Raw genomic sequence first — 57,671 nt, 5'->3', positions numbered from 1 at the left:
CCAGATCCACATATTGTGAACCGTTTTTCCCTTTACCCATTCCACAGGTATTTGCCACTTTCTTTCCGGAACTTTCACTTTTATTATATTAAAGTGGTCAAGAGTATATAAACCTAACATTAAGGTGAATATTGCCATCTTAATAAGATGCGGAATCCAAGAGAAAAAAACAAAGATAATTAAAGTGTAAAAAAAGCCAGAAATTGCACCTGAGATTATAGAAGCCAATAAATAGTGACAACAAACTTTTATCTTTTTCTTGAACGTCTCTTCACCTAAGAGACTGACCTCTAAGGTCACATTCATTCCTCAATTTGTACTAATCTTTGTAGTTCCTGCAACTATAGCTAGTAGGCCTAATAATACAACTGTAAGAAACATAAGAACACCTCCTTATATTTATTTCTACAATCATATTATGATAGATCATAAAAACAAATGTAGCCTATAAGAAGCTACGAAACCTAATAAAGTTTCGTAGCTTTAATTTACCTTAATATAGTGGCACAGCCACAGGCATTAGAATTACCAGATTTTCCATTTGGCATACAATCGCAACATGTCATTGCCCCCCAACTATAATTTACACACCAACAACCTGTAGTAGGATACCAATACTTATAGCTAGTATGACCTGTAGGACATTTAGTTGATTGAGATGAACTACATCCCGAACAAACTCTTCCACCATTAGGGAATGTACAACCAGTTTCTGGAGGATACCAAGTCTCACACCAACTAATATCTGCAGCAAAAACTGATTTAGTAGTGGCTAACCCCATTATAGAAAGAAATAATGTAGACATAGATGTTTTTATAAATGTAGATCGACTAACCTTTCTTTCTAAATTTTCGGCAATTGACTTTGTGAAATTATCAATTTTCTCTAACAACTTAAACATTAGTGAGCTACCTCCCCTATATTTTCAATGATTTCAACATTACTTTTAAGTGAAGAAATCAAGCCATTAATATGGCCCATATCATTACATAACCCCTTCCCTTTAACCTCACCCTCGTTATCTAATATAAAGGCGAAAGGTGTTACTCTAACTTTACATTTTTGAAGATTATTTCTGTCAGGATCTAATAATAACTCGCCTTTCAATTTTTTAATTTCTTTTACTTTTGAAAAACTTTCTTTATCTCCAACTCCAATTAAAACAAAATTTATTTCGTTGTTATATTTTTGATATGCTCTATTCCATTCAGGGATCAATTCCTTGCATGGAGCACACCCAGGTGATATGAAACCGAGCAAAGTAGGTTTACCCATAAAAGTTTCGTTTGTAATTAGCTCGTTTGAAAAATAGGATAAACCTTCAAGTTTGCCCATAAAATTACCTATTGGAATTCCATCTCTTTCGATTGCATCCGATTTGGCTAAGTATACAGTTCCGAATTGTCTAAAGATCAAGATAATCAAAAATACCATAAACACCTGAAACACCCATAGAAGAATGTTTGAATAAAGTAATATATCCTGCCCCAAAAAAAGCACTCCCTTAACTCAAATTTTTAATTACATCTTTATGATTGTTCCATATTTTTTCTGTAGAAATTAAGATTGTAGCTAAGAATAATCCAGCCAATAGAGAAAACAGTTCGATTTCAACTTGAATTTGATTATGAAAAAATGCCAACATTAAACTAATTGATGATAAAAATAGCAATTTTATCAATGTGAATTGAGAGACATCAGAATCTAAAAATTTACCATAACAACCACATGTTATAGTTTTGTTAGTTTTTAGCATATATACAACCCCTATGGTAATACTTAAGAATACTGTAAAGATTAGGATACTAGCGTATACTAACATTCCTTTGATAGGGAGAAGAAATGCTCCTGCTAATTCCGTGAAAGGCAAAATAGTTCCGTAGAGTTTTAGAATTGGCAAGGGAAGAAAATCATACTCTTTAACTAAATTAAGAAAATCTTTTAAATTTATTATTTTGGGAATAGAGGAGACTATTAGTACGATTAGAAGTAAATGTACCAAAATGTTATATAATAGTTGCACTACAATTCCTTCCTTTCTTCTGAAATTGCAGATCTTGTCTGTTGAGAGTTTTCATTTTCCTTTAATTGAATACCCTCCTTCAATCCGGATATCCCCCTTTTAAATTCTTGAAGAGATTCTCCTAAAGAACGACCAATGTTTGGTAAGTTCTTCGAACCAAAGGCTATAAGGCAAATGACTAATAAGATAATAATCCCTGGTATTCCTATCTGTCCCAGCAATTTAACACCTCCTCTATTTAGAAAATCTTTTTTTAGAGTAAATAAATTTACTCAACATGATACTGATTTCATATAAAAAGAAAAGTATGCATATGACGATTAAATCAGATACAAAATCTGGTGGAGTCACAACTACCGCAAATAAACTTAGAATGGGATAACAAAACTTTCTATATTTTTTTAACATTTGTGGTGTGACAATATTAATCATTGTTAAAAACAGTAAAATTGCAGGAAGTTCAAAAATTACGCCAAATATAACACAAATAGAAAATGTAAATAGAAAGAAATCCGAAAAACTATAAACTGTATTCATGCCAAGAGAGTCAGATGCGCTAAAAAAGAATGAAAATAAAAGAGGTAGAACTAATTTATAACTCAATAAAGCTCCAATAAAAAAAAGTGCTGACACAAATGGAATTGTCATTAGAACTATTCTTCGAGTTTGTCTATTTAATGTTGGTTTGATAAATAAATATAGTTGGAAAAATAACATAGGGAGTGTTATACAAATGGATTGAAAAAGCATTGTCTTTATATAGATTGAGACGGACTCGGTGACTTTGAAGATATTTAAGGTAACATTGTAACCTGTTGCGGATTTTTTTATGAGATCAATAAAATAAGGAGAAGTAAAATATGTAATAACGAAAAATGATATAAAGCAGCCTAGTACATAAAGCATTCTTTTTCGAAATTCTTGAGCATGTTCTAAAAAAGTCTGATTAGTATCCTCTACTTCCTTTTCAATTTCAAACTCAATCTCTATCACCTCCTATTAATTTACATATATTCTAATTTCACATTATAATAGAAACTATATTTAAATCAAACATATTTTTTGAATATTTAGAATTTAGTTCTTTTTTCCTATTTCATAAACTATCTATCGTTAAAGCTAATGGTGGAAATTATGGAAACTTCCGAGTGTGAGTGCATCTTCCCTTTCCTTATCTCCTTTTCCACTGACAACAGCTGATCGATTTGACCAATTAATGCTGTTTTTCTCTAAAGAAATTTCTCCAATACTACATCCAGTTAAAAACATAATTTCGAATTAGGCTTTTTCCATTGGCGTGAAGCAAGATTCGCGTAAGTATTCAATTTCTCCTTTTGTAAGAAACTTAGGTATTCATAAATCGTATACGATGAGCCAGACTTGAAGGTTATAAGATAAAGTATCTGTTTTTTTCATTATAAATTGAGTTATAGAAGGAAAATGATACGCACCATTTGGACTTTTCCAGTAGTGGTTATCTCACTTTTTGCTATATTTAAATTTGCCGGCTCGAATAGTAATGAAAATCTAATTATCTAATTTTTTTAAAAATTATTTTCTTAATACAGTTCAGTAAAAGTGAGTTTCCTTTAAGAAGGAACAGTTCCCTCTACATTAAATGAACTTTATACCAGGTCTACTAGTACCCTAACAACGGGCGTTCAATACAAATAAGGAAAGCCAGGAACAGATAAATCTGATCCTGGCTTTCACACACACTTAGGAAGAATGAATACGAGGATATTCATTCCCTGTAAAGATACTATCAATTTTTGAAAAAATTTGCAATGGAAAATGAAGTATATTGATTATATGCCTTCCCCTCCTCTTATTTAATCCATTCTGTTAGAAGTTCCCTTACTCTTGCATCTATAAATTCACTTCTATTTATTTTAAGCCTCTTAAGAAATCCTTTAGATTCAAACTCCATTTCCGCTTGCTGTCGAGCTTTCAAGGTTTCCTTTAATAATGTAAGTTGCTTTTCACTTTCTTGGATTTTTTCTCTATCTTTTTCGCTTACTTCTATTTTTTCTACTATACTATTAGTCTTCTTCTCTGTATTCTCAATGATTTCAGTCAACTTTCTGTTACTTTCAAAGAGTTGCTCTATTGTTTCCTCTTGATCTTCTAATTTTTGAAAAAGTGAGCTTTGGTCTTCGAGTAACTTTGTTTCAGAGTTTAACAAGGATTCAAGTGCCCCTTTTAATTGCAGCTGGTCCCCTTCTCCTTTTTCAATTAATAAATTGAATAGAAACTCATTCATCATTTCAAGCTTTTCCAGTCTTTCTTCCAGGCTCCCGTTTACCTCTGTTGATGGTATATTACTATTGTTACGAGATACTACTTGCTTTGGATTCCCTACTAACCCCAATTCTGCTCTTAAACCATTCAGTCTAAATTCATCTTTAAGTAGCAATACCATTTTCATTTTTAATAATGATAAGTAATTCAATCTAATATACTTATTTGATGGAGCATCTTCAGGAATTATATATTCTCTTAAGCTATCAATGTAATATGTCAAAGAACTTGGAGGAATTGGCTTGTCCCCGCCTAATACCTTCCCTGCTTCTGCAACACTATACCATCTATGAATGTCCTTCTCTAATATTGAAAGAAAGCTCTCAGAGAATAACTCCTTTTTTAATTGATCTCTTTCTACGATTAATTGATATAGACTATCAAACTTTAGATCTTCTTCTATTTTTAATATGAAATCTGATTCATTTTCGATTATTTTAATTTCATTTGCCATTACGATCCCCCTCCAATCTCCACGAATTTGTTCGAAACGAATCCAAACTAATATTTTCGTTCAAAATCACTCACAAATGTGACTAGTTACTAAAATAATAGCAAATTATTTTAAAAAAATATACCAAATCACGAAAATTAACGAAAAATACAATATATCCAAGAGCAACGAAATTTAACTTAGTTAAAAAACAAGTTAAATGAAGATTATCTAATTCTAACTAAATTATAATTCGTTACACTTCGTTAATGTTAGTTAAACGAACGAAGTGTAACGAAAAAATTCGTTGAAATTCATAAGAATCATTGAATATCTTGTGGATAGTAAGATTGGATGAATCTAGTTATTGCGAAAACTCACGAAAACTCACGAAAAACATCAAAAAAAAAAAAACTTCGTAGCCCGGTAAATGGCCATTATAGATAGAATAGAATGTATAATAGATTAATATTTTGGGAATTATACTAGTGTATTCATGAAAAGAGGTTGATAATGTGGATGAAAATAAAATAACAAACATCAAGTATACGCAAATGGATAAAGATCCAGAAATCAAAAAAGTAACAAACAGCATGGAAAAACTAATCTTAGGAGAAAAGGGTGTCGGTTTAATGGATGCTCTTGGATTAACACCCGGTAGGATACAAAAATACTTAGATGAAAGCAGGGATGAGGAATTTGAACAGCTCCTCGATGAACATAAAGAGTTCATCTTTTGGGAATCGAGAAAACGGAGTGCTAAAGATTTAGAATCTTATATGAAAGAACATACATTTAAATCAATTGATGGTATGACTAACAAGTTAGAAGAGTTTCTAAAAAAATCCGAAATAGAGGTAATTCAAGAACTAGTAAATGAGCATTTAAAGTAGAATGACCTATCTTAGGATAGGCTTTTTTTGTTTATTCACTTCAATCACAACATAAGAACACAACACTCCAATTACTTACACAAAATTGAATAACAAGCTATAATTTGGAAAACTAGTAAAAGGGGAGTTTCATATGCTATACGAAAAAATGACATTAAAAGAGCAAATTTTAAGATTGTACAGTAAAGGTATGACACAGGCTGCAATTGCTCGTAAATTAAAAACCAGAACAAACTATGTATGGAAGGTCGTTAATGAACATAGAGAGAAGTAATGTATAAACAAAAAGAGGAGAGCTCTCCTTTGCTCTCCTTTGCTCTCCTTAAACAATTAATCTATATTATCAAAGTCTAATGCATCAATATCAACAAAATGTTCTTCATCTTTTTTTACTTCTTCCTTAGTTGACTCACCGTCTAAGACAATCCCTAAATCAGATAGATCAATATCCATATCAAAATCAAAATTATCATCTTCTTCAATAGTTGCTGCAATGGATTCGATTGAAGAGTTTTTAAAAGCGAATTTTTGTTGTTTTTCACGATATTCCTTATATTCCTCGACTAACCCTTTAACCAATCTTGATGGAAGTCCTTCTGTTTTGAAAAACGTATAAACAATAGCCTTACGATTATTTTTTTCTTCAAGGTAACCATTAAATACCGTACCACTTAAAGGAATCTCTTCAATAACAGCTTTCTTCGATTGATCCATAAACGAGCTAGGGATCTTTTTATCTGGCGAAATAACTGCAAGCAATCCTAAATGATGTACTTTTGAAGCCGCTAACTCTCCATTTTCTTGTTTTTCTACTAATTGAACAGGTTCATGAAGTAGGCTATCTTTGATAGAATCAGTAAACATTTTCTTTATATCATGTTCATTGTTAACACTCTGAATATCGGCCTCGATTCTATTAATAACCAGGCATCCTTGATGTTCTAAAATTACACGTTTGAAATCTTCTTTATCAAAAGTGACCGAAGTTCCACCACCAGTAGTAGCTGTGTTTAATTCATGAATAACATTACGTATTTGGATATTAGAATAATCTCTATAATTATCAATCTTTAAACCATGCTTAATATTATCGGGTAGACTATCAAATTCATCTGCAAACTTCTGATTGTCAGCAAAAATAACGAACGCAATCCCTTTTGACTTATCCTTTGCTAATTTCCAAATTGTTTGAGTAAAATCGTTTACTTGTCTTAATACATCCGGTCCATCTTCACGAACAGGTAAGGTAACAACAACACCTATTTTGACTGACTTTTCTTCTGCATTTTTAACCGCTTGTGCCATATACTTCTTAAGATTATTCTTAAATTCGGCTGGATCTGTTTTCTTTTGAATCTTAATTAACTCTTCTTTAATGATTGGCTTATTATGAAAATCGTTAAATTCTTCAATAGCTTTTATAATGGTCGATGTTCCAGTTCCTCCACCAAGTCCAGCAAAGAATAAAACTAGATCATCGCTTGGGCGAACTCTCTCTGTAATGAACTGCTTTAGTTTTTCCTTTGCATTTCCATTCTCATCTAGGATTCTCATAGCCTTTTCAGGATTTTTGCCTAGACCACCTAAATCCAAAGAAACTTGATTACTAGCAGGAATATTTTTTAATCCCTTTAAGTCACCATCATTACTATTTAAAGCTAAACAATTATAAACAGGTGTTCCATCATTTTTCTTAATACCTGCAAATACATCAGCCATTCTTGTTCCAGCTTGTCCAAAACCAACCATTGTCATATTTATTGCAGGGGAGTTATTTGTAAACAACATATCATTCTACCTCCGTGTGTTTTTATTTTTGCCTTCTTTTAACCAATTCTTCGATGACTTGCCAACCTCTACCCGTAAGAAATAGCAACTTATAAGGTTTGATTGATTCGTGGAAGAGTAGTGACATATCAGATAACTTATCAATTTGGTGTTCAGCTGTCTTTCTATGTAGGTTAGTTTTAGTCACTTCGTATTTGGAGTTTTGTTTCTTCCTGATTTTTGTTTTTCTTTCAACTTCAACGTTTTCAACGATCTCTTTGATAGTGATTCCTTTAAAGCTGCTATTATCTGTTTTTCTTTGTTTTTCCATTTTGCCGATAAAAAGAAGAATCTTTCTAGTGGATTCATCGGCTTCAACTATATCAGCAAACATTTGAATTACTTCAGGTTGAAAATGTATCGTGTTATGTTTCTTGTGAAGAGTAATATCCAATAATTATCCTCCTTTAGTATTTTTTTCTATCATACAATATATTAGAGTCTAATTCTAGACTCTATTTTAAATAATGTAAAATATTTTTGTTTTATAAATATCCATTATTTCATTGATAATATTAGCTTTAAATATAGACTCTATATTAAGATTCTATATAAGATTAAATGGTGATTACATTCAAAATTCAAATATAAAATCTGTTCATTTTCTAGCAAATTTCTCAAAAATGGGTATTTTTTTAGAAAACCGCTCTTATTCTAAGGAATTTATACATCTAAAAATCGATATAGACTCTACATTCAGATTCTATTGGTATACCCTTTATTATCAATGGTTTAACTTCATACTTGAAATATTTAATATTTCATTTTTCACTCATAGACTCTCATATAAGATTCTATGAGTTCGTTTCTACAATCCATATGCTGTTCTCTATTTTTCATTCCGTGTGACAGTCTACTCGCTTCAATTACTTACAGCTTTTCACAAGAAGCCTGGTGTTTATTATGAGACTTTGAGAGATTCCTATACATTCCTTGGTTTACATCGTTCTCTATCAATTCAACGAAGTTTTTCGTAGCATTTCGTTGTACTAGGTTGAAGTATCTACTTATTCCTTCTACGAACCTTATCTAATCATGATTAACCCATTTTGGACTCAGCGATCCAGCAACTTGCTCTTAATAACTTCCTTAAAATTGATATTCCCTTATACACTAATTACAACCAATTATTTCGAGATATTTTTCTATGTATTTGGATATGAACTTCTAACCCTTTTTATAATGAATCACCTTATGAATAGATATGTGATTTTATTATGAATTTGCCTATGAAACTTAATTATGAATTTTAATTATGAGTATTCTATCTGAATCATGCTACGAAATAGATAATGAATAAGTTCATAACCTTAATTTCCAACTAATAGTCACTTTCATATGGTAATTCATCAATGGAAATCTTCAGTGTATCTATTGGTACATCTAGTAATTTTTTATTCACTCTCAAGTATTCTATCGAAATTAGAATTCCCCTAAATTTTTATACGCGGAGCTAGACAATCTATGTTTCGTCGGTTGTCGATTTTCTTGGGGCTGTTTCTTCGCTAGTTGGCTTTACCTGTTTTCTTGTTCCTTTTTACTATTGGAGAACTTTCGTATATTTTGGTTGAACTTACTTGAACGAAAAGCGGGCGTACGATTCATTGACAAAATGGCTGTTTCCGTTGTACTGTATTGATACAATTGAATTAAACTAATTCATAGTTTCAGAGGCGGAAGACGCAATGAGGCATTCCTGGTACACAGGTTTGTTTCGTTGCGTCTTTTTGCGTAAAAGGAGGTCATACATGGAAACGATGGAGCCACAAGAAACACAAGAGCAACACGAAAACAAAGGAGTGGCAGCAACTTTGATCGAAACAACTATTGAGACAAAAGCTACCCATCGCAACAAAGCGTACGACGCGGCCGACGTTCGGCAATTTACCGAGCGGAACAGTGACATTGACTACAAGATTCTGTTAGCTCTTTATGAACATCGAGCACTCACGTCCGCTCAGCTGAAGAGGGGATGGTTCCCACACTTACATGAGAACTCCATTCGGAATCGCTTGAAAACACTTGCGGAAAGAAGAGTTCTTACAGTCAATGTGAAAGCGGGAATCAAAACAAGTCCCGTCAAACTCTATAGTTTGTCAGCCTTCGGCTTACGGATTTTAACAGAAAACGTACTGGAAGTAATGGAGTATGTCCCTCAGTATGATGAAAAGAAGGAGCATTACACCATTGATGATCTAAAGGTGCGTAGTCAACACAATCATCATTACGAACTACAAGAATGGGTGATGAACATTCGAGCCAAACGGCCCGAACTGTTTCATTGTGAGTGGAAAAGGTTTCCGTTCGTAGAAGAAGAGGAGGACACCGTTCGTGTTAAGCCCGATTGGTTATTCCTTGAAGCGGATGAGGCAACAAAGGAACGTACGAAACAAAATGTAGCTAACAATCCTCTACTGTACCCTTACTTCTACCGGAAGGATGCCTTTCCTGATATTAGCTTACAGCCGATATTGTGTGTGGAATGTGACCGTGGAAATATGAGCCGTACAGAGCTAGTGGATAAGTGGGAAGGGTACAAGAAGCTACCTGAATCTTACAAACCGAAAGCAATTTCCGTGTTTTATACACCGAAGAAAGCGGGAGATATGAGACATAGAATGATTCGTGATACGTTATCTCACGCGTTTGAGTTAGAGGTAATTCAGAATCATATTCAACTTTTTCAAGGTGATCCTCAACTGACACATGATATCAGCATGCTTTATTTTGAACGAGATAAAGAATTGTTACGTGGAGAAGAAATGATCGACGAAGAGCAGTTTACTACTTTGTTTAAAGGGTACGTGGAATCGTCTAATGTAGGGGAAGCCTCTATACTTGATGTTGATAAAACGATAGAACGGTTCAAATTACCGGTTCAACCAGACGCAATTATCATGAAGCAGCAGGAAAGTCCTATCTTACAGATCGTATTCTACGGTATGTACGGGTGGGTCAATCCTATTATTAAGATTCAAGCGATTAAGCGATGGTTAAAGGAAGGACATTTGTCTATGTTCTCCGAAATTCAATACATTCTAATATACCCAAATGATTCATTCTACCAAGATGTACGAACAATGGATGATGATATTTTCTATGTGTCCTATGAAGAAATTAAAGGGAGCGGGAAATGGGGCAAGGCTAGACATGAACAACGGAAACATCGACAAGTAAAATGGGTGGAGGTGTTGTTATAATGTCCAGTAATCCTGTTATTCGTTTTGTACTTGAAAATAAAAAGGTTCCGATGTGGGCGAGTATTGTCTTACATGTTATTAGCCTTAACATTCTAAATTCATATTTTCTGATGAGTTTGTCTGTTTTTCTTCTTCATCCTGAATGGACGGATAAGGCTGTACAGAAGACGCTACCGATTATCGGATATTTAGCCCCATTCTCCTTTTACACAACCCCTAATGAGCTTTCGTATATAGCGGGAGTAATAGCAATGGCGTGGGTGTGGGGTACTTGGTTATTCGGTACTCGTGTGAAAGTAACCAATGAGACAGTAAGAAGACGTGCTATAAGTTTTCTAGTAACGTGGATTAGTTTTTGTTTAATCATTATCTTATATTCAATGAGACAGATCCTGGATATCGGTTATGAAAAAGTGGTCGCATATCACTATACTATTGACGTTCAATATCAAGCCATGATGCACATTGGAGCTTTACAAATGGTGGGCTACTTACTCATGATTTTACCTATCGGAGTAATGATTAGTTTTTCTTCATGGTTATACGGCCAATACAAAGAGGACAAGCGTATTCAAGAATGGTTTAGAACATATAAATATGAATCCAGTTGGATTGGTCGTTTTGGAGAATCGGATGTTAACGAACTCCCCGACATTCAATTAGCTCGTAACGCAGAGACGAATGCTCCTGTTATTCTGGAAGGGGAAGCAAGGCAGACAGGTACAATGCTTATCGGTCCACCTGGTTCTGGTAAGACGTCTATAAAAATTAAAACGGCTTATCGAACAGATTTGGGGCATTTGCAACGGACGATTAATGCGTATCCTAGATATGTTAAGAAGTTTGGGTATGGTACTCCCGAATTTCAAAAGGCGATGGCTAATCATCTAATCGGCTCTATTATTATCGAGCCTGCAAAAGATTTATGTGATGATGCTTATGAATTGGCAATTGAACATGATATTCCAAAAGAGTTAATTGTTTATCTTGACCCTAGTAACAAAAATACACCAGGTTTTAATATGATGATCGGTCCAACAGCTGAAGTAGTGGAAACTATAACGGCGGTATTAGAATCGATAGCCGAAACAAAAGATGAATTCTTTAAACAAGCAGCTCGTGCGGTTTTAAAGCACTATGTCTATTTATTAAAGTTTGTTAAAGGTGATAATTGTACAATTCTTGACCTTGATGATTTATACCAAGACCCTCGTAAGGCAATGGATTTATTAGAAGAGTTGGAAAGTAAAATACCTTCAAAAGACACCATAGATTCATTAGACCAAGATGGTCGCATTCATTGGATTATTGTTCAAAAGGTCGTTCGTTGGTTTAGAAATGAAGGATTATCAGTACAATCCGATAGAGAAGGAATGGTTGAAAAGTATCCCGCTGGACACGAACATGCACATAAACCTAAAGTTATTGATTTACAGTTTGAATTTACTCGTCAAACCCGTAACTTACTATCCGATATTACAAAAAACCCATATCTAGCACGTATTCTTTATGCAGAAAATGGTGTTGATTTAACAAAACTATTTACTAAAGGCGGAATTTTATTAGTAAATACAGATTTAGCAAACTTAAAGGCTTTATCAGCTATTTTCGGTAAGTTGGTTTTACTTTGTGTGCAAAATGCTGTATTCCGTCGTCCGGGAACAGAAAAAACACGTTCATTGATATCTTTATATGCGGATGAATTCTATGATTACATGAATGAAGCTTTCTTACAGCTGACTTCACAAGGTCGTAAATTTAAGTTTGCTCCATTGGTAGCTTGTCAGTCCCTTACACAGTTCGGGGTTAAATTTGGTGACCGATTTACAGAGTCAATGCTAGGTACAATTCGTAATACTATCGTTTATGGTGGAACGAGTGTGTACGACACTGAACTTCTGTCAAAATACTTGGGTACTGAAATCGTAGAGGAATTACAAATTCGAGAAAGTTATACACCTACTTACATGGATTCACCATCATTCTCTGTATCTGAATCAATAGCATTAAAAGAAAAAGAAATTGCTACTTCAGATGATATTATGTTCCAAGAGTTCCGTTATTCTTACATCCGAATGGTAGATGAGAAATCACCGAAAAAGGCAATTCGTGCAGTAGGGGATTTTGTTGATCCTTCGAATGCGAAGAAATGGAAAAAGGCATTGGATAAGAGAGCGACGGAGCTTTTCTTGAAATATTGGAGAGAAGAGGACGAATCGAATGTAGTAGTGATGGAGTCTGATGATGAAGAAACTCCAATCGATAAGTTACGTAAGGAGCTTGCGAGTATCGACCAGGCGCAGGATGAAATCCGCAATATAGAAAAAGAAGTAAGTGCGGAAGAAGTGGGGAAAGTAAACCGATTCAAGCCCTTTACTCAGGAAGAAGGGAAACCCGCTCCTGACCGTAGTAAATACTTTATGGCAAGTACAAATGAAGAAGCGGCCGTTACGGTTGAAGACGCTCAATCTGTCCAAACGGAACAACCCGTAAAAGTGGATGTGCGACCAGTAGAGCCAATCAAAGTCGAAGCTGCTCCAAGTGCACCGACACCTCCACCTGTTGTTGAGTCACCTTTCCATGCACCAAAGGTTGAAGAAAAAGTACAACAAGCAACAATGAGCTTTTCTGCAGCGTTTGGAACGGCTGGTAAGGAGAAGATTAATCAAGTGATTGCTCCTAAAAAGGAACAACCCAAGCAGGAACAGTCTTTTACAAATTCATTCTCTACAAACAATGAGGACAAGAATGCACTACCACTTGCAGAAAGTGACTCTATTCCTATTAGAGAAGAAGAAGCGGGTCAGTTGAAAGAAGTGGAACTAGATAATAATGCTTTAAGCTTTTTCAATGATTTAAAGAAAAATGTTCACCAAGATAAATGAGTATAAAATAAGCCCTTTTCTCAACTGAGAGGAGGGCTTGTTTTTATTAATCGAGACCTGTAGGTTAAAACTTCATTAAACGTTTTAAGCATTTGTAGGATATTCTCTTTTTCTTTTAGCCATTTGCATTGGGAAGGATGTAAATTGCCTATTAATGGTTTAATAGTATGGTTTGATATAGTATTTCCTTCAAAGAACACCTTCAATTTTTCTTCTTTAATCCACTCCATTACCTCTTCATCGTTGTAATTGAAATACTTAGTAAAATTCCCATCCTTAAAGCATTCATACAGTGTTTTAGGCATTTGATCGAAGTATTTTATCCCACGCACCTGCATTCTTCTAGCTGGTAGTCTCATTACATTTGCCTTTGTTGAAGCTAATTCAGCAAATTTATATAACTCTTTGACCAGATCATCACTAGGCGGTAAATAGGTATCGATTTCTTCAATGATTTTTTTAAACCAATATTGGTTTTTGAGTGGTTTTCTCATAGGTCCACTTTTCTCAAAGATATCTGGATTTAAGCATTGTAAGCACATTTTAAGTGGCATCCATAAAGAAAAAATAGTATCAGCGTTCAAATCTCCTTCTAACCAAATAACATCTAAATCATATTTCTTTCTCCACTTGTCCTGGTTATATCTCTGTCTATTTTCTTTGCCTAGTATCCAGTAGTTCAAGTAATTAATTATGGGATTATCCGTATATTTGTCACCAATAAGAATTTTAATTTTAGATTCGTGCATTACATTTCCCCTGTTTCATTCTAAATAGCGGACTATTCCACATAATGTCTCGAATGTGGAACAAAAAAATCCTGTATCTAAACAGGATTTTTGAACAAACTTTGTTTTTAGTGAACGAACTTTTCTTAAAACCACATTAATAAGTTCTCTCTAGTTCAGGTAAAATCTTCTCTAACCATGCTAATATCTTTTCTTCTGTCGTAGGTCTTAAATTCGTTTCACTTATATCTTCAGCTGCTACAAAGCGGGAGATAGTAGCTTGTCCGACACCCGCTTCTTTCGAAATTTGACGGTCACTTAAATTGAGTTTGTCTTTTATGTTCCGTATAATATCCGGTCGTAGCTTTATCTCTTTCTTAACTACCATTTTCACTTCATTCGCAACCGATAAATAATTTTGTAAAGCTTCGAGTTCTTTTTCGCCTACCTTAAAGTAAGGGGCGTACTTATTAGGTGGAACAATAATGACTCGTTGTTTTAAGAAATAGTCTTCTAACCAACCGCGCTGTTCTAGCCTTTCCCAATCAAGTCCACCTTTAGCAGCATATCTCCATGAACCAATTACACCATCATTCGTTAGATCATCAAGTACCCGTGTAAATTCATCTAGTAAAAGGCTAGGTTTCTTCCTTACGTTTTCTGTAATTTTAAATCCCATTACATTTAGAAGGCCTTTTTCACCATTAATAGGGTAGGCGTATAGGGAAATTTGTTTTAGTTTTTCATTTAGTTCCCACACAAGATTCAAATACCTTGTAAGCCGTTTATGGTACTTTTGGTGTCGATAATGATATTTAAGGGCTTGTTGTGACATTAATCGCATATTCTCAGGATTTTCAATGCCTAGGTTTTCCATAAGAATGTTACCTGGTCTAACGTAAACTTGTTCAAATCCGATTGGTTCACCGTTTTCTCTCAGTAATGTGTAGTCCCCAATATAGAAAAGACTTCTGATCTCTTCTGTTTCATACACATTAAGAACAATTCCCGTTTTCTCGTCAACTTCAACATCGTCTAGTTTCTTTCCAAGACTTAATGTAAGACCAAAGAGCTTGGTTAATTCTTTTGCTGCTTTAATTCTCTTTTCTTTGTGGTAAACAGGGGACCCATCAGTTCTAAATTTTCTTGGTGTCTCCTCTCGAAATTGAAGAATATCATCAACGGTCAATGAAATCATATCTGAGCTATCTTTTTGTTTTTGCTCTGTCCATAAAATTCGTATAATATCGAATAGATCTCCAGTATACTCATCTAAATCCATGATAGTTTTACTCATGAGAAGATTCCATTCAAAATTCTTCTTCTCCACATTTTCGAGAAAAGGCGTTAATTTTCTCTTTTCAATCACATTAACCGTTCCTTCTTCTGGATTACTAATGGTCGATTGAGGGTAAGGGTACTCATCAGTTTCGATAAAACTATCTCTAGCAATCGCTTCTTGTAATCGATAATTAAATACATAGTTGTTATCTAAAATGAAATCTTCAGACAAGATCTCCTCGATTAACACTTTATTATTAGAACGAACTGCCATGCTTATATATCACCTCAATTTAACTACTCTCTCTTGTCTCTATTTTATCATGTTTTACATATGTATGTATGAATCATTCTATGAATTGGAGTGATTTCCCTCTACTAATCTAAAACAAATGATCGATATAAGTTTCGAAGGAACATTTGTGAATCACTTTGCGATTTGGGACAACTTAATGGATGCTCATTTTTTGTTATAACTCTTACAAACCCTGAAATACCAACGGTTTGAACGCTATTTTCAAGAAATAGTTATGAATCACTTTGAAACATAACTTATGAATCACTTTGCAATTTGGGACAACTTGATGGATGCATTTGATTTTTAAAAACCAGATATACACAGTAGTATCAAGGGTTTTCATCGTTTTATTAATTTTAGAAATGAATCAATTCTTATTTTCCAAGTCACATTTGTGAATCACTTTTTGATTTGGGACAAACTAATGGATGCTCATTTTTTATCAAAAACGACAAAAGTCCAATAACACCAATGGTTTCAACGCTATTTCCAAGAAATAGTTATGAATCACTTTGGATTATTAGTAATGAATCACTCTAAGATTTGGGACAACTTGATGGATGTTCATTTTTACTATAAGTTTGGTTTAAATCACGGAATATCCATGTATAGCAAGGATTTAAAGGGGAAAGTACAGTCTTTTTTCAATGACCTCTTATGAATCACTTCGCAATTTGGGACAACTTGATGGATGCTTTATGAATCATTTGGGACAACTTGATGGATGTAAGAACTTTCACTAATATTCGACAAGTCTATATATATCAAGTGCTTATAGGTATTTTTTTAATCTTTCGTTATGAATCATTTGGGACAACTTGATGGATGCTAAATTTTTTTCACTTTTTTTATATCCCTTGTCACTCATGGGATGTGGTGAATATTATGCGATTCAAAATTCTTTATGAATCATTTGGTTTGATATAATCCATTTGAAAATAAAAAATGTCGAAATTTAGTAATTGAGGAAAGAGTTATCTTTCCTAGTGACTATAAATCTTGTAATGAGGAGGTGAATGAGGAATGAAAAGAAGGAAAAAAAGACAGGAAATTAAAATCTACGGATTTCCATTTCCGCAACAGCTACTTGATGATCTAGAAGCTTACCAAACTAAACATAATGTGTTATTCCCAGCGAGTGCCTATGCAGCGCTTCTTTGTGTTTTAAAACAAATACATAAAGAGAAGACCAAGATAGGAGAAGTTCATGAGTTTAAAATTGCTGAATACAGTCAAGAGTTGGATATCCCATATTCAACCTTATATACAGGTTTGAAGTTTTTAGAAATGCACGGGTTCGTCTATGAATCAATCAATACATCTGGTAAGTCTGTTATTAAACTTCATAACTATTCTATCTATCATGGTGCGAATGCTGAAAAGTTTAACTATTTCACAATTCCTCATTCCCTTTTCACAACAAACATCATGCAACAGCTAGTTCGTACAGCGAACGCTAGAGTCTTTGAATTATTTTTCTTATTAATGAATCAATTCCGAAATGGGATTGCCAATGTAACTGACATGGGGAAAGTAGAAGAAGTTGTCTATTCTCGTACAATGAGTACGTTAAAAAAGGATCTTGGGAAGCGTTCAAAAGGGGTTCGTGATGCAATTTCATTACTAGAACCTTTATTTAATATTACATATGTGGGTTTAACGTATAGAAAAGAGCAAAAGTGGATTACAAAAATTGAGTTCAGTTTAAAACCGCATACGGTCATTGAGAATACTGACGCATTCGACGTTCACCCATTAATGAATGAGTTACAGGGAGAAACGGAAGTATTCTTTGATGAAAATGGAATCTCCTATAAACCTCGTGATCTATTCGATATTATGGTTTCCTTCAAGTATGAAGTTATCGAGGTTTTGAAGTACGTTTCTAAAGACGACGGAGAATATAGAGATTTTTCAGAGAGAGATGCGCATATCCAAAGTTTTTACTATCGTTGTTTAGGATGGTTTAATGACCATATCAATAAAATGAAGTACCAAAAACAAAAGTTCCACTTCAGTAAGAGTATTGGGGGATACTTTAGAACGATTTTCCGTAATCATATCCAAAACTTTATTGAAAAAAACATTTCTTCTGATGTGATCATTGAGGCCAATTGGAAAGAATACGTGGAAACCGGTAAGGTTCCAGTCATAATGAAAAGACTTCCAAATTTTAATACAGCTAAATAAGTTAGCCTTGCGAAAAAAATATATAATTCGCAGGGCTTTCAGTCGTGGATAAAAACGCAAATACACCCGCTTGGGGTGTATTTTTTTTGTCTATTTTTCGAGGCTAGCATGAAAATCATTCATATTTCTGTTCATCCAGGGTACTGAAAACATGATTTTTTAAATGTTTGCTTCTGTTTTTGCTAGATTTTCAAATGTTTGTAACTATATAGAGAATCATTTTAAATGTTTGTCACTTTACGAAAAATTAATCATATGTTTGCTTCTAGCAATATTTTTAATCAAATGTATGCCTCTTAGAGTTGTGAATTGTTGAAATCTTTACTTGTGGATAGTGTGAATTATGGATTATATAGCATGTAGTAAGGTGGGTTGAACACTAGAACTGTAAGGGATTGAGGTCGTTTTTCAAAAGTTGCTTATATAGTTGATTATTCTTTATTTAGTTGGGTTTTTTATTATTTTGAGGTTTTTATTACTTTGATATTTTTTATTGTAATGATTTTTTATGTTACTAATATATTTAACAAGTACTTGGAGTATCTAATGAGTTATTCTTTGTAAATTCCTAATTTCTATTATACTATTTATCCTTTTACCAATATATTCGTGAGAATCTAGAATTCAGTATTGAAATTATAGGAAAAATCGACTATTATTTTGTATAGAGATTTTTAAACCTTATAACTATTGTAAACATAAATGAACAAGAAGTATGGCGGAAGACGCATACCTCTCCTAATTAGGGGAAGTATGCGTTTTTTTTGTCTTTATAAAAAAGGGTGATTGATGAATAGATCCATTGCAAAAATGTAGGGAATTTCCTATATACGAATAACTCCTATGAATTGTTCATATGAGAGATTCTCTATAAATCCTCAGAAAAAGGAAAAAAGTAGGTGAGGTCTGCATGGTAAAAGATAGTATGATTTCAAATTTAACAGGCATCTTTTTTGCTCTTATAGTGTTTTTAATCCTCGTAGGAGCAATTCTGAATTAACCATGAGTTTTCGCAAGCGTTTGTATTGATCAAGACAACACTACTTTTAGGAGGTGATGGGGTAACTTAGTAGGCTCATAGTTTTAAATTATTTTTAGGAGGAAAGATTAATGAAAAACGGATTAAAAAAGAAGATTTTCACACTTACTTTAGGGATTGGGCTATTTTCAGCAATCTTAGTAAGTGGTTCTGCCTTAGCTGAAACTTCCATGACAACTAAAGCAACACAGGCGATTCAAGGGGGAGAGAAGGACGTATCGATTAATTCTACTACAACCTTTGACCCTATCGTATTGAATGGGGAAGTACAAACAACTAATGCTAATCCTGGACAGTTAAACGTCACAGATGCTTCAGGAACAGGTGAAGGATGGAGAATTCAAGTTTCTGCATCTCAATTTACCGAAAAAACACCAAGTGGTGGATTTGCGGCCGGAACAACTGCTAAGAAATTACCGCAAGGCTCATTAAGTTTATCTAATAGTGGAAGTACTATTTCAGCTGTTGGAACAACATCAGCTTCACCTACATGGGTTGCAAATGAATGGATTCTCGACAACGGAAGTGCTGTAAATATTTTATCTGCAGCTAAAAACGCAGGTATGGGAAAATATACGGTTGCATTTGGAGCTAATGGTTTGTCGTTAACATTAGCGCCTAACACTACGTTTATTGATTCTGTCAACTATCCTAATGGTTCTACACCATATGAATCTACTATCACATATACCATCGTGACAGGTCCATAAAACAAGAAAGGAGAGAGAGGGTGTAGGCTTAATGGTTACACCTTCTCTGCTTAATAATGAAAAAAATTGTAATTCTTATAGCTATGATATCAGCATTTATTATTCCTCAAAGTACATATGCCAACACGAATCCAGTAGAAGCTTTACCCTACAAAGTCATACTAGAACTACCCGATAACCAACAAAAAGGAATTAAAGGTTATTACAATCTTTCGCTGTCTGAAGGTGAAGAACAAACCTTAAATATGACTTTACAAAATATAAGCGATAACACCATTCATCTAACGATGAGGCCCGGGAATGCTTTAACGTCGACGCAAGGTGGAATTATCTATATTGAAAATCGCGGGAACGAGTACACCACTCTGACCGAAGAAAATTTTTACATGGATCAAAACATTACTGTTCCAGAAAAGGTTGAATTAGCTCCGCATGAAGAAAAAGTCGTATCGGTTAAAGTGAAGGCCCTTGAAAAGGGAACTTCTCTAGGTTCTGTCCTTATTTCTCAAGACGAAGCCGATTTTGAAACGATTAAAGAAAATGAGAATGTGGAGTTATCAGCCAAAAATAGATTTATGTTTGCAGTTCCTATTCAAATTAATACCGAAGAAAAACCTAATTCTTCAGAGAACATCAAATTATTAGATATAAAAAATATCATCGCTCCTAATAAAAGCTTTATTGGCTTAGAATTAGAAAATCCTAATGCCGAAATTAAGGAGATTTCTTTTAAATACAAGGTTTTCAATAAAAAAGGAGAAGTCTTGTTTGACGGAGAAGCAACTCCGTTTAATGCAGCACCAAAATCTAAAGTATTATTTCATATACCGTGGCAAGCAGGAAACTACGAAGCTGGAAAGTATCAAATCAAATTAACAAGTGATCAAATTGGAGAAGAAGTAACAAAAGAGTTTTCCATTAAAAGAGACGATGTGAAATCGTTCATAACAGAATCTGGTTTGGAAGTTCCGAATCCCATTTTAAATATGCCACTCTTATTTTGGATAGTAATTGCAGTCATAATTGTAGGCTCTGTTTATGTTTCTTATCGAATTGGACGAAAGAAAAGCAAGAAAAGTGAGAAGGATGTGGCTTAATGAAGTCTACTATAAGGGTCCTCACAACGTTGGCCCTTCTTTTTTTCTTAATCGGAATTAATAAAGAATCGGCTTATGCTGCCTCAGACCTGAATTTTAATAACAATGCCTACTTTGAAATAGGTAACGGAAGTCAAATTGATTCGACTCCAAAGATTTCTGTACAAGCTTTAGTAAAATTCACCTCACTAGATGTACCTCAAGCGATCGCATGTAAAGCAGAGGGCGGAGGATTTTGTCTTGAATACGACGTTAATGATAAAACGGTTCAGCTTTCCCTTTTTATTGATGGTGTATATCGAATTGCAAATGCTAACAGCTCACCAACGCTCAACACGTGGTATCACATTGTCGGTACATATGACGGTACCAATATTAGGCTCTATATTAATGGTGTGTTACAAGATGATGTACAAAGTGCACCAGGGCAAGCCACAAAGACACCTACTACCCCTTTTGCAATCGGACAAAATCCGAAAGCGGGCGGAGGGAGTACATATACTAAATTTCATGGTTATATAAGAGAAGTCAGCGTTTGGAATAAGGCATTAACACAAACAGAAGTAAACAGCATAAAAAGTAACGGGGTTAAAGGAAACGAATCAGGCTTAGTAGGGGCATGGAAACTCAACAGTCTAACTACTGGAAAAGTCTATGATTTAACCACAAAAAACATGGATGGGATAGGGTACCGCTTTTCTCAAGCCTTCCCATTAATAGCATCGAGCATATCGGACTTAGGCATGAATTTAAGTTGGACTAAATCATCCGAAATATCCTCTTATAAACTTGTTCGCGGATCAAGTTCTCTATACTCTGGAACAGGTAATAGTTACTCGGAAAAAGCTTTAGTCTCAGATACCAATTATGATTACACCTTGACAGCCATAAGTACAAATGGAGAGTCTATTGACAGCAAGACATTTAAAACGGCGGTAGGAGAATTGGCTATTTTACAAGTCCCATCTGCAATTAACTTTAATCCCATCACATTAAATGGAGCTGATCAGAAGTCTTATGGTACTTTTAATCAAAAAATTATCGTTAAAGATACCAGGAAAAGTAGAAATGGTTGGAAGTTAGTTGTGAAAGCAGCTCCTTTGAAAAGTTCAAATGGTGTAAGAACCTTTCCATCTAACAAAATTGCTTTAAAACCTGTTTCTGCAATTACTCAAACAAGCGGAGCGGTTGCTACGAAGCCGAGTATTACGAATTCAACACAACTAATTGATACCTCTTCCGTAAAAAAAATTGTTAGTGCCGGTACGAATACGGGACAGGGGGTATACGAAATCACTTTACCATCACAAGCATTGGAATTAAGCGTCAATCCGTCAAATGCCTACGTAAACCCAAATGGTAGTTCACTAAATTATTATACGGATCTCACATGGACGGTTGAACCAGGAGCTTGATAATAGTTCTTATAAAGGAGGGGAGATTATTTGAGGAAATTCCTATTATTTATTCTTTTAATTGTAAGCTTAGCGGTATCACCTTCAGCAAGTAAGGCGGCGGTTAGTGGTCTAAATTTCAACGGTCAAAATAATTACATAAATCCAAAGTTGGCTTTTGACAACTCAAAACCATTTACTGTACAGGCCGAACTAAAACTCAATCAAATAAATACCGCTAATAACATGCATATTGTATCAAATTTGGATGCGCGAAAAGGGTTTGCGATATCTTATAGAACATCTGACAACCGATTAACATTTGTTTCTTATAACGGTGATAGTGCAACTCAATCCGCAAACTCTTCTAACAATATACAAGCAAATAAATGGTATCGAGTGACTGGAGTATATAACGGTACGGATTTAAAGCTGTACATAGATGGCGTTTTACAACAAACAGAAGTTTTAAGTGGTGTTTCTCAAAAAGGAATTCCTCCTGTTTTCTTTGGAGCTAGACCGATTGGAACTGGAACAAGCTACACAGAACCGTTTAAAGGAGAATTAGGCGAAGTAAAACTATGGAATAAGGCATTAACACAGGCAGAAGTCACCAATAACAATAATACAACTAATCTAGTTGGATATTGGGTGTTAGATGGACTGACAACAAGTACTGTTTATGACCAAAGTATAAATAATAATCATGGACAAGCATTTAATTTTTTATCAAATCTTGGGCTATCAGCAAGCAATCTTACTGATATGGCGATAGGCATGTCATGGGGAAATTTCACGAATGCGAATTATGAGCTTATTCAGAATGGGAGAACCATTTATAGCGGTCCCAATGCACAATACATTCACCAAAACTTGATCTCTGACACTTTATATAGTTACACGCTAAAGGGGAAGAGTGCAAACGGTGAAAGTATTCCTATTACCAAAACTTTCGCTACAAAACCAGGAGAATTGGCCATATTACAAGTTCCATCCGCTCTCAACTTTAATGCTATTACGCTTAATGGATTGGAACAAAAATCATATGGTTCTTTTAATCAAAAAATTATCGTAAAAGATACACGGAAAAATAGAAATGGTTGGAAACTTGTGGTCAAAGCAACTCCACTAAAAAGCACAAATAGCATGAGAACTTTTCCAACGAATAAAATTTCTTTAAAGCCTGTATCCTCCATAACACAGACAAGTGGATTGGTAGCTACTAAACCAACGATTACGAACTCTACACAGTTTATTGATGAAGAAAAGAAAAAACTCGTCAGCGCAGGTACAAATACGGGCTACGGGGTGTATGAAATAACTCTACCGTCTCAAGCGTTGGAATTAACTTTAAGCCCGGCAAATACCTATGTGAACTCAAATGGAAGTGCTTTATCTTACTTTACAGACCTTACATGGACTATTGAAGAGGGAGCATAAAAGGAGGAAAAAAACAAAGTGAAGAAACTCTCTGTTTTAGTTTTGCTATTTTCCATTCTCGTCCCTAATTTTCATATTGCCCAGGCTGCGGAGATAACACCACCAGCCTCTTCTTTGCAATTTAGCGGAAATGAAGGAGTAACGGTTAATAATATAAATAGCAATCAAACAACAGGCGCTAAATCAACAATTGAAGCATGGGTGAAATGGAATGGAGGGAATGCAACTTATCTTGTGTTCGGCTTTGACACGAGCTATGGAGTAATTTTTCATAAAACCGGATATTTTGGCATTAATACAGGGCAAGGAGAAATTATAGGTGTCCCTTCTAGTAATCTAGCTGGAAGATGGTTGCATATCGCAGTGGTATTACCTAACGCAAAACCAACCGCACAAAATGCAAAAATCTATATAAACGGAGTACTCCAAACTCTCAATTTATATAAAAGTGATGGTAGAGATTCTATTCAACGATCTGTATCAAAAAATCTCTTTATTGGAGAAAATCATAATCCCAATTATGCCTATCCCTTCAACGGTCAAATAAGTCAAGTAAGGTTTTGGAATGGGGAGAGAACCCAAAAAAAAATTACTGATTTAGCAAATTCTGTGTTAAATGGGAATGAAGCCAATTTATTAGGATATTGGATATTTGATAACCTCACGACCAAATATAGCTATGATCAAACCTCTTATCAAAATAATGCAGTAGTGAACGGGAATTATGCAACCCCTCTTTCTTTAACTGCAACAGCTATTACAGATATGGGAATGAATTTAAATTGGAATGCTGTAAGTAGGGCAACAAATTATGAATTAGTAAATGGGGAACAAAAAGTCTATGAGGGTCCAAACTTATCCTTCCATGATCAAAACCTTCAATCTGAAACCAATTATAGTTACAAAGTGATTGCTAAAAATGACAACGGAGAAAGTCTTCCCCTTACAAAATCTTTTACGACTGCAAAGGGAGAACTAGCGATATTGCAAGTTCCAACGAATATTTCCTTTAATCCAATCACATTAAATGGAGAGATTCAGAAATCATTCGGGACCTTTTCTCAATCTATCATCATTAAGGATACTAGGAAAACTCGTAATGGATGGAAGTTAATGGTGAGTGCAACTTCTTTAAAAAGTTCAGACGGGCTAAAGACTTTCCCAAAAGAAAAGATTGCCATGAAGCCTGTTGCTACTATTTCTCAAAAGAGTGGATTAGTTGCTACAAAACCGACAGTAATTAATAATACGCAGATAATCGATTCAACAGCAAAGAAACTTGTTAGCGCAAACACAAATACAGGTTATGGTGTATTTGAAATAAATTTACCATCACAAGCTCTAGAATTAACCCTTAATCCAGAGAATTCTTATGTGAATTCAAATGGTAGTGCGTTATCTTATTTTACCGATCTAACATGGTCGATAGAGGAAGGAGCTTAAAAAGGAGGTGATTAAATATGATTAAAAGAACTCTTTATTCACTACTTTGTATCATGGTGTTGTTTGGGGTTGTTAGTAATTTTGCCTACGCTGAAGAAGTTACTCAAACTATTAATTTAAACTTTCCTCAAAAGAATGAAATTACTCAATCTCAAACTATTCACGTTCCTAATCTATTAGAAGTAACGAATATAGATGTAGATAACGGGAATGTAAATTATGAGATTAATGGAGATAACGTAATAGTCACAGCCACTAATGGGACACCTGTTCAAGTACAAACAGGTGGCGAATATATTCCTGCAGAAACAAAGTATGTAGAAGGCCAAACAAACGCAAATTATAATCAAAACGGTTATGTTGGAACTCTTGAAAAATACTTATACTCAGGAAGTTACACACCCTCCGATACCAAATATGTAGAAGGCCAAACAGCAGCATCTTACAATCAAGGTGGATATTCAGGAACACTAACACAATATGTATATAGCGGAAGTTACACACCAGCTCATACTAAATATGAATCCGGTGAAAAAAGAGCATCTGGATGGTGTGCGAACGGGGAAGCTTGTAAGACAAAAGCTGAAAGTGGTATGTACTCATCGTATTCCTATAATCAAGACGGATATACAGGAACGCTCAATGAAATAGATTATGTATATGATTCATGGGCTGATAATGGGGGGTTTAGTTGGACCCGTTACCAAAAATATGGTGGCAATGTAACAAAACCAGCAAGTGACACCCGTGTATATCGTTATAAGGGAAATGTAACAAAACCCGCCGTGGACACTCGCGTGTATCGATACAGGGGCAATGTTACTAAGCCAGCCGTTGACACCCGTACATATGAATCAGTCTATACTTACAATGTCACTCTTAAATATAAGGTATGGCAAGTTCCACCTAATCAAATTGAGTTAGATGGCTTAACTTTCAATGGCACATCACAATATTTTAGTATTCAGAATCTACAATCTTACAATGTTAGCAAAAATGTCACATGGGGCATTATGATTAGACCGAAAAGTTTAATCGATCAAACAATAGTTTCTAATGGGGACATTGAGTTTAAGATAGACAATCATAAGGTACAAGGATGGTTAAAGATAAATGGAGAACAGGTTGTTCTAGGATTTGAAGCTAGTAACCTACACTTAAACAAATGGACTCACCTTGCACTTTCTTATGATGGCGAACAGGCTAAATTCTACTACAATAATCAATTAGTGGATAGCAAAACAATTATAGGTTCTCTTCAGTATGAAAAGAATTTGAATATTGCTATAGGCAAAAACCCAGCCACTGACACTTCTTATTTTAATGGTGATGTAAGTCAATTCAGCATTTGGGATAAGGAATTATCTCAAGACGAGATTAATCTTGCATCTAATGGAAACTATCAAAATAGCGGGTTAGGGAAGTGGACATTCTCTACTTTAACGAATGCTTTAAGTTATGACCAGAGTTCAAATAAGAATCATGCTAAAGGCTATAATTTCTCACCGTTGAATGAGTTGACTGTTGAAGATATAAGCGATTTAGGAATGAAGATTAAATGGAATGCTTTAAACGAAGCTACTGGATATGAATTAAAAAGAGGAGAAGAAATAGTTTATGACGGAGAAGAATTAAACTATCGCGAAGAAGCTCTTCAATCTGAAACAGCTTATGAGTATGCGATTACAGCTAAAAATAGGAATGGTAAAAGTGTACCCGCTAAAGCTAGTTTTACTACAAATCCAGGAAGTCTAGAAATTCTTTCTGTACCTTCTGCTATTTCTTTTAACCCGATTACATTGAATGGGAAAATGCAAAGATCCTATGTATCTTCAATGGATAAAATTATTGTAAAAGATACTCGGAAAAATCGTGATGGATGGCGGTTAACGGTACAGGCATCAAATGTGAAAAGCAGTTCTTCTGATAAGTCTTTTCCAAATAAATCGCTCAAACTACAACCGCTCTTATCTGTAACACAAACCAAAGGTAAAATAGCTGATTCACCCAATATTAATACCCTCACACAATTCATTGATGAACCAGGAGAGCACATATTAGTAAATGCTTCTTCTTCAACAGGACAAGGGATATATGAGATTAGTCTACCGAATAACGCTTTAGAACTAACCATAGACCCTAGTACTTATGCTAATGAGTACGAAACAGATTTAAACTGGATATTGCTGCCTGGTTATTAAAATATCTAATAAGGAGGTGAGAATTCTTAATGAAAAAAGGAGTTTCTATATTTCTTTTGTGTATATTATTCTTCGGCTCCACAGGTAACATTGGATATGGAAAAGAATTAGTGAAAACGAAGAATGTCATTTTTCCTGAAAGCACTCTTGCTAATCAAACTCAAACCATTAACATACCAAATTTACTCGGAATAGAGAGCATAAGTGTAGATAATGGGGAAGTCGATTACTCAGTAAATGGTGACAGTGTTGAAATAACGGTTTCGAACGGAACTCCAATTAAGGTTCAGACTGGCGGTGAATATATCCCTTCGGATACAAAGTACATAGAAGGGCATACCTCACCTTCCTATAATCAAGATGGATATGTAGCGAATAATCTAGAAAAATATGTTTATAGCGGGAGTTATACAACAGAACAGCGCAAAACACAAACGGAGTCAAGAACAAGCTCCACTAACAGTTTTCCTAATTCCATTACTTTTAATAGCGGTGGATTTACAGGACCACTAAACAAGAGTGGTAGCTCAACTGTTATAAGTGGTTCACCAGCTGCTAGTAAATTTGTGTCGGGAATCGGGAATACATCACAAGGAAAACAAGAAATTTATAAGTATAATTCGTCTACTAAGAAGTGGACGTACAGTCATTCTGTTACGATAGCACCGTGGATTACTCAAACTTATAACTATAATTTAGATGAATTCACAGGTCCTTTAGATGCAGTTTATACATCAAGAAGTGCAATCACTGAGTTTCCAGTACCAGCTAATCCAGTAAATGGGCAAACACATATATATAAACAATATATCAATTATTACAAGTACGAAGGGAATGTCAGCAAGCCTGACACAAGGGTATGGAAACAAATTTATTCGGGAACGGTTGTTAAACCGGCGGTAGATACGAGAGTTTATCGTTATCGTGGAAACGCGACTAAGCCAGCAATCGATACAAGAACGTACCAAACGGTTTATTCTTACCAAGTGACGTTTGAATATAAAGACTGGTCAGTAGACCCTAATTCTATTGTTTTGGAAGGTATACCTCTGGATGGAGTTACTCAATATTTTCAAATACCGAATTCGGCTCTCTATCAGAAAGATAAAAATGTGACTTGGGGGATATGGATCAAACCAAAAAGTTTATCCGACCAAACCTTAGTTTCGAATGGAGACATTGAATTAAAGATTGGTAATCAGAAAGTCTACGGTATCCTTGAAATTAATGGTGAAGAAGTCAATCTTGGATTTGAAGCCAGTAACCTACACTTAAATAAGTGGAATCTACTTGCATTATCTTATGACGGAAACAACGCAAAGCTCTTTTTTAACAATCAACTAGTAGCGGTTAAATCGATTACAGGTTCTCTTCAGTATGATGAGAATTTAGATATTGTAATCGGGAAAAGTCCATCCTCTAACGCTTCCTATTTTAATGGTGAAATCAGCCAATTTAGTATTTGGGATAAGGCTTTATCCAATGATGAGATCGCGCTTGTTTCTAGCGGAAATTTCCAAAATAGCGGGATCGGAACCTGGAAGTTTACTAGCGTTACGAATAGGTTAAGTTACGATCAAAGCGTAAATAAGAATCACGCAGAAGGTTTTTATTTTTCTCCACTCATTGTATTAAGTTCACAAGAAGTAAGCGACATAGGATTGACATTGAAATGGTCAAAACACTCTCAAGCTATATCATATGAATTAAAGAGAGGAAAAAATATACTCTACGAAGGAAACAGTGATACCTATTCGGACCGCCCGCTGGTTTCTGATACAGATTATAGGTATACCATAACTCCACTCAGCGAAAAAGGAGAAGGGGTTGCAACTTCTGAAACTTTCAAGACCGCTCCAGGTAGTCTTGAATTGTTACAAGTACCTAATAATCTGACTTTCGCTCCTATGAAATTAAATGGAACTACACAGAAGGTGTCGGAATCATTTTTAAACAAAGTCATTATAAAAGATACCCGTAAGGAACGGAATGGGTGGAAACTTCAAGTAATTGCTTCACCATTAATAAGCGAAGATACCTTTCGGTTATTCCCGGAAAACACTATCAAACTATAGTCTATTTCAGATATGTCGCAGATAAGTGGCTTAAAAGGGATTGCTCCAACAATAGTAAATTCAGAACAATTTATTGATGGACAACAATTTATAACGCTCGTATCAGCTAGTGAAGAAACAGGATATGGAATATACGAAATGACGTTCCCTTCAAATGCGCTGCAACTAGAATTAAATCCAGCATTCGCCTATGTCCGTCAAGATGGAACTCCTTTAAAGTATCAAACAGATATAAATTGGAGAGTTATACCGAATTAGTAGCCCTCAAAAAAATAAATGGGTCTTTAGAATGTTTTTGTTGAAATCTAGTGAAAAATATACTATTATTTTTTTAGAACAATTGTGAACATAAATAAATAAGTATTTTTACATTTTGTAGAAATAGTGCGGAGCACGCATATTTCTTCCTTTGACGGGAGAGGTATGCGTGCTTTTTGTTTTGTTCTCAGAAATTCGTTCTATTACATTTAGGAGGGCATTATTAATGAATTCGATGTTACAAGAAATTCTACAGGAAAGTAGAGACCGGAAATGGGTACAATACGGTGTTGTGGAAACAATACGTAAGGTGGACGTAAAAGGAAAACAAGAAGAATTAGTTGTAATTGGATATCAAGGTGAGAGTGTATACGCTCGTAAAGAAGATTTTGTTGAGAGAAATATTTCGAGTCTAAATGGGTTTGTTTCTACAACAATTCCGTTCATCGTCAAAGAAATTAAAGATGGTATTGTTTCGGTCAGCCGAATCGAGGCCTTAGAAAAAGTAGCCAAGCAATTTGTGGATTCAGCAAAGATTGGTGACAAGGTAAAGGGTACGGTTACAGGTGTTAATGAAAATGGCTTAGTCTTTGTGGAAGTACAAGGCTATCCATGTATCGTCCCTCCAGAAGAATGGGATTTCAAACGAGTGCAGAATTTACGTGAATTATTACAACTCGGAACTGTAGTAGAAGCAAACATCATCTCCATTGATAAGTTGGAGAAGCCGGAAGAAAAAGTGGATTATCGTATCCGTTTAAGTCGTAAAGCTGTTCTTCAAGATGAAATAGATACTGTATGGGTCAATATTGAAGACCATTTTAGAGTAGGTGACTATGTTTCATTTAAAGTAACAGGTCAAGCGAAAGGGTTCAACTCTTATTATTGCGAATTTCCTAAAGGTGTTTCCTTAATTGGAAATCTAACAACTAACTTACGCAACAAGCATAACGATTATCTTCCTCCTGGTACTCTTTGTAAAGGGACAATTAAATTCCTAGATAAGAATAAGAAACGTGGAAAAGTTACGATTCAGCAAGTTGAGGCAAATTATGCGAATCTACTAAACCAACGTAGCTTTGGAATGTTCTAATAAACGATGAGTATATGGAGAACGTCTCAAGGAGTTGTCCCGCTTCTTGATGATCCAACTGCGAAAATTGAAATGTTTCGATGGAGTAGGCGTCCAGACCTTCATCTTGATGTTATTCAGCATCGGGTACAGACAGGTCAGATATCACAACTTGACCTTGATATTGCCGTAACATTGGCAAACGCAAAACTTCTAACTGAAAAGCAACTCCGCTTTTTATATAGTAAAGCGATGATTGGCCATAAGTTAGGAACGAGATTGCGAGTGTTACAGCAAAATGGTTGGTTGGAAGGATGGAAGATTAAGAGTGACTTTCACGATACGGAGTACGTATGGTCGATTGGGATTGCAGCGAAAAACTTTTTAAGTTTTTGCTTAGGTATTACTGAAGTACCTAATCCAATGCATATGGCTTCTGCGATTAAGGAACAGCTTTTTTATCCAACGCTTAATGAAATTAGAATTCAATTATTGATTAAGGGACTTGTTCAGAAAGAGAAGTTTGCGTTTCATCCATTCCTATCAAATGAAATTGAACCGCCTCACGCGGTATTCCAATTAGATACACCAGCGGGGAAGATGGACTTTATCGTAGAACGATTAACACAAGGTCAAAACCCTTTACGCTTTATGAAAAAGAAACAATCTTATTACCGTAAGTATATAGCTCAACATGGATCATTACCGAAAGTGTTTAATGATTCCGTTCAGAGTGTAGTCGTATGGAGTATTTCCACTGAGGAAGGTATTGATCAACTTGTTTCATCTTATCCGAAATATGAACAAGAGTTTATGCAATTGTTCTTGGTGGATGAGTTACTTGATAATCTACGTCATGCGTGGAGAGTTGCTAAACCAATTGAGGAGTATAAGGCGGAGATTCAAAAGTTTGATATGGACTTTATAAAAGAGTAATTCCAGGAAGAGTAAAGGTAAGGTATATGTTTTTAAAAGATTGAGAGTTCATAAGAAGGAAAATCGGACTCTCTTACGCTTGAAAAATTTGTAAATTTCCCTCTGAATTTGACCGAATTACCTTGATAGTTACAAGGAAAACAAGTATAATTAAAGCAGGTGGTAGTCGTGACTACCGATTCGATAATATATCTTCTTTTCATTTATTTAGTTGTGAATATATGGACAGATATACGAACATTGAAAACAAAGAATGTGTGGCATCTAGTTTTTGGGTTATTGATTCTGATAGTTGGTATCTTTAACGATATGGCAACGTTTATGTTGGTAGCTCTTATTATCATCTTATTAGTAGGAATCTTACTAATGAATATACCGAATGTTCAACTAGGAGCAGGAGATATAAAAATGTTAATGGTGTTATCTATGTATTTGCAATTTATGAAACCTACAGTTGCCCCGTTCTTGATAGTTCTTATATTAGTAAGTGTGTATATGACACTTTCGTTCTTGATTCATACAATACTTCTTCTTATAAAGAAGAGGGTGAAAAGAGAAATATCGTTTTTATCTTACAGGGTTACGAAAAAAATGATTATCACTCCTGAAGCGATACCGATATCTCTTTCAGTATTTGTAGCAATTTTATTTACATAGGGGGAAATACAAATGAAGCTTTCTAGTAAAATCGTAAAATTTATAACAGCGGCAACATTCACCTTTGGTGTTATGGCATTGCCAAAAGTTGCGGATGCAAATCATGATCCAACTCATGGAGAATGTTCAATGACTATCGTTTCTGACCAACATATACCAGGTAGTCCAGCACAAGCGAGTGGTGCTTGTAATGGTTTAGTAACCGGATTTTATGCACCGACAACAGGACAATTTAATGTTAGTGGTTTAGTTAGAGGGCCTGTTTCTAACGGGCAACAATATACGATTTATCCACCGAGTGGTGAATATACTTCTTTAACTCTGACGGTTAATACAGTGAAGAAAGAGACGCCGACACCAACACCAACGCCGACACCAACACCGTCGCCTGAGCCGTCAAAGCCAGTGGAAAATAAGCCAACACCATCAAAGCCAGTGGAAAACAAGCCTGCACCATCAAAGCCAGTGGAAAATAAGCCTGCACCATCGCAGACTACTCCAGCACCTTCAACAAATACTGCTGATTCAAAACAGTCTACAACGACTCAAAAGGAAAGTAATGCAGGAAAAAGTGATTCTTCTTCTGTAACGGTAGTTGATAAACAAACAACACAAGAAAAAGAAGTGCCGAAGGTAGAAGAAAACAAGGGTGAGCCAAATACTGAGCTAAGCTCAGAGGAAGTTAAAAAAGAAGAGACAAAAGACAAAGAAAAACAAAATAAAGAAAAAGAGCAACCAAAAAAGGAAATAAAATCTCAAAAGGATGAAAAGAGTTCTAATGTAATTTGGTATGTGATTTCTGTCATTCTAATTGTATTGATTGTAGGAGCTCTTGCTTATTGGAGGTTTTTAAGAAGAAAGAAGGTTTAGGTGTGAAAAGATTAGTTATTTCTTGGTTAGGTCTAATTGCAGTCCTAACCAGTATTTTTTCACTTAATACAGATGAAGTTTACGCAGCCTACTCACCCAATAATGTTGAGTCTAATGTCAAGTCGGGTTGGTCAAGTAAATATGGTGACAAGTTACAGGAGCAGAGATCAGGTCAAAAATTGATATACGATGTGTATCATAATAAGTTTACAGCAGGCGGTTTTAAAATTGTTTCTCGAAATTTTGGGAATGGACAACTAGAATATGTTAACTTTCAAGGTTGGGCTGCTCTTCAAGGTTATAAACGACATACGAGTAGTAACAACGCAACCTATATAGTTGCTCGAAAAGTAGTTGGAACGAGTGGATTAAACACAGTAAAAATATACAGAGCTGATGGATATGGAAATTTGTCAGCGACTGAAGACCTTGAATATAACAATCTTGGTAGTGGTGTCTATAATGAGTGTCCCGCTGATGCAGTTAATAAGGATAATCAATTAGATTGTAATATGCGATATGACGGTGTGGGTTTTAACGCATTTTTGCCAGTAAATGAATTATTTCCTAATGCTAATGAGTCTGCTTCATGGGTATTATTCTTGGTTAAAAGAGTTGATAATCAAATTGTTTGGACACCGTTGGTTTTACCATTCGAATTCAATAATTCCCAATATTCAAAAGGGCATATATCGCTCGATAGTGGAATTGATCCTTCTTGGCTACAGATGATTGGTAGTAATGTAATTCGAAGATTATATCCAAGACAAGAAGCTGATACGATTGGGTCGTATTATTTTACACCCTATCAACTATATAAATCTTTAACTGTTGATGAAACAGATACGGCTATATGGTATGGAGTACGAACACCTGAAGATGATAATCAAACAAGATGGGGGAATACCGCGTATTTCGATTTTACCGGGAAACAAGCATTACTTTCCTATAGAACTAATTACAAACCTCCTGCAAATAGTTCTTGTCCTGCTCCTGTTCTACCCGCCGATAGATATTCTTATCAAATTGATTTAGAAGTTACAAAAATTGACGGGAAGACAGTAGAAAAAGACACACAAACTAGAACAAAAGTTGATGTTAGAAGAAATAGTTTTACTAATGAAAGACAAACAGCAAGACAAGCTATTCAAAACGATATCAATACACGTTCTACTCAAAAAAATACTAGAATTTCTCAATTAGCAACAATGAGAAGTCAAGAAGCACAAATTGTTAAGGATTTAGAGGACGCACAGAATAATCATGACTTTGATAGAGCCAATACATTATTGAATACTTTAAATGCAAAGAGACAGGAAATTGCCAATACAGAATGTTATATAAATACTCTCCAAACTGAGATTGATCATTACCAACGTGAATTAGACAGATTGAGTTCTCTTGAAGGAGTAAATTCAGATTTATCTACTACTGTTAATTTGAAGTTTGGTAATAAAGTGAAAGGGACTCAATCGGTTGTATTGTCTGAAGGACAATCACAATCTTTAACTTTTGATTGGATTTTGACAGATAGCGGAAATGTTGAGGCAGACATTAATCCAAATCGAACTCCATTTCATAATAAATCAGAGGTTACTTTCAGTAACAACGTAAGAGCAACACCTATTTATGTGAATTCGAAATATACACCTAATGCTTGTGCTCGTCCTGGGGAGAGTTCGTCAGCAGAAGGGATTGTAAGGACGGTTAATTCCAAAGAATCAGGGCAACAAATTTTTAGAGAATATGTTACTACCGATCTTATAATTCCCGATGAACATTTAAAGAGAAGGGCTGGCTTTGGTTTTGATTATACAATTTTGACACACTACATAAATCAAGACAGTGTATCGAATGGGCAGGGGCCGAGTAAAGTAGTAAGCTACATGCCTGATTTGGTGAATTACATGCCATATACAAAAAAAACATGGTCGAGTACAACGAATAATTTGAAACTAACGGGATATGAGGTGCCGATTGAAACGACCTCTACTAGCGGAAATACGAAGGATAGTTGGAAGACATGGAAGCAGCCGCAAAAGTATGTGGAAGAATTTAGTGGAAATGTATTCACTTCCCTTAGTCATCCTAAGCGAAATTCAAATGAAACGATATTAGACGGGGGACGCAAGTGGTATTTAAGTTTTGAACAGCCTGATGGTGATTACATTTTTAATTCACTGGTACCGAATGTGGGAGTGAATAAAATGAACACTTGTGTACAAGGAGTAATTGATGTAGAAGGTTCGATTGTCGGAGATCCGAACGGAAATGATGATTTTATAAAGCGTTCAGTTTCACCGGAAAATCCTTTCCCACAGGGAACAGGATGGAATTGGTTGAATCAAACTACTAAAATAACGAGTTTAGCAGATTGGTATAACAATTGGATAAGTGATCCAAAACAAGTAAGTGTAAACAACTATTTTAAAACGTTTTATCTAAGTCCTGAAAAGTTAGAGGAGATTCGTCAATTTAGTAAGGAACGAGATTATAAAATTATCCTTGGAGATTCATTATTCAAATCTGTACAAATACCAAGTAAGTAAAGAGGTGAAAGAATGTCAAAGCTTACATTAGGTGCATTCTTTTTCCTGGTGTTATTGTTCTTCGCTATTTTCACATCATCATTTGAATATATCAGTATTGCAGATAGCGATAATGAAACAAGCGTGGAAAATGCTACAAGAAATGCAATGACTCAGGCCATCAATTTAGGGAATGCAAGAGTGAATGAAGAAATTACAATCAATGAAGATATTGCTGTTGAAGCAATCGTAAGACAGTATGCAGACAGCTCAGATTTTTTTGAAGGAGAGCGTTACGTGAATATTTATCGAATATCTGAACGAGCTCCAATGATTGCGGTAGATTCATATACGGTTATTAATACTCCTTTTAATGATATGGCTTCAAGAATTACTAAAAAGCAAGCCCCTAATGAATCCATTACAAGAAGTAGAGAAATTGTCATTTATGAATCGAAAGCATTAACAAAATAATACGGAGGCTAATATGAAGAAAACTTTATGGAGAAAACGATTGGTATCAATGTTAATGGTTGCAGCTTTAATCGTCTCGATATTGGTTTATACAAATTTCACGATAAAAGCTGAAATCAATGAAGCGAATGTTGTTGTGACAAAAGTTGATATTCCACCAAGAACTGAAATTACAAAAGAAATGTTAGAAGTAATTACAGTTCCGACACAAGGAATACCGACGAATGCTGTAAGGAATATGAAAGATGTTGTAGGAAAGTGGACGGTAGCGGGGTATGGAACCCCAGCTAATAGTTTTATTTACGACAATAAGATTATTCCAAAAAGTGAAATGCCCGACGCTGGGGTCCTTTCACTAAAAGAAAATGAAGTTGCGTTTCCATTACTTGTTGATTTAGAAACGAGTTTAGGTAACAGCATTATTCCGAATTCGGAAGTTGATTTATATTTCCGTTCGCTCATTGAAACGGGAAGTCAGTCTAAAAAAGCGGTGTATGGAAAATTGGCGTCGCAAGTTCGAGTGTTATCGGTAAAGGACGCTGATGCTTCTAACGTTTTTGATCCAGAGGGTTACCAAAAAGGTGTAATCCAGGAGAATACAAATGAAAAGAAGAATGCCCTTGCTAAAATTTATATTTTTGCAATTCCTGTAGAGTTAAACGAATTAGTAAATAAGGCAAAGCTCTTGGGTGATGTAGTACCGATTGCGACAGGACAAGCAAATAATGAAGAAGTAACAGAGCAAAGTGATGTTATTACATTTATTAATGAATCGTCCTTTGAAAAAGAAACCAATCAAAATGAAGGTGAAGAATAATGGCTGAAATTTTAAGTTTTTACTCAGTAGCTCATTCACAAGGAAAACGAACATTGTCACTAGGGTTTGCTGAATTGCTCGCCATGAATGAACATAAGGTGTTGTACGTTGAATTAGATTATAAAAAGCCTTCAGTTGCGATTTCTACTCAAATTACAGACGTAACAAGAAATGCGCGTGAATTCTTTCAAGATACAATTCTTAAACGTTCATTTGACTTAGAGCCATACATTTTGACGAAAGAGATTCTCCTAAATAGTGAGAATCGAGACTTAAGAAGAGTGTATGCCGAATTACCGGATAAATTAGACTATCTAACGCTTCCGATGAATTTCCAAGAAAGTAGTTTTCCCTCCCTAATAAATGAAGGGGAAGACAATGAAAAGGAAGCCCAAGAGTATATTGATAAGTTTTTGTACAGTTTGAAAACAAGTAAATATACGTACATTATCTTGAACCTACCGATAGAGCTTCACTCTATCTTTGGATTTGAAGTTATTGCAAACAGTGAACAAATTATCAATGTTGTTACACCGAATGCTACAAGATTATTTGAAAATAAGAACGCATATAAGTTCCTTTCTTCTAACATTGCTCACTTAGAAGAAAAATGGTCAACGATATTAAATATGACAAGTACAGAGTTAACCGCGAATGAGTATTTCCAGCTGACAAGTGAAGATGCGATTCTAATACCTTATGATCCAGCGAGACAACAATCTGAATTTGCTCTTCAGTTAAGCTCAGTAGAAATTCGTGAACGTTTAGAGAAGTTAGCTGCTAAACTGAAAATTTCGTTTGAGTCAGCTATTCCGAAAAAGCGCAATGGTTTATTTGGAAGGATGGGGTAAATCCTATGAAAAACAGCATTCGATATGATGGGTTGGTAACAGAGGAGCGAAACGTTATCAACCTGGAAAGGTTGTTATTCCAAAAGGTTCAACAAAACCAATTAAAACCTAAAATTAAAATGTCCAATAGCATTAACCAACAAATTACAGACCATATCAAAGAATATCTTTCACAAGAACAATACCGCGAATTACTAAGAGATTCGTTTGGTAATCGAAGAAAACAAGGGCAATTAAGAGAAGTTATTTATAGTTATGTTTCAAGTAAAGGTTTTTTAACTGATTATTCGACTCTTATTACTGACTATTCATTAGACCAAGTTACGGATTATCTTGTTGAAAAGATAGCAGGATTGGACGTATTGCAACCACTAACTGAAATTGATACCCTTACGGACATTCAATGTATTGGGTGGGACAATATTTGGGTCGATGATATTTATAAAGGGCCATATAAGACTAATCTTACGTTTGATAGTGAACAAGATTACTTAGACCTATGTAATCGATTTGCGTTTGCTTCGGGTAAGCCGTATTCAATGGCAAAACCTTCTGTTGACGCTCAATTTCCTTATATGCGTGTAAATATTGTTGGTCAAGACTTGGATACTAAGACGAGTATGAGTATCCGTATAATCTCTAAGAAATTACGTTTATCAGAGGATTACATGATTAATTCGGGTTATGCAAATAAAACGATGATCGAGTTTTTAAAAGCGACATTTGCTTTTGAAAGCCATCTTATAAGTGGGGCAACTGGAACCGGAAAAACGGAGTTATTACGATACTTTACCAAGTACACACGTGAAAATTCCAATATCATCATGATTGAAGATGTGCCTGAAACTTATTTAGATGAATTGTATCCTAATAAACCTATTAAGATGTGGAAGAATCGTGAAGCATCTGACGATGAAAAGAGAACGTTCGGTTATTCTTATCATGTTCGAAATGCTATGAGACAAAATCCTGTCTATATCATGTTGCAAGAGTCTCGTGGTGAGGAATCCTTTGATGTAATGAAGGCAGCAACAACAGGTCACATTGTTGATACTACTGTTCATGCTGACTCAACAGCAGACGCAATCTTACGTTTTATTGATTTGTGTCAAGAGGCCTATAATCATCCAGCTGAATATTACGGAAAAAGGATTATAAGAGGTTTTGGTATTGGTGTTCACGTGAAGAGGTACGGGACAATTCGTAGAATAAGCCAAATTACTGAATATTTGGCTTATGTAGATGGAAACATCGTAGAAAACGTTATATTTCAATTTGACGAGCTTTCACAGGCTCATATTCAAGTAGACAAAATGTCCCCAAAATTATGGAATAAAATACGTGATTCGTATAAAGACTTTGAAGAACTTCAACATTTGGCACCAGCTGAAACTTTATTAAGGTAGGTGATTACATGTGTCACAGATCATTCCGATAATTGGGTTAATTGCCATTGGGGTGTTAGCGTATTTAGCAATTATGCAATTATCGCAAGTGTCTTTTTCAAGAAAGCGAAAAAGACTATCTAGTATTCTTCGTGATGAAGATGAAGGAAAATCTATTTTTCTTATGGAATGGTTAGAGAAATCGAGAATTAGAGAATATGTTAGTCCTTCTTACATTATTGAAGAAGCGAAGTTGCATGGAGTAAATATGACAAAGCAATCGTTTATCTCAACATTCGTTGTAGGTACAGGATTGGGAGCAATCATTATATTAGTTTATTTCCAACCGTTGCTTTTTCTTATGCCATTGGCAGCAGGTGGGGGTATTATTGCAACTAATATACGCTTGCATAAAATTAAAAAAGAGTATGTTCAAGAGTTAGATTCTAAATTGGCCATTTATATGTCCGCTCTAACTACCTCGATTGGCACGTTTAATAATATTAAGGACGCTCTTCAATCCATTTTACCTTCATTGGAATATCCAATTAGAAAAGATGTAGAAGAGGCTATTCTTAAATTGCAAGATGGCAAGAATGTAAAACAGGCATTTGAGAATATGAATAAACGTTATAAACAAAAACACGTTAGATTATTTCATGACCAATTAGCAGTAGTAATGGAGAATGGTGCATCTGATAACAGTACCCTTCGTTCAGTTGCCATTAAGATGAAAGATAAAGAAAAATATCGTCGTCGTCTTCAGACAGCTCATAGACAAAATTACAAGATATGGCGTACCTTTGTTATTTTGATTTTGTCAGCACCTTTTCTTTTTATCTTCGTATCAATGGACAACTATAAACTAGTCATGAATCATATAGCATCAAGTATTGTATTTGCTATTACGTTTCTCTTAATTTTCGTTACATACAGACAATTAGAGAAATTGGAAATCTATGATCCAACTTCAGATGATCGAGTTGAGGTTTAGAAGAAAGGGGGAAGAAAATGGGTATTCTTATTTATTTCACCCAAGGTGTACAAGTTCTCTTTCTACTCTCTATCGTCATTCTTGCTTATAAGACCATTCTTCTTATTATGGAAACCCGAACATCCAAGCGTTATGTTTTAAAAGGCTTTCTTAAAGAGGAACAGGTACAAGTAAATAAAGGGGTCAGGGAACAAATTACATTCTTAGAAAGAATGACCTCCTTTACCAAGTATAAGGAGCATTTAGAAGGTGAATTGGCAGACGCTAGACTGGATGTAACAGTTACCAGGTTTATTGTAAGGAGATTAATTCTTACCCTTTTAATGGTGGGTGCTGCTCTAGTTCTGTATAAGATAAGTGATATGAATTTATATCTTTATTTAGCGATTCCGCTTGGAGTCCTTGCGTATATCCTGCCAAAACGTAATTTAAAAAAACACAAATTACATTTTGAAAGACAAATGAAAATTGAGTTGCCTGAGTATCTATCGGCATTTGCGGTATTACTACAAAGTTACAATGCCTTTGATGCTACAAGAAGATCAGTGGAATATGCAGGTCCTTTATTACGACCATTTGTCGATCACATGGTGACACAGATAGAGCTTTATCCATCTAGTCACAAACCGTATCAAGATTTTGCTGAAACAATAGGTATACGTGAAGCGAAGGAATTTGTTGTAGCGTTACAACAGATTATGAAAGTGGATGCCGCTGCAGCGAATCAAATTATTAGTTCGCAAATTAAAATTATGGACGATCTTCAAGAAGAGGCTTATAACGAAATGATAGAAGTTCGTCCAGATGAAGTTCAAAACTATATAACACCTATGCTCTTTCCGATGGTGGCGATTATCTTGACATTCTTATTTGTCATGATTGGCGATGCGTTTTCAAAAATTTAAATATAAAATCAAACAAAAAATTGGAGGAAATGAAAATGAAAACAACATTATTATTAAAAATGGGTACAGTAGTAGAAGGAACAAAATCGAATGTAGTATCAAAGGTTAAAGGGTTTTTAAAAGAGGAAACTTCTGCGAAGGGTTCTTCAGAGGAAGGGTATTTAGTTTACGGTGGTATCGTAATCGGTATTATTGTCCTAGGGATTGCTGTAGTATTCATGAAAGATGGTTTTGGAGATATCGGTACTTTCTTTAATGATGGGGTAAACGGTACGAATACGAATCCAGCAGGCTGGGGAAGTAACTAATATTAAAAAGATTGGATAAGGATTGTTCTTATCCAATCTTTTTATCATGGTAGACAGTGTTAGAATGGGAGGTTGAAAGTATGAGAGGTGCGGTGGGGATTGCCTTTTTCTTATTAATATCATTTAGCATTATGGTTTTTATTCCAGATATAATTGTATACGGAACATGGGCGTATAAAGCTAATTCAATCGTTGAGAAAGTAACAAAAGAAGCGGAAATTCAAGGTGGAGTGACACCTAGCGTTGAAGCACATTATAATCAAATCATCAAAGACTTTGGAATGGAAGATAAGGGGTTTACCATTAAATATAGTAAGAAAGGTCAGCTTCAACATCAAGGAAGATTTACGGTAGAATTTGAAGGAGCATACACCTTCCGTTCATTCAATTTATTAGGAACAGGTATCGGGAATTTTACATTACCAATTAAGGCGAATGATTCAGGAAGAAGTGAAGTTTGGTATCGGTAATTAATTAACGCTTATGATTAACTAATGATTTATCCAGGGGTGTTTACTAAATGGGAATTCAAGGATATAAAACGGTTTTTTATTCTCTAAAACAAAATGATGTTTTTGAGGTTACTGTAGATAAAACTAAATAAATATTTTTTGCAGACAATTGGAATGAGTTCTTAGATAAAAATGGGACTAACCCAAAACCAAAGAATGGCCATAAAAGAATAGCTGGTTCAGATACAGTCGAAGAACAATCTTTAAATGAATTTATTAATCTTGATCAGCGATATGGTTTTTAATGAATAATTAAAATGTCAAAGAGTTTACATGACATGATGTTCACAATGGGGGACAAGAAAGATGAAAGAAAAGAATCATAACTTTAGCCGAAAGAAAATGTTTAGAATTCAATGTGTTTTGTTCGTGTTCTTCCTGGTACCTTTAGATATTAGTGTTTTTATCATGTGGAAGAGCACATTAACCCGAGGGACCTTTCTAGGCTTAATAATCTGTATGGTGCTTGTTTTTCTGTATGAAAAACCGCTTAATCCTAATCGTTCATTCTCAACATTTATACACGAATGGAGCCATTGGACAACCGCTAAAAAACTTGGTTACAATGCCCGCTTCTATGAAAACTATACATATATCGAAGGAGAAATAAAAAATCGTCATTTTAAACTTATAGCTATTATGCCGTTAATCGTTCAATTGAGTATCGTTGGTTTACTTTCTGCTTTTCTAGTAAACATTCACATTTGTTTTTTGCTCATTCTTGGATATTCAGCCTTCTCCGCTATGTCTAGTGCTACCAAAGATGTCATGATGTTTTTCTTGGCGTTTAAGTATCCGAAACACACGAAATTCAAGGTACATGAAGATGATAAGTCATTCACGGCTATATGGTGATTTCTATTAAAATATTCTTATTAGGAGGACATTCTTTATATGTCATTATTCAATAGACCGATTCAAAATATTAAAACTATAGATATTGGAGCGATAGCTTGGGTTGGGTTTTGGCTTGGCGGCTTATTTTTACTTATAATCCCTGTACAAATGTATGGTGATATTCGAAACGCTTTTCCTATATTCTTCTCCTTTGATTTTATTGAAAAGATACCAGCACCAGCTGATTCATCATTATCCAATAGCTTTCAGGAAATACAAACTTCTCGAATTGAAATGTTAAATAAACTGTATACATTTTTTAATGTTTCTAAAGTGATTTTTTGGATTTTTACAATCGGAATTATAATAAAATTCTTATTTAAACAACCCAAGAAAATAATGAAAAAGCACGAATTATAAACAAATATGAGAGGTATCGGCTAATGAAAGATGGTTTATATTATAGAGATAAACACACAGACATAGCGGATAAGGCAGAATATCCAATAATGAGTAACTAGGAGAGGTTCGTAATGAGAAAAAAGGAATTCTTAAATCAGTTATTAGCTGCTGATGCAATAATTTTTGTCAAAATGATTATTTTTGCATTGATTCATTTTATACCACCGTCAGAGGCCGCTGGAATTGGTTTAAGTCTGTCCCACTTAGCCACAGGTGGTGCTATAATAACTGCTGTTATTTTCGTTTTGGTTAATATTGGTTGGTTTATTTATTATCTCTATAAAATGGCTTCTATAGAGAGGTAATTTTATGAAAAATAAACAATCTAAACATACAAGTTTATCAACAGTATTAGTAGCACTGTTTTTTCTTACTGTATTAACCCTCATTTTCGGTCTATTGTTTTCAATGGTTTCTTTTGTAAGAACCATAGCACCTTTAGCTATGATTCCTTGCTTACTAGCGATAACAATACTAATATTCGATGACAAAAAAGAGAATAATTTGGACGTACATGTGATTAATGATAAAAAATAATACTAATTAATAGTGAAAAATGAATCTATTCTATAGGAGCGATTCCTTTTACCGGAGTGATAACTATAGAGGACATCTTCTGGCCAAACGGATCGTATAAAAGACATTAGTTCTTCCTATTGTAATATTGGCCATTCTAGCAATAATAAACATAGAACCAAGATGATAGGAGTAATAACTATGTATCCATCTAAAACCTATAAAGTTCGACCGCTGTATAGTGTACTATATCAAGTGTGTTCTGAACTGCTCAGTGATAAGAAAAATATTTTATTAAAATCTCTACTGATTCAACAATTAGGTGTTGATCGTACACAAGAATTAAGTCTCTTTAGCTTTAATCAGCTTATCACTAAAATGGTGCATGACTTAAAAGGAAATCTCGACCGCTCCTCCTATCCGGAAGTAAAAGATAATGTCTTTAATCAAGATCGATTTAAATCGATCTTAACGGAATTCACAGACCTTCACGGGCCCAGCTCAGTATTAACACATATCACTTTTCGGGTAGAAGAGGAAGTCGTTAATACGATAGCAGCTCTAAAGCATAAGACTCTTGGTGACGTGATTGAGCTTGCTATTGCCAATTATATTGTGTCTTGTGAGGACGATATATATAAGCTAATATTGCAAGCTTTGTATTCATATCAAGAATAGTCTTATCTCCTATTCAAGCCACACGAACATCATAATACTATTCAAATTTAAGGTACATTATAGTATAATAATTACATTCAAAATTACATTTTATTGATTTTATAATAAGAAATTTGGCGGAAGACGCAATTCTCTTAATGACGGGAGAGTTGTGTCTTTTTTTCGTATTATCATAGAGGAGGAGACATCAACGTGGAGTTAGAAGGAATTTTATTAAACATGTTCCTACCAAGGACCAAGGGTGCGTGTATTGCACATTTTAGAAATATGCTCTGTTTAACACAAAGTGACATATCAGTTGAGATTGGGATTAATCGAAGCAGCATATCTAAAATGGAGAATGGCGATATTAATGTTTCAGAGAACGTCTGGAGCCACATATTGCGTTTAGTTTATGATGGGTTTGATCTAGAAAAAAGGGTACAATTTAAACAATTTCGAAGTACATTAGAAATCTTTATCGATGAGGAAAATGTGACGAATGGGGGGGTTGAAGAGTGGAAAGAAAGGAAGTTATCTTAGCAAGTGGTGACGAGCATTTAGATGAGTTTATTAAAGATGACCTCGAAAAAGGTGAACGCGCGAAAGTAGTTGCAAAGGTAACGACCAGGCGTACATTAATCAATAAAGTAAATGAATCGGCTCCCCAAATTGTAATAATTGGTGAGGATTTAATCGGAGAAAGTGAAAATAAAGAGGACTCAGATGAAGAATGGGAAGCGGTAATAGAGGAAATCAGACGTTTTAGTTATAACCTTCGCATCGTTTTCATATGTGATCGTCGTATTGATGATATTTTCTTAACCAAATTAACAACTTATAATATTACGGATATTTTTCATGAGGGGAAACTCCCAGAAGGTTATATAAATCAAATCTTAGGAGAACCCTCTTATAAGTATATTGAAAAGTTTAGAGGGAAAATTGAATCGGTTTCACAAACATTAAAAGAGAAAAAACGTGAAGAAGAAGAAAAGCAAGCAGAAACAATTATACAAAAAGGGGCTATCCCACAAGAAGGTAAAGTTGTTGAGGTAGAAGTTCCTGTTTATCAACAATTGATAGTAAAACCTAAACTTTTTGTATTCAGTAGCGGGATTAAAGGTAGTGGATCATCAACTATTGCTAAAATGTTTGCAGAATATCTGGCCAATCTTCAGCTACAAGTCGGAATATTGGAAAGTCCATATGCAGAATCTACATGGTTTGAACAAATTAATGGAGAAATGCATACCGATGAATCCTGGAAAAGTTGGCATGAACTTATTCATTCTGAACAAGAAATTGTAAAGGGGATGAGTATTAATCTTGAAGGGGTTACATATATCGTTCAGAACCCTAAAACAGAATTAAAAAAATGGGATTTAATGAAGTCGGCTTACCTCGTAGGATATGCTAGACAAATTCCTATTCTAATTTATGATTTATCGAATGGTATTACTGAAGAACATGAAAAGCTAATATTACGTCAAGCCGACCGAATATTTATCTCCACCCAATTTGATCCAGCTCGAATAAAAGCTAGTCAGCATAGAGTTGTTCGATATTTATTTGACCAAAAATTAAATGAAAAAGTTATCCTTCTTTGTAATCACTCTAATGATTCACTTGAAAAGAAGTATAACAAAGACTTAAAAGAGGCTTATCATGTAAGTGAATCTCCGTTTCATTTTCCTCACTTGGAGGAAGTGAAATTAGCGTTAATGGACGGTAAAAGTGTTTGGAAATACTTAGACGAAGAAGAAGTTGAAGGTTTATATGCTATCTTCTCCGAAATGGCAAAATTGGCTCTTGGTAAAGAATTATTTGAGAAGTTGCAGCCGAAACGTAAGCGTAAGCTCCTTTCTTTTTTGAAAAAATAAACTTTAAGAATCTTTGAAAGCAAGGGAAGAGTAGAGTAAAATAATAGAAAAAGAGGGAAAATAGCTTAAACGTTCGGTACGTTTGGGTAAAAGTTTTGAAATGTAAGTATGGTAAGGAGTAAAAGAAATTGGATTGTTCAAGTATTAGATCTGTAATTAACCAAAGAGGGTGTTGATAGATTAATTGAGGAGATGGATTTTCTATTAGGAGATTCACAAAAGAAAGTTAATGTAGAGGCCGTTTTATAGGATGATATTTAATTATTAGTCTACAAATGTAAATTGAAATTATGAGGAGAGAAAAAATTAATGAAATTACATAAAACAATTAGTAAACTCGAGGAAAAGCTAAGATTGCAACGTATTTATGAGATAAAAGAAATTAGTGAGGGTCAGAGTCTTCAACTTCCACCTGGTGGAACTGGAGTTATTGAAATTAATAATAAAGTTAAGGGATACATTATTAATAGAATTCCTCAAAAAACAAATTTTGAGATATTTATTTTTGACAGATTTTTAAGGAGTCCGATTGTATGGGTATTTAAACGGAGTGGGGAATTCATTGGTAACCAAAAGTTTACTAACATAGATGATGCTTTAGCATGGATGATTGAAGCATATGAGAAGGACGCAGAAATATACATGAAGGAATCAACGAAAGCATGATTAACCTTGAACCGGATTACCATAATAAACTAAGTAATGGCCAAATAGACACAATAATAAATGATGATTTTTTTAAAGATAAAGATTTAGAGTATTTACAAAATGTAGGTTTAAATTTACTAGGAAGCTCCTTAACTAAGTTGAGGACATTTAGCCACAGCAATCTAAGTGAGATAAATCCAGTCTTACATAGAACTATTACTTTTAAAATCCTAGATGAGTTAGAAAACATTCCTAATCACTTACACAATGCTAGAGACTTATCATTTTATCTGGTTGGATTCTTTCGTTTTACATTAAACCTCGAAAAGCTTCTTAAAGAAGAAAAATTAATTGGTGAGTATCATGATCGTTCTATAATTCCATTGTTGGATCTTATTCATTTCAGAAAGGATATCATAGGATTTTAGGATTGTCATAAACTAACTTGACAAACGTGCACAACACTACATATAAAATTAGAAATAAGGAGAAAAATAGTCCATTAAGGGAAGAAGCATTCCTTTTGTAAAAACACTATTTTTCTTTTTTTATTCATATAGTATAATAGCCTTATATTGTTTTTTAATTGCTCTTTAGAGCCTGACGTTGAAGTTTTAAACCCTATTGGGTGGCATTTATTTATCCTTGGAAGGATTATGCCCCTAATAGGGTTTTTTGCGTTCTATGAAGCTATTAAAAAACGATACTATTTTTTACACACACTTAGGAGGAATTTAAAATGACAAACATTAAAATTAAGGAAACACAAGCATTTATTGATTTAGTGGGAAGAGCTGCTAATGTCGCATCTAAAAAGCCCGATACAATTAGGTCCGGTATTATGGTAAATGCAAAGGAAAATAAAATTGCGGTTCGTACTATGAACGAATCGGTATCTGTTCAAGTAGACGCAATTGATATTACAGAAACCGAAGGAGAAATTGCTTTTGTTGTACCCGCGAAACTTTTCTTAGATATGATAAAGAAACTTCCTAAAGGGGATGTTGAACTTGTCATTGAAGATAAGAAAATGGATATTGTAGTGGGGAAAAGTTCATATGGTATTAGCACATATGCAGTGGACGAATTTCCACAAGCTGTTGCTTATGAAGAAGGAACAATTTTTCAAGTAGAGGGGCCGACTTTCGCTGAATCACTTTCAGCTGTAGTATATGCTTGCTCGGAAAGCGAGGCACGTCCAATTTTAACAGGAGTACATATCTTATCGAATGGTAAGTACCTTACGTTAATTGCGACGGATTCCGTTCGTTTAGCTGCTAATGCAGTACCTATTATTGCTCCAACAGAAGAATTTAAAAATGTAGTGGTACCAAAAACTTCAGTTAATGAATTAGTTACATTAATCGCAGATCAAAAAGAAGTAGAATTCTCTATTTCTCAAAATCAGCTATCTTTAAAAACTGAAGGAATCACGTTTACAACTCGTCTGTTAGATGGTACCTTTCCTGATGTAACAAAACTGATTCCGTCAGAATTTGAGAGTGAGGTAGTTCTACATAAAGATGAACTATTAAAGGCTCTTGACCGTTCAAAAACGGCTCTAGGTCCTAAGGAAAAGATAGCTAGGTTTTCCGTAGTAGAAGGTACTTTATCAACCTTAACGATTGAAGGGAAAACGGAAATTACAAAGATATTTGAGGAATTATTCGTTGATGAAGCGGGAGTTGGAATATCGCTCAAGCTAAATGTTCATTATCTAATGAACTCATTAAATTCAATGAGTAGTAAAAAGGTTAGATTGCAATTTGGTGGAGTAACTAAGCCGATGCTGGTTCGTCCGGAAGTTGAGGGCGCAACACAATTTGGGTTACTTCTGCCAGTGCGATAATCCAAGGGATTTGATATTCAATAAAGAAAAATTCTCCACTTTACGTAGAAAATAATAAATAGTTTTGAAAGGGAAGGAAGCGCTAAGCTCTCTTCTCTTTTTATTTATTACTAACTGGGAGGAAAGATTATGTTTATTTCATTAATGAAAACAGTTGAAGCGGGTAGTGATATATCCGTGGAAGAATTACATGTCGAAAACGGTGGAGATCTGAAAATGATATGTGTTTCTCAGGAATCTATAGTCGGATATTCAACTTCTTCATTTAAAGTTGCTGAAGAAAAACATGAATTATTTGTTTGCTATACGAAGAAAGAATTAGAGAAATATGTATCGCCAGTTGTTGCTACGATTGCGTGGGGATTTTTTACTGACGGATGAGAAAATGTATGCATTTGCTAAATGACATTAAGGTACAAAATGCATTAAAAAAAGGAGAATATCCATATCATGAAATGGTATCCTTAAAAAAGGCGATTGATTGGATTTGAATGGACGAGCCTAATTTGTCCGATGAAATACAATCTTTATTACGCTGCTATGAGATAGCAGGATGAATTTGTTTTTAAATTACACATTAAGGAGGTAAATTTTATGAGTGACAACAAACCTAATTATCATAGCTTCCTGTTCAGAGTTGCTCCCAGTATGGATAAAATTCTTGAAAAATTTAAGAATCAAGAATCAAGGGCAGACGTTTCACCTCATTGGATTGGACAAGCTATCATTCTTTTATTAAAAGATTTGAAGACTTTTTACAAACCTATTATGAAGGTAAATGAAGTTAATATTTTTAATTTATCAACACTTCCTCTAATTGGAGGAGTTGTTGCAAGTGCGGTGTCCTTTTTTCAAGGGATGGAATGGTATTGGTGCTTGTTAATACTAGTGGGAGCGGTTGTAATACTACTATCCCTTATGATTCCAATATCTTTAACTAGGATGCTGAACTTAACTCACCCTCATTTTTACTTAAAAGCGTATAAAGCTTTAAGGAAACATGAATTTGATTTGCTTAATCATTCAGTTCACGATAAAAACATTTCTTATCAAGGGTTAGCTGAATATGTGAATGGAGTATTGACCAAGCAAGAAAACGAACTAGAAATTGTTAATGTTATTACCACAGAGTACAAAGAGGAGAAAGAACGACTTCGAGATGAAATTAACGAGCTCCGCTCTAAAGAGGAGTTAGCGATCGAGAAGTATAACGAACTTATTGAAGGTCTGGAAGATGAAATAAAATGGTACGAGGATGGAATTCAATATTTAGTTGAACTCTTTCATGACTTACATATCATTTTACATCGTATAGGTAGAGGTAAGTGCAGTTTTTCAGATTTGAAAATAATTGCTGGGTACTCACTTTATAAGAAAAATGGCAATGTATTAACTCGTATTGCAGATGAAGGAACTACGGGGCAGAACCCTCTGACAATTGATCTAACCAGAAATCATCACAACCCTTGGGTACAATCGACTGTCGCTGCTGCTACTAAGCAGAATAATCTATTTAAAATCGAGCCAAAAGAAGGATATCATATTGTTTCATACCGAATTAATGTAGGGTATAATAATAGTGAAACATGGATTATTTCTTTGCAAATTGTACCTTCTGTTAATAAAAAAGGTTATCTATTGGCGTTAACAGATGATATAATTGATCAAAGAGTAATTTATAGTATGCTTCATGGCTTGTGCCAAATAGTTTATAAGAATACTAGTCGTCCAGGGAAGGGAGATGGAACTCATGGCAAATAACAGAGGTGCTGTAGCTGTACCAGTTAGAGAACAATCGGAGATATTTGAAAGCCGTCGTAAACGAAGGAGAGCTCAAATAAATTCTGTCCATGCAGAGGTAAGAACCATCTTAAAAGGTAGCGGCTCCTATTATGGCACTACTCATCCACCGAGAGCTGGTCACATATCAAACAACGCAAGACATAATTAAACAATTAATCTATAAAACCGTAATAAATATAGAGCATGATTAGTAAAATCTACTAATTATGCTCTTTTTTTGTATTTTCTACTCAAAAAATGGGCAACCTATGTCTAACAAAACGTTGGAGTGGTGATCGAAATGAATCAGAACAACAAAATTGTGGAGTTAAAGAATCGAGCGCAGCCAGTACGAGTGAGAGATCAGCAAGAAATATTTGCGGAAAGAAGAAAAAAACGGAAAACGAAAATTGAAGAAGTAAAACAGCTATTTAAAAAAAGATGATATCTATGAATAAAGAAATTATTTAACAAATAAAATAGTCGTTTAAGCTTTGAAAAAGACATACTTAATCCCTTTAGTTACTATTCAGCCAAAGGGTTTTTTTAAGATTGTAACGAAAAAGAATCACTAGAAAAAGAGAGAGTGTGTCTAGGGATTTTTGTTGGTATTGTATATTTGAAATAATAATGTACTATTTGTAAAAAAATCTTACCGTTTTAAAGAAAGTTATTACCGTTTATAAAACAGTTGTACTGTTCCCGAATGACGGCGCCGGTAATAGATATGGAATGAATATCTGAATACTTTCTAGTAGCTCTGGCCAGAATTATAGTTTTGAAATAAGTCACATTGCATTAAAGAATTTATATCACTAGATATGCCGTGACATTAGGAGCGATAAAAATCTGGTGGTTTTGATCAATCTTTTTCAAAACGCAAGATTTTTATACAGGACAACACTGATTAGTTAAATTTACCCCATAGTATATATGTATTATAGTTTAATATAAAATTGGATATTTTAGGTATAATTTATATATATTTGTAAATATAGTATTATTGTACCATTAAAAATCTATTAATAACTAAGGGGAGAAGAGAACATGAAAGTAAGAAAAAGAAAGATTATTTTATCATTACTTGCAGTAATACTAATGTTTAGTCTAGTAGCTCCAAACCTTACTTCAGCAGAAAGTGCAGGTTTACTTTGGAAATCAAAGCGATTTGGAGATAATTTGGTAGTCTCCATAACTAATGTTCATAAAGGGTGGGCAGGGCCAAAATTCCCACGTACAACTACTCCCCATGTAAATGTGCACGTGGATAAACTAAATTCATATAATAATCGAGTTGCGAAAGAAATAGCAAATTATCATGTTGTAAAATATAAAAAACAGAATAAATCGTGTATTTATATTTATGAGAGCAAGAAAAAAAAGACTGTAATGGATCAATGTGCCACCTCATGGAACACCCTTGTTTCTAAAGCGACTAGTGCTATGAAATCCTTCGCTCAGGCAATCTCTCCTAATGATAACTTTACATTGATTGCTGTTTTTTCTGCAGCTGCTGTAACGCTCTATAAGCTCATCACTAGCTTTATACCTGTGTACCCAAGTGATGCGATTCCAGATGGAGAAATAGTATATACCGAAGCTGACTTTATAACGGAAGCTCAACCTAGTAATGATTTGACAGGGTATATTGAAGAGACAGCTGATGGGCTGTATGATTCAATTCAGGAAGACGTTCCGATTGCTGAACTACCAACTTTAACTGAAACCAGTATTGATAATGTAGAGAATATAAACACCCTATATGTAAGTCCTGCAAACGATACGCTTAAGGTAACATTAGATGTAGGTGGAAACAATAGTGATTTAGATTTGGACATTTTGAATGAAGTACCTCGATATACTGTTGAAAATAGTGTAGGTACCATTGTAAAAACAGGCACTATGGGAACCTTTATCAGAAGGCTTTCAGTTAATAACACATATGAATATGAATATAGAAATACAGTGAGTATTAGTACATCTGGTCTACCAGCAGGTGATTATAGAATAAAAATTTATATGTTTAAAAGCATTTTTCCTGAGATATTTCCAGAATTAACACAACAGTTTTATATTAATACCAACCGAACTATTACAAATTTTTCTAGTTAAGGAGATAAAAAATGAAGGATGTTATAGTTATTCATGACATTACATCGGAGTCAGAATGGAAAAACATATTTGAAGTTTGTATAAATCATTGTAACAAGTTCGATATAATCTTTACGGAGGATAAACTTGATGAAGATAATCGATTTATAACAGGAAAAAAGGAATTTAAGAATTTGAGAAATGTTACAATCAAACCTTGGGACGGAATGGATAACAGCATTATTATATCGGGCAGTCTAGATTCTGAAGCTAGGAAATTGATATATAAATACACTTCTCCCTCATTTGAGGGAGGGGTAAATGATCTCTGGCATTACAATATTTATAAAGATGATATTCTATTTTTAGGAATTCAGGACTTTTCCGTCTGTCTACTTGAGAATCATGCTGGTGTATTAGAATTATTAAAAGATATTGGTGTAGACCCTCAGACTTTGGAAGATTGAACTCTCTAATTAAAAACATGTCTTCTGAAAAAAATCGGAAACAGGTAAGGAAAGCTGATTGTAGATTTGGAATAAAGTCGTCCCTTTTATAAAAAAGATGTACCGTTTTAAAGAAAGTTATACCGTTTGTAAAAAAGATGCACCGTTTTACCCCTTTGGATATGGTTATCTAAAGGGGTGTTTTTATAGTGAAAAGGAAAAGAACATCTGAATTGAAACGTTGATTAAGGAACTGTTGAATGACAATAAGTTGTTCCATTAAAGGGTCAGATTGTTGAATAACACTCGGTGGTAAATCTGGATATTTATGAAAAAGATATTGTAATGGAATACACTTAAAGTAACGGGTAGTTTTGTTGAAAAAATGATATTATACCGAATAGAACCTATATTTGTTTATTCAAGTCTAATTAATTATCGTAAATTTGTAGTAATAGGAGGCAAGAGAATGGCAGTTAAATTTGTTTCTGAGGAATTTAAACAAGAGGTAAGTGAGCTATTAAAATTTTTCGAAGAGTACGGTATAGAATATGACTTCGCGTATCTTTCTGATGATTATGATGATGAAGACGAGAATTCCAAGGATGAAGAGGATTTAATTATCGATGAAAATTATGAATTACCAGCTTATTTTCCCCATTCTTATTATGAAGCGAACCATACAATCGGTGAGTTACTTGAAGTAGTGTATGATGCTATGAAAGTCGTTGAATTTGATGAAAATAAATTAATTGGTAAAAAAGTAGCTTTATTTAGCATAGACAGCCAAATACAAGAATTGATATATGGCTTTGGTCTTGATATCCCTACTATTAAAGAGTCAATAGATGAACAAGAGTACTCAATAAATATTGTAAATGGCTTAACAAGTTATGGAATTAAATTAATAATTGATGATCTCTTTGATAAGCATTTACCGCCAGTGGACGATTATGAATTCTTTATAGAAATTTCTGCCGAGGATACGATAGATGTTAATATAATTGAAAGCCTAGTTGATGCTTATTTATTTGAGCTAAAATCAACATTAGATATTAGTATACAATTGTCTCCTAGATTATCCTATCTTACCTCAGAGGATGAACTCGATTTCAGAGTAGATACAACAAGGCTTAGACCATTGTTACGAGGAAAAGGCGTACATGAATTGTTAAAATTGTACAATTCTTCCCTTTCTAGTGCGAATTATGAGATATTAGTTCTAACTTATACCAAGGTGATAGAATACGTATCTCAAACAGTTATACAGCAAGATCTTATTAATTCTGCCACCAAGAAATTATTTAGTTCAAGAGCACTAAATCCGGACGCAAACTACATACTAGAATTAGGAAAAATCTTCGAAAGTAACAGAAATAATCAAAAAGACTATTTTGCTATAAAACTAACTATTGAAACTTGTTGTGACCTAAATGAAATTGTTACAATAGCACCTCCATTATTAAGGTTTACAAAGAAGTTGAGTACAGAAAGTAAAAATGACGATAAAATAAAAGCTTTTGAAGAGGTTGCTAATGCTATTAGTAATACCAGAAACATGTTTGCTCATGCAAAAACTAATTATGAGAAAAAAGGCATGGAATGTCCAACGGAACAACTAGAAGCGTTTTCTAAATGCTTAGATATTCTTGCACAGCAAGTTATAAGGTGGTTTGCTAAAGAACATGAAGATAACAGGGTAATTTAACTTTTAACCTTCTTCAACAAACGGGCACTTTAATGGAATAAGGATCACAAAAATGATCAAACTTTTTTATAAAAACAAGATTTAAACCTACTAGATAAGAATCCATTTTGATCAATCTTTTTTCAAAATGGATTCTTTTTATTTATCGTAAAATACCGGTTTGTGAGGTGCTTTTGATCAAACTTTATTTCAAAGCTACACTGATCTATTAATAAAATAGGTTCATCAAACTATTTTATAAAGTGATTATTACTAGTTTAAATGATTGGATTAATAATGAAATGAATTGAATATCCTTGCGAAATCAATGGTTCTTTAGTAGAATAAAATTAGATTATTTTTTATTTGCTCTTATGAGCCTGACCTTGAAGCTACAAGCCCTACGGGTGGAATTGATTACACGATACGTGTGTCTTTTTCTTCCGAGGGCTTTTTTGTTTTCTATTAAACTATTAAGCACACACATTAGGAGGAATAAAGATGGGAAGAATTTCGGATGTTACTATTCAAAAGGCAAAAGAAGTAGATCTTCTCTTTCTTGCAGAGCAGATAGGAGATTCTCTTCAAAAAGTAGGACAAACTCACTTTACTTATCGTAATGAGGGAGAAAATACACCTTCTGTCGGCATTAATCCAACTAAAGGAATTTGGAAGGACTTTGCTGGTGTAGCAGGTGGACGAGACGCTATTAGTTATTACCATTACCGTGTGAATCAATCAGACGCTTATCCTAAAGGCACAGAGTTTATTGAAACGGTGGAGAAAATTTGTGAACTATGCGGAATCACCATTGAATATGAGAATGGAAAATTTCGTGAATTTAACAATGTTGAGTATAAACCTCGTGAGGTTATTGTTCGTGCTTCAGAAAAAGCATCTACAGACCGTTTACATGAGGTATACAGAAAAATGTTAAAAGAGTTGCCTCTTCAAGAGCAACACTTTCAACATTTAAAAGAGGTTAGAAAAATTTCTTCTCAGTATGCAAAGATAAGGTCTTACCGTACTTTTGTCCAAGACAAAAAGACACGTTATGAAAAAACCAAGGCCATTAAACGTTCTGTTGGAAGTTTGGAAGGTATTCCAGGGTTCGCAGAAATGAAAGGGCAATATGGTCTTTATTGGAGCATGGTTGGGAGAGCGGGTATGATGATCCCATTCCGAAATATCCATAATCAAATTGAAGGCTTTCAAGTCATGTACGATGAAAGACCAGAACTGATTAAGGCGGATGGAGATTTACGTATCCAAATGAAAGATTACAAAAATTTCACCATCATTCAAAAGAGTACCGGGGAAGTACTTGGAGAGGCGAATCGGGAGCAATTGCCTTTAACCTCACCACTAGGAACTATTGAAATTCAATTAGGTCCGAAGTACGGTTGGTTTTCATCACCTATTAATCCCGAAAAAGGTATTTACAATGGTGCTGAAATAGGAAACCCTGTACCTTATCACACAGCTGTTCCAATCCAGGTGTTGTTGAACTGGACACTCCACAAGGGTGACATTCATCAACACATGGAAGTGGATGAAGTATGGTGGGGAGAAGGTCCATTAAAGGGTGATATTGCTGCTGATTTTACGAAAAAGCTACACTTACAAGTAGCAGGCGTAGGTCAGTGGAGATATTTACTAGAACCGACGAAACAGTTAAAGCCCAAACGTGTTATCTTTGCTTTTGATGCTGATGCACAAGATAAAGAAGATACTGTTGGTCTAAATGTGATGAATGCGGTGAAAGAGGCTAAAAACGAATTACAACCATTAGGAATTCAAGTGGCGATTGCGATGTGGCCGTCAAATGTAGCAAAAGGTCTAGATGATCTTTTCCATTTGTCGTACAAACCGAAAATCATTGATATTCCCTAATAGGTTTTAATTAATATGACAACAAGGAAGCTGCTTTTTATAAAGCGGTTTTTTTTGTTGTCTTTTTTACTATACGAGGAGGAAACATTATGTACCCATTAGAGACGATTGTGTTAGGAGAAAACGTGAATTATTATGGCCAACTGGCTACGATAGTTCGCGAAGTGTATGAAACTTGTTGGAAATTTGTTGTTGTAATCAATGGCAACCGACATGTTTTAATGCACTACTAATGAAAATCTAATTTAAACGAATTACACACTTAGGAGGAACAAATGAACTTGCAATTAGCAACGTCTTACACAAGAAAAGATGCTGGAATACTAAGTGAATCCCAACAAAGATTATACGAATTGGGTGGAGTCTTCGAATCGTTAAGCGATAGTGAAGTCCTACATCTTATATTAGGTTCAGGAACTAAAAATCACCCTTTAGAAGAAGTGGTAAATGAAATCCTAGAACTTAAAAATGAATATGGTCTTAAGGGTTTAACTCCAGAATTTCTATGTAATAGGGTAAGTGGTTTTACACAACGAAGGGCCGAATCCTTTTTAGCAGGATTAGAGCTTGGGAAGAGAATTTATACTCAAGAAACTGCTATTAGGCTAGTTATAAGGAGTCCGGAAGATAGTGCAAACATTCTTATGGATATGAGATTTCTCAAACAAGAACATTTTGTTGCTTTATATTTAAACGCGAAATATGAGGTAATCGGTAAAAAAACTATATTTATCGGTAGTTTAAATTCTTCAATTGTTCATCCGAGAGAGATTGTGCGCCCATAAGGGCATTTAGGAAATCTGCTTTAGCAAAGCAGTAGGGAGATATCACAATCTTTACCCTATCATCAGCCAACTTATCCGTAAGGGAAACCGAGCGGGGAGTGTAGCATGT

At 34.6% G+C, this 57,671-nt stretch carries 57 protein-coding genes (1 of these 57 running past the window's edge); 46 read left to right on the top strand and 11 right to left on the bottom strand.

The window, feature by feature from the left end; genetic code table 11:
• The 7 genes from FAR12_RS17640 to FAR12_RS17605 all read right to left on the bottom strand — a co-directional run.
• Positions 1-300, bottom strand: partial view of a hypothetical protein gene (locus FAR12_RS17640; protein ID WP_126410126.1) — the beginning only. 309 nt of this gene lie to the left of the window's left edge; the window shows 300 of its 609 coding nt (coding positions 1-300); it begins with the start codon at positions 298-300; its stop codon lies off the left edge, out of view.
• 188 nt (positions 301-488) lie between these two features.
• Positions 489-902, bottom strand: coding sequence for a hypothetical protein (locus FAR12_RS17635; RefSeq protein WP_126410125.1), 414 nt, complete (start codon positions 900-902; stop codon positions 489-491).
• On the bottom strand, positions 902-1,492 hold the full coding sequence (locus FAR12_RS17630) for a TlpA family protein disulfide reductase (RefSeq protein WP_246010432.1): 591 nt from the start codon (positions 1,490-1,492) through the stop codon (positions 902-904). The genes FAR12_RS17635 and FAR12_RS17630 overlap by 1 nt, the downstream gene beginning before the upstream one ends.
• Positions 1,493-1,505: 13 nt before the next feature.
• Complete coding sequence (locus tag FAR12_RS17625) at positions 1,506-2,024, bottom strand: MauE/DoxX family redox-associated membrane protein (RefSeq protein ID WP_170972244.1); 519 nt, start codon at positions 2,022-2,024, stop codon at positions 1,506-1,508.
• Positions 2,024-2,245: a twin-arginine translocase TatA/TatE family subunit gene (locus FAR12_RS17620; protein ID WP_126410123.1), complete on the bottom strand. Its 222-nt coding sequence runs from the start codon at positions 2,243-2,245 to the stop codon at positions 2,024-2,026. The genes FAR12_RS17625 and FAR12_RS17620 overlap by 1 nt, the downstream gene beginning before the upstream one ends.
• A 13-nt stretch (positions 2,246-2,258) precedes the next feature.
• A complete protein-coding gene (gene tatC, locus FAR12_RS17615; protein WP_126410122.1) occupies positions 2,259-3,017 on the bottom strand; it encodes a twin-arginine translocase subunit TatC in 759 nt (252 codons plus the stop codon).
• 835 nt (positions 3,018-3,852) lie between these two features.
• Complete coding sequence (locus FAR12_RS17605; RefSeq protein ID WP_126410121.1) at positions 3,853-4,779, bottom strand: hypothetical protein; 927 nt, start codon at positions 4,777-4,779, stop codon at positions 3,853-3,855.
• 494 nt (positions 4,780-5,273) lie between these two features.
• On the opposite strand from FAR12_RS17605, the gene FAR12_RS17600 reads away from it, so the two are divergent.
• Positions 5,274-5,651 carry a hypothetical protein gene (locus tag FAR12_RS17600; RefSeq protein WP_170209295.1) on the top strand — a complete coding sequence of 126 codons (378 nt, stop codon included), beginning with the start codon at positions 5,274-5,276 and terminating at the stop codon, positions 5,649-5,651.
• A 133-nt stretch (positions 5,652-5,784) separates the two neighbouring features.
• Entirely contained in the window at positions 5,785-5,925 is a 141-nt protein-coding gene (locus FAR12_RS17595; RefSeq protein ID WP_136833245.1) for a helix-turn-helix domain-containing protein, read from the top strand.
• Positions 5,926-5,981: 56 nt separating this feature from the next.
• Here the strand turns inward: FAR12_RS17595 and FAR12_RS17590 are convergent, their stop codons facing one another.
• On the bottom strand, positions 5,982-7,439 hold the full coding sequence (locus FAR12_RS17590; protein ID WP_126410120.1) for an FtsZ/tubulin family protein: 1,458 nt from the start codon (positions 7,437-7,439) through the stop codon (positions 5,982-5,984).
• A 22-nt stretch (positions 7,440-7,461) separates the two neighbouring features.
• Positions 7,462-7,872, bottom strand: coding sequence for a hypothetical protein (locus FAR12_RS17585; RefSeq protein ID WP_126410119.1), 411 nt, complete (start codon positions 7,870-7,872; stop codon positions 7,462-7,464).
• Positions 7,873-9,226: 1,354 nt separating this feature from the next.
• On the opposite strand from FAR12_RS17585, the gene FAR12_RS17580 reads away from it, so the two are divergent.
• Together FAR12_RS17580 and FAR12_RS17575 are read left to right on the top strand one after the other, a co-directional pair.
• Entirely contained in the window at positions 9,227-10,678 is a 1,452-nt protein-coding gene (locus tag FAR12_RS17580; protein WP_158318929.1) for a replication-relaxation family protein, read from the top strand.
• Positions 10,678-13,563 carry a type IV secretory system conjugative DNA transfer family protein gene (locus FAR12_RS17575; RefSeq protein ID WP_158318930.1) on the top strand — a complete coding sequence of 962 codons (2,886 nt, stop codon included), beginning with the start codon at positions 10,678-10,680 and terminating at the stop codon, positions 13,561-13,563. The genes FAR12_RS17580 and FAR12_RS17575 overlap by 1 nt, the downstream gene beginning before the upstream one ends.
• Before the next feature lie 20 nt (positions 13,564-13,583).
• On the opposite strand, the gene FAR12_RS17570 is transcribed toward FAR12_RS17575, so the two are convergent.
• Together FAR12_RS17570 and FAR12_RS17565 are read right to left on the bottom strand one after the other, a co-directional pair.
• On the bottom strand, positions 13,584-14,312 hold the full coding sequence (locus FAR12_RS17570) for a hypothetical protein (RefSeq protein ID WP_126410116.1): 729 nt from the start codon (positions 14,310-14,312) through the stop codon (positions 13,584-13,586).
• Positions 14,313-14,448: 136 nt separating this feature from the next.
• Positions 14,449-15,846, bottom strand: coding sequence for a hypothetical protein (locus FAR12_RS17565; protein WP_126410115.1), 1,398 nt, complete (start codon positions 15,844-15,846; stop codon positions 14,449-14,451).
• A 1,047-nt stretch (positions 15,847-16,893) separates the two neighbouring features.
• Here FAR12_RS17565 and FAR12_RS17560 point away from each other — a divergent pair.
• The 42 genes from FAR12_RS17560 (at position 16,894) to FAR12_RS17360 (ending at position 57,562) form a co-directional block, all read left to right on the top strand.
• A complete protein-coding gene (locus tag FAR12_RS17560; protein WP_126410114.1) occupies positions 16,894-18,060 on the top strand; it encodes a hypothetical protein in 1,167 nt (388 codons plus the stop codon).
• A 1,110-nt stretch (positions 18,061-19,170) separates the two neighbouring features.
• The gene (locus FAR12_RS17555; RefSeq protein WP_126410113.1) at positions 19,171-19,809 is read left to right on the top strand and encodes a WxL domain-containing protein; all 639 of its coding nucleotides are present in this window, start codon (positions 19,171-19,173) and stop codon (positions 19,807-19,809) included.
• Positions 19,810-19,865: 56 nt separating this feature from the next.
• Positions 19,866-20,906: a WxL protein peptidoglycan domain-containing protein gene (locus FAR12_RS17550; RefSeq protein WP_126410112.1), complete on the top strand. Its 1,041-nt coding sequence runs from the start codon at positions 19,866-19,868 to the stop codon at positions 20,904-20,906.
• The gene (locus FAR12_RS17545) at positions 20,906-22,321 is read left to right on the top strand and encodes a LamG-like jellyroll fold domain-containing protein (RefSeq protein ID WP_126410111.1); all 1,416 of its coding nucleotides are present in this window, start codon (positions 20,906-20,908) and stop codon (positions 22,319-22,321) included. The genes FAR12_RS17550 and FAR12_RS17545 overlap by 1 nt, the downstream gene beginning before the upstream one ends.
• Before the next feature lie 30 nt (positions 22,322-22,351).
• Positions 22,352-23,740, top strand: coding sequence for a LamG-like jellyroll fold domain-containing protein (locus tag FAR12_RS17540; protein WP_126410110.1), 1,389 nt, complete (start codon positions 22,352-22,354; stop codon positions 23,738-23,740).
• An 18-nt stretch (positions 23,741-23,758) separates the two neighbouring features.
• Positions 23,759-25,183: a LamG-like jellyroll fold domain-containing protein gene (locus tag FAR12_RS17535; protein ID WP_126410109.1), complete on the top strand. Its 1,425-nt coding sequence runs from the start codon at positions 23,759-23,761 to the stop codon at positions 25,181-25,183.
• Positions 25,184-25,200: 17 nt separating this feature from the next.
• Positions 25,201-27,384, top strand: coding sequence for a LamG-like jellyroll fold domain-containing protein (locus FAR12_RS17530; protein WP_126410108.1), 2,184 nt, complete (start codon positions 25,201-25,203; stop codon positions 27,382-27,384).
• A gap of 29 nt (positions 27,385-27,413) precedes the next feature.
• Entirely contained in the window at positions 27,414-29,459 is a 2,046-nt protein-coding gene (locus FAR12_RS17525) for a LamG domain-containing protein (RefSeq protein WP_126410107.1), read from the top strand.
• Between the two features lie 12 nt (positions 29,460-29,471).
• Entirely contained in the window at positions 29,472-29,717 is a 246-nt protein-coding gene (locus FAR12_RS17520; RefSeq protein ID WP_126410106.1) for a hypothetical protein, read from the top strand.
• 226 nt (positions 29,718-29,943) lie between these two features.
• Positions 29,944-30,810 (top strand): S1 RNA-binding domain-containing protein, encoded by an 867-nt coding sequence (locus tag FAR12_RS17515; protein ID WP_126410105.1) that lies wholly within the window; start codon positions 29,944-29,946, stop codon positions 30,808-30,810.
• A 6-nt stretch (positions 30,811-30,816) separates the two neighbouring features.
• On the top strand, positions 30,817-31,725 hold the full coding sequence (locus FAR12_RS17510; protein ID WP_126410104.1) for a hypothetical protein: 909 nt from the start codon (positions 30,817-30,819) through the stop codon (positions 31,723-31,725).
• Positions 31,726-31,893: 168 nt separating this feature from the next.
• The gene (locus FAR12_RS17505) at positions 31,894-32,382 is read left to right on the top strand and encodes a hypothetical protein (protein WP_126410103.1); all 489 of its coding nucleotides are present in this window, start codon (positions 31,894-31,896) and stop codon (positions 32,380-32,382) included.
• 12 nt (positions 32,383-32,394) lie between these two features.
• On the top strand, positions 32,395-33,252 hold the full coding sequence (locus FAR12_RS17500; RefSeq protein ID WP_126410102.1) for a hypothetical protein: 858 nt from the start codon (positions 32,395-32,397) through the stop codon (positions 33,250-33,252).
• Positions 33,222-35,801 carry a hypothetical protein gene (locus FAR12_RS17495; RefSeq protein WP_126410101.1) on the top strand — a complete coding sequence of 860 codons (2,580 nt, stop codon included), beginning with the start codon at positions 33,222-33,224 and terminating at the stop codon, positions 35,799-35,801. Before FAR12_RS17500 ends, FAR12_RS17495 begins: the two co-directional genes overlap by 31 nt.
• A gap of 12 nt (positions 35,802-35,813) precedes the next feature.
• A complete protein-coding gene (locus tag FAR12_RS17490) occupies positions 35,814-36,254 on the top strand; it encodes a DUF5411 family protein (RefSeq protein WP_126410100.1) in 441 nt (146 codons plus the stop codon).
• Between the two features lie 13 nt (positions 36,255-36,267).
• On the top strand, positions 36,268-37,071 hold the full coding sequence (locus FAR12_RS17485; protein ID WP_126410099.1) for an SAF domain-containing protein: 804 nt from the start codon (positions 36,268-36,270) through the stop codon (positions 37,069-37,071).
• Positions 37,071-37,922, top strand: a complete 852-nt coding sequence (locus tag FAR12_RS17480; RefSeq protein ID WP_126410098.1) for a hypothetical protein — start codon at positions 37,071-37,073, stop codon at positions 37,920-37,922. Before FAR12_RS17485 ends, FAR12_RS17480 begins: the two co-directional genes overlap by 1 nt.
• A 5-nt stretch (positions 37,923-37,927) precedes the next feature.
• The gene (locus tag FAR12_RS17475) at positions 37,928-39,328 is read left to right on the top strand and encodes an ATPase, T2SS/T4P/T4SS family (RefSeq protein WP_126410097.1); all 1,401 of its coding nucleotides are present in this window, start codon (positions 37,928-37,930) and stop codon (positions 39,326-39,328) included.
• A gap of 10 nt (positions 39,329-39,338) precedes the next feature.
• Entirely contained in the window at positions 39,339-40,301 is a 963-nt protein-coding gene (locus tag FAR12_RS17470) for a type II secretion system F family protein (RefSeq protein WP_126410096.1), read from the top strand.
• Positions 40,302-40,318: 17 nt separating this feature from the next.
• The gene (locus FAR12_RS17465; RefSeq protein ID WP_126410095.1) at positions 40,319-41,206 is read left to right on the top strand and encodes a hypothetical protein; all 888 of its coding nucleotides are present in this window, start codon (positions 40,319-40,321) and stop codon (positions 41,204-41,206) included.
• Positions 41,207-41,241: 35 nt separating this feature from the next.
• Positions 41,242-41,514 (top strand): hypothetical protein, encoded by a 273-nt coding sequence (locus FAR12_RS17460; RefSeq protein ID WP_126410094.1) that lies wholly within the window; start codon positions 41,242-41,244, stop codon positions 41,512-41,514.
• Between the two features lie 80 nt (positions 41,515-41,594).
• Positions 41,595-41,984 carry a DUF4320 family protein gene (locus FAR12_RS17455; RefSeq protein WP_126410093.1) on the top strand — a complete coding sequence of 130 codons (390 nt, stop codon included), beginning with the start codon at positions 41,595-41,597 and terminating at the stop codon, positions 41,982-41,984.
• 348 nt (positions 41,985-42,332) lie between these two features.
• Positions 42,333-42,881 carry a metalloprotease family protein gene (locus FAR12_RS17450; RefSeq protein WP_126410092.1) on the top strand — a complete coding sequence of 183 codons (549 nt, stop codon included), beginning with the start codon at positions 42,333-42,335 and terminating at the stop codon, positions 42,879-42,881.
• A 39-nt stretch (positions 42,882-42,920) separates the two neighbouring features.
• Positions 42,921-43,283 (top strand): hypothetical protein, encoded by a 363-nt coding sequence (locus FAR12_RS17445; protein ID WP_126410091.1) that lies wholly within the window; start codon positions 42,921-42,923, stop codon positions 43,281-43,283.
• 113 nt (positions 43,284-43,396) lie between these two features.
• Entirely contained in the window at positions 43,397-43,630 is a 234-nt protein-coding gene (locus FAR12_RS17440) for a hypothetical protein (protein ID WP_126410090.1), read from the top strand.
• 4 nt (positions 43,631-43,634) lie between these two features.
• The gene (locus FAR12_RS17435) at positions 43,635-43,862 is read left to right on the top strand and encodes a hypothetical protein (protein ID WP_126410089.1); all 228 of its coding nucleotides are present in this window, start codon (positions 43,635-43,637) and stop codon (positions 43,860-43,862) included.
• Between the two features lie 180 nt (positions 43,863-44,042).
• A complete protein-coding gene (locus FAR12_RS17430) occupies positions 44,043-44,519 on the top strand; it encodes a hypothetical protein (protein WP_126410088.1) in 477 nt (158 codons plus the stop codon).
• A gap of 192 nt (positions 44,520-44,711) precedes the next feature.
• Complete coding sequence (locus tag FAR12_RS17425) at positions 44,712-45,041, top strand: helix-turn-helix domain-containing protein (RefSeq protein ID WP_126410087.1); 330 nt, start codon at positions 44,712-44,714, stop codon at positions 45,039-45,041.
• Positions 45,017-46,381: a toprim domain-containing protein gene (locus FAR12_RS17420; RefSeq protein ID WP_126410086.1), complete on the top strand. Its 1,365-nt coding sequence runs from the start codon at positions 45,017-45,019 to the stop codon at positions 46,379-46,381. Before FAR12_RS17425 ends, FAR12_RS17420 begins: the two co-directional genes overlap by 25 nt.
• A 309-nt stretch (positions 46,382-46,690) precedes the next feature.
• A complete protein-coding gene (locus tag FAR12_RS17415) occupies positions 46,691-47,047 on the top strand; it encodes a hypothetical protein (protein WP_126410085.1) in 357 nt (118 codons plus the stop codon).
• On the top strand, positions 47,044-47,457 hold the full coding sequence (locus FAR12_RS17410) for a hypothetical protein (RefSeq protein WP_126410084.1): 414 nt from the start codon (positions 47,044-47,046) through the stop codon (positions 47,455-47,457). Before FAR12_RS17415 ends, FAR12_RS17410 begins: the two co-directional genes overlap by 4 nt.
• A gap of 311 nt (positions 47,458-47,768) precedes the next feature.
• On the top strand, positions 47,769-48,878 hold the full coding sequence (gene dnaN, locus FAR12_RS17405; protein ID WP_126410083.1) for a DNA polymerase III subunit beta: 1,110 nt from the start codon (positions 47,769-47,771) through the stop codon (positions 48,876-48,878).
• A 129-nt stretch (positions 48,879-49,007) separates the two neighbouring features.
• Positions 49,008-49,259, top strand: coding sequence for a hypothetical protein (locus tag FAR12_RS17400; protein ID WP_126410082.1), 252 nt, complete (start codon positions 49,008-49,010; stop codon positions 49,257-49,259).
• 213 nt (positions 49,260-49,472) lie between these two features.
• The gene (locus FAR12_RS17395) at positions 49,473-50,639 is read left to right on the top strand and encodes a hypothetical protein (protein WP_126410081.1); all 1,167 of its coding nucleotides are present in this window, start codon (positions 49,473-49,475) and stop codon (positions 50,637-50,639) included.
• Positions 50,629-50,829, top strand: coding sequence for a hypothetical protein (locus tag FAR12_RS17390; protein ID WP_126410080.1), 201 nt, complete (start codon positions 50,629-50,631; stop codon positions 50,827-50,829). Before FAR12_RS17395 ends, FAR12_RS17390 begins: the two co-directional genes overlap by 11 nt.
• 132 nt (positions 50,830-50,961) lie before the next feature.
• Entirely contained in the window at positions 50,962-51,105 is a 144-nt protein-coding gene (locus FAR12_RS23545; protein ID WP_158318934.1) for a hypothetical protein, read from the top strand.
• Between the two features lie 602 nt (positions 51,106-51,707).
• Positions 51,708-52,772 (top strand): hypothetical protein, encoded by a 1,065-nt coding sequence (locus FAR12_RS17385; RefSeq protein WP_126410079.1) that lies wholly within the window; start codon positions 51,708-51,710, stop codon positions 52,770-52,772.
• Positions 52,773-52,783: 11 nt separating this feature from the next.
• On the top strand, positions 52,784-53,218 hold the full coding sequence (locus FAR12_RS17380; protein WP_126410078.1) for a hypothetical protein: 435 nt from the start codon (positions 52,784-52,786) through the stop codon (positions 53,216-53,218).
• A gap of 448 nt (positions 53,219-53,666) precedes the next feature.
• Positions 53,667-54,905 carry a hypothetical protein gene (locus FAR12_RS17375; RefSeq protein WP_126410077.1) on the top strand — a complete coding sequence of 413 codons (1,239 nt, stop codon included), beginning with the start codon at positions 53,667-53,669 and terminating at the stop codon, positions 54,903-54,905.
• 480 nt (positions 54,906-55,385) lie between these two features.
• Entirely contained in the window at positions 55,386-56,777 is a 1,392-nt protein-coding gene (locus FAR12_RS17365) for a DUF3854 domain-containing protein (protein ID WP_126410076.1), read from the top strand.
• Between the two features lie 89 nt (positions 56,778-56,866).
• Complete coding sequence (locus FAR12_RS23540) at positions 56,867-57,010, top strand: hypothetical protein (protein WP_158318935.1); 144 nt, start codon at positions 56,867-56,869, stop codon at positions 57,008-57,010.
• A 42-nt stretch (positions 57,011-57,052) separates the two neighbouring features.
• On the top strand, positions 57,053-57,562 hold the full coding sequence (locus FAR12_RS17360) for a JAB domain-containing protein (RefSeq protein ID WP_126410075.1): 510 nt from the start codon (positions 57,053-57,055) through the stop codon (positions 57,560-57,562).
• The last annotated feature ends 109 nt before the right edge of the window (positions 57,563-57,671 follow it).

Origin of the sequence: Bacillus yapensis (assembly GCF_005280205.1) — a bacterium.
In the GTDB taxonomy this organism is placed as follows: Bacteria; Bacillota; Bacilli; order Bacillales; family Cytobacillaceae; genus Robertmurraya; species Robertmurraya yapensis.
The sequence above is the reverse complement of the archived record's forward strand: the minus strand, read 5'-3'. Positions and strand labels throughout refer to the sequence as shown.

Bases quoted from the DNA above. Each gene is read 5' to 3' on its own strand.
- FAR12_RS17560 (WP_126410114.1), top strand. From the start codon at position 16,894: ATGAAAAGAAGGAAAAAAAGACAGGAAATTAAAATCTACGGATTTCCA.
- FAR12_RS17525 (WP_126410107.1), top strand. From the start codon at position 27,414: ATGAAAAAAGGAGTTTCTATATTTCTTTTGTGTATATTATTCTTCGGC.
- FAR12_RS17515 (WP_126410105.1), top strand. From the start codon at position 29,944: ATGAATTCGATGTTACAAGAAATTCTACAGGAAAGTAGAGACCGGAAA.
- FAR12_RS17460 (WP_126410094.1), top strand. From the start codon at position 41,242: ATGAAAACAACATTATTATTAAAAATGGGTACAGTAGTAGAAGGAACA.
- FAR12_RS17580 (WP_158318929.1), top strand. From the start codon at position 9,227: ATGGAAACGATGGAGCCACAAGAAACACAAGAGCAACACGAAAACAAA.
- FAR12_RS17530 (WP_126410108.1), top strand. From the start codon at position 25,201: ATGATTAAAAGAACTCTTTATTCACTACTTTGTATCATGGTGTTGTTT.
- FAR12_RS17590 (WP_126410120.1), bottom strand. From the start codon at position 7,439: ATGTTGTTTACAAATAACTCCCCTGCAATAAATATGACAATGGTTGGT.
- FAR12_RS17500 (WP_126410102.1), top strand. From the start codon at position 32,395: ATGAAGCTTTCTAGTAAAATCGTAAAATTTATAACAGCGGCAACATTC.
- FAR12_RS23545 (WP_158318934.1), top strand. From the start codon at position 50,962: ATGAATCAGAACAACAAAATTGTGGAGTTAAAGAATCGAGCGCAGCCA.
- FAR12_RS17435 (WP_126410089.1), top strand. From the start codon at position 43,635: ATGAAAAATAAACAATCTAAACATACAAGTTTATCAACAGTATTAGTA.
- FAR12_RS17450 (WP_126410092.1), top strand. From the start codon at position 42,333: ATGAAAGAAAAGAATCATAACTTTAGCCGAAAGAAAATGTTTAGAATT.
- FAR12_RS17440 (WP_126410090.1), top strand. From the start codon at position 43,397: ATGAGAAAAAAGGAATTCTTAAATCAGTTATTAGCTGCTGATGCAATA.
- FAR12_RS17380 (WP_126410078.1), top strand. From the start codon at position 52,784: ATGAAGGATGTTATAGTTATTCATGACATTACATCGGAGTCAGAATGG.
- FAR12_RS17395 (WP_126410081.1), top strand. From the start codon at position 49,473: ATGAGTGACAACAAACCTAATTATCATAGCTTCCTGTTCAGAGTTGCT.
- FAR12_RS17360 (WP_126410075.1), top strand. From the start codon at position 57,053: ATGAACTTGCAATTAGCAACGTCTTACACAAGAAAAGATGCTGGAATA.
- FAR12_RS17385 (WP_126410079.1), top strand. From the start codon at position 51,708: ATGAAAGTAAGAAAAAGAAAGATTATTTTATCATTACTTGCAGTAATA.
- FAR12_RS17375 (WP_126410077.1), top strand. From the start codon at position 53,667: ATGGCAGTTAAATTTGTTTCTGAGGAATTTAAACAAGAGGTAAGTGAG.
- FAR12_RS17465 (WP_126410095.1), top strand. From the start codon at position 40,319: ATGGGTATTCTTATTTATTTCACCCAAGGTGTACAAGTTCTCTTTCTA.
- FAR12_RS17430 (WP_126410088.1), top strand. From the start codon at position 44,043: ATGTATCCATCTAAAACCTATAAAGTTCGACCGCTGTATAGTGTACTA.
- FAR12_RS17400 (WP_126410082.1), top strand. From the start codon at position 49,008: ATGTTTATTTCATTAATGAAAACAGTTGAAGCGGGTAGTGATATATCC.
- FAR12_RS17445 (WP_126410091.1), top strand. From the start codon at position 42,921: ATGTCATTATTCAATAGACCGATTCAAAATATTAAAACTATAGATATT.
- FAR12_RS17545 (WP_126410111.1), top strand. From the start codon at position 20,906: ATGAAGTCTACTATAAGGGTCCTCACAACGTTGGCCCTTCTTTTTTTC.
- FAR12_RS17390 (WP_126410080.1), top strand. From the start codon at position 50,629: ATGGCAAATAACAGAGGTGCTGTAGCTGTACCAGTTAGAGAACAATCG.
- FAR12_RS17565 (WP_126410115.1), bottom strand. From the start codon at position 15,846: ATGGCAGTTCGTTCTAATAATAAAGTGTTAATCGAGGAGATCTTGTCT.
- FAR12_RS17520 (WP_126410106.1), top strand. From the start codon at position 29,472: ATGTCGCAGATAAGTGGCTTAAAAGGGATTGCTCCAACAATAGTAAAT.
- FAR12_RS17410 (WP_126410084.1), top strand. From the start codon at position 47,044: ATGATTAACCTTGAACCGGATTACCATAATAAACTAAGTAATGGCCAA.
- FAR12_RS17485 (WP_126410099.1), top strand. From the start codon at position 36,268: ATGAAGAAAACTTTATGGAGAAAACGATTGGTATCAATGTTAATGGTT.
- FAR12_RS17365 (WP_126410076.1), top strand. From the start codon at position 55,386: ATGGGAAGAATTTCGGATGTTACTATTCAAAAGGCAAAAGAAGTAGAT.
- FAR12_RS17605 (WP_126410121.1), bottom strand. From the start codon at position 4,779: ATGGCAAATGAAATTAAAATAATCGAAAATGAATCAGATTTCATATTA.
- FAR12_RS17415 (WP_126410085.1), top strand. From the start codon at position 46,691: ATGAAATTACATAAAACAATTAGTAAACTCGAGGAAAAGCTAAGATTG.
- FAR12_RS17635 (WP_126410125.1), bottom strand. From the start codon at position 902: ATGTTTAAGTTGTTAGAGAAAATTGATAATTTCACAAAGTCAATTGCC.
- FAR12_RS17570 (WP_126410116.1), bottom strand. From the start codon at position 14,312: ATGCACGAATCTAAAATTAAAATTCTTATTGGTGACAAATATACGGAT.
- FAR12_RS17595 (WP_136833245.1), top strand. From the start codon at position 5,785: ATGCTATACGAAAAAATGACATTAAAAGAGCAAATTTTAAGATTGTAC.
- FAR12_RS17555 (WP_126410113.1), top strand. From the start codon at position 19,171: ATGAAAAACGGATTAAAAAAGAAGATTTTCACACTTACTTTAGGGATT.
- FAR12_RS17490 (WP_126410100.1), top strand. From the start codon at position 35,814: ATGTCAAAGCTTACATTAGGTGCATTCTTTTTCCTGGTGTTATTGTTC.
- FAR12_RS17475 (WP_126410097.1), top strand. From the start codon at position 37,928: ATGAAAAACAGCATTCGATATGATGGGTTGGTAACAGAGGAGCGAAAC.
- dnaN (WP_126410083.1), top strand. From the start codon at position 47,769: ATGACAAACATTAAAATTAAGGAAACACAAGCATTTATTGATTTAGTG.
- FAR12_RS23540 (WP_158318935.1), top strand. From the start codon at position 56,867: ATGTACCCATTAGAGACGATTGTGTTAGGAGAAAACGTGAATTATTAT.
- FAR12_RS17575 (WP_158318930.1), top strand. From the start codon at position 10,678: ATGTCCAGTAATCCTGTTATTCGTTTTGTACTTGAAAATAAAAAGGTT.
- FAR12_RS17455 (WP_126410093.1), top strand. From the start codon at position 41,595: ATGAGAGGTGCGGTGGGGATTGCCTTTTTCTTATTAATATCATTTAGC.
- FAR12_RS17550 (WP_126410112.1), top strand. From the start codon at position 19,866: ATGAAAAAAATTGTAATTCTTATAGCTATGATATCAGCATTTATTATT.
- FAR12_RS17480 (WP_126410098.1), top strand. From the start codon at position 37,071: ATGGCTGAAATTTTAAGTTTTTACTCAGTAGCTCATTCACAAGGAAAA.
- FAR12_RS17510 (WP_126410104.1), top strand. From the start codon at position 30,817: ATGAGTATATGGAGAACGTCTCAAGGAGTTGTCCCGCTTCTTGATGAT.